This is a genomic window from Microbispora amethystogenes (genome assembly GCF_016863015.1).
Lineage (GTDB): Bacteria > Actinomycetota > Actinomycetes > Streptosporangiales > Streptosporangiaceae > Microbispora > Microbispora amethystogenes.
On the sequence record NZ_BOOB01000005.1, the window covers coordinates 1 to 57,424 of the forward strand.

General features: G+C 70.2%; 44 protein-coding genes. 18 read left to right on the forward strand and 26 right to left on the reverse strand.

The features are described from left to right. Positions 1–39: 39 nt before the first annotated feature. From Mam01_RS04310 to Mam01_RS04330, 5 genes are all read right to left on the reverse strand, one after another. Positions 40–2,538, reverse strand: a complete 2,499-nt coding sequence (locus Mam01_RS04310) for a serine/threonine-protein kinase (RefSeq protein WP_204284188.1) — start codon at positions 2,536–2,538, stop codon at positions 40–42. A gap of 194 nt (positions 2,539–2,732) precedes the next feature. Continuing rightward, positions 2,733–3,479, reverse strand: a complete 747-nt coding sequence (locus tag Mam01_RS04315) for a YwqJ-related putative deaminase (protein WP_204284189.1) — start codon at positions 3,477–3,479, stop codon at positions 2,733–2,735. Positions 3,480–3,676: 197 nt separating this feature from the next. Continuing rightward, positions 3,677–4,894, reverse strand: a complete 1,218-nt coding sequence (locus tag Mam01_RS04320) for an NADP-dependent isocitrate dehydrogenase (RefSeq protein ID WP_150930663.1) — start codon at positions 4,892–4,894, stop codon at positions 3,677–3,679. Between the two features lie 109 nt (positions 4,895–5,003). Further along, positions 5,004–5,333, reverse strand: a complete 330-nt coding sequence (locus tag Mam01_RS04325) for a DUF3017 domain-containing protein (protein ID WP_204284190.1) — start codon at positions 5,331–5,333, stop codon at positions 5,004–5,006. After that, entirely contained in the window at positions 5,323–6,444 is a 1,122-nt protein-coding gene (locus Mam01_RS04330) for a citrate/2-methylcitrate synthase (protein ID WP_204284191.1), read from the reverse strand. Before Mam01_RS04330 ends, Mam01_RS04325 begins: the two co-directional genes overlap by 11 nt. Positions 6,445–6,678: 234 nt before the next feature. On the opposite strand from Mam01_RS04330, the gene Mam01_RS04335 reads away from it, so the two are divergent. Continuing rightward, positions 6,679–7,332 carry an FHA domain-containing protein gene (locus tag Mam01_RS04335; protein ID WP_150930669.1) on the forward strand — a complete coding sequence of 218 codons (654 nt, stop codon included), beginning with the start codon at positions 6,679–6,681 and terminating at the stop codon, positions 7,330–7,332. Between the two features lie 124 nt (positions 7,333–7,456). Here the strand turns inward: Mam01_RS04335 and Mam01_RS04340 are convergent, their stop codons facing one another. Continuing rightward, positions 7,457–8,431: a helix-turn-helix transcriptional regulator gene (locus tag Mam01_RS04340; protein ID WP_204284192.1), complete on the reverse strand. Its 975-nt coding sequence runs from the start codon at positions 8,429–8,431 to the stop codon at positions 7,457–7,459. Between the two features lie 94 nt (positions 8,432–8,525). On the opposite strand from Mam01_RS04340, the gene Mam01_RS04345 reads away from it, so the two are divergent. Next, positions 8,526–9,095, forward strand: coding sequence for a DinB family protein (locus Mam01_RS04345; protein WP_239101036.1), 570 nt, complete (start codon positions 8,526–8,528; stop codon positions 9,093–9,095). Here Mam01_RS04345 and Mam01_RS04350 read toward each other — a convergent pair. Further along, entirely contained in the window at positions 9,055–9,483 is a 429-nt protein-coding gene (locus tag Mam01_RS04350) for a phosphatidylglycerol lysyltransferase domain-containing protein (RefSeq protein ID WP_204284194.1), read from the reverse strand. The two genes, Mam01_RS04345 and Mam01_RS04350, sit on opposite strands and share 41 nt — an antisense overlap. A 302-nt stretch (positions 9,484–9,785) precedes the next feature. On the opposite strand from Mam01_RS04350, the gene Mam01_RS04355 reads away from it, so the two are divergent. Further along, a complete protein-coding gene (locus Mam01_RS04355; RefSeq protein ID WP_204284195.1) occupies positions 9,786–20,576 on the forward strand; it encodes a LamG-like jellyroll fold domain-containing protein in 10,791 nt (3,596 codons plus the stop codon). Between the two features lie 113 nt (positions 20,577–20,689). Further along, the gene (locus Mam01_RS04360) at positions 20,690–21,424 is read left to right on the forward strand and encodes a hypothetical protein (RefSeq protein WP_204284196.1); all 735 of its coding nucleotides are present in this window, start codon (positions 20,690–20,692) and stop codon (positions 21,422–21,424) included. Between the two features lie 115 nt (positions 21,425–21,539). Here the strand turns inward: Mam01_RS04360 and Mam01_RS04365 are convergent, their stop codons facing one another. From Mam01_RS04365 to purN, 5 genes are all read right to left on the reverse strand, one after another. Next, positions 21,540–23,312, reverse strand: a complete 1,773-nt coding sequence (locus Mam01_RS04365) for a phosphatidylglycerol lysyltransferase domain-containing protein (protein ID WP_204284197.1) — start codon at positions 23,310–23,312, stop codon at positions 21,540–21,542. A gap of 86 nt (positions 23,313–23,398) precedes the next feature. Next, positions 23,399–24,244, reverse strand: coding sequence for a bifunctional methylenetetrahydrofolate dehydrogenase/methenyltetrahydrofolate cyclohydrolase (locus Mam01_RS04370; protein WP_204284198.1), 846 nt, complete (start codon positions 24,242–24,244; stop codon positions 23,399–23,401). Between the two features lie 28 nt (positions 24,245–24,272). After that, positions 24,273–24,428 (reverse strand): hypothetical protein, encoded by a 156-nt coding sequence (locus tag Mam01_RS04375; protein ID WP_191909940.1) that lies wholly within the window; start codon positions 24,426–24,428, stop codon positions 24,273–24,275. Between the two features lie 145 nt (positions 24,429–24,573). After that, entirely contained in the window at positions 24,574–26,115 is a 1,542-nt protein-coding gene (gene purH / locus Mam01_RS04380; protein ID WP_150930678.1) for a bifunctional phosphoribosylaminoimidazolecarboxamide formyltransferase/IMP cyclohydrolase, read from the reverse strand. Continuing rightward, positions 26,112–26,735 carry a phosphoribosylglycinamide formyltransferase gene (gene purN, locus Mam01_RS04385; RefSeq protein WP_239101040.1) on the reverse strand — a complete coding sequence of 208 codons (624 nt, stop codon included), beginning with the start codon at positions 26,733–26,735 and terminating at the stop codon, positions 26,112–26,114. Before purN ends, purH begins: the two co-directional genes overlap by 4 nt. 165 nt (positions 26,736–26,900) lie before the next feature. Here purN and Mam01_RS04390 point away from each other — a divergent pair, with 165 nt between their 5' ends. From Mam01_RS04390 to Mam01_RS04400, 3 genes are all read left to right on the forward strand, one after another. Next, the gene (locus tag Mam01_RS04390; RefSeq protein ID WP_150930683.1) at positions 26,901–27,305 is read left to right on the forward strand and encodes a hypothetical protein; all 405 of its coding nucleotides are present in this window, start codon (positions 26,901–26,903) and stop codon (positions 27,303–27,305) included. Between the two features lie 120 nt (positions 27,306–27,425). Further along, positions 27,426–28,442, forward strand: coding sequence for a zinc-binding dehydrogenase (locus tag Mam01_RS04395; RefSeq protein ID WP_204284200.1), 1,017 nt, complete (start codon positions 27,426–27,428; stop codon positions 28,440–28,442). Between the two features lie 77 nt (positions 28,443–28,519). Next, entirely contained in the window at positions 28,520–28,906 is a 387-nt protein-coding gene (locus tag Mam01_RS04400) for a MerR family transcriptional regulator (RefSeq protein ID WP_239101037.1), read from the forward strand. Between the two features lie 3 nt (positions 28,907–28,909). Here the strand turns inward: Mam01_RS04400 and Mam01_RS04405 are convergent, their stop codons facing one another. The 4 genes from Mam01_RS04405 to icmB form a co-directional block, all read right to left on the reverse strand. After that, a complete protein-coding gene (locus Mam01_RS04405; protein ID WP_204284201.1) occupies positions 28,910–30,541 on the reverse strand; it encodes a cell division protein PerM in 1,632 nt (543 codons plus the stop codon). A 218-nt stretch (positions 30,542–30,759) separates the two neighbouring features. After that, complete coding sequence (gene sucD, locus Mam01_RS04410; protein ID WP_111698408.1) at positions 30,760–31,629, reverse strand: succinate--CoA ligase subunit alpha; 870 nt, start codon at positions 31,627–31,629, stop codon at positions 30,760–30,762. Beyond that, on the reverse strand, positions 31,629–32,810 hold the full coding sequence (gene sucC / locus Mam01_RS04415; RefSeq protein ID WP_150930689.1) for an ADP-forming succinate--CoA ligase subunit beta: 1,182 nt from the start codon (positions 32,808–32,810) through the stop codon (positions 31,629–31,631). Before sucC ends, sucD begins: the two co-directional genes overlap by 1 nt. Before the next feature lie 156 nt (positions 32,811–32,966). After that, a complete protein-coding gene (gene icmB, locus Mam01_RS04420) occupies positions 32,967–33,368 on the reverse strand; it encodes a coenzyme B12-dependent isobutyryl CoA mutase small subunit (protein ID WP_111698412.1) in 402 nt (133 codons plus the stop codon). A 370-nt stretch (positions 33,369–33,738) separates the two neighbouring features. On the opposite strand from icmB, the gene Mam01_RS04425 reads away from it, so the two are divergent. After that, entirely contained in the window at positions 33,739–34,632 is an 894-nt protein-coding gene (locus Mam01_RS04425; protein ID WP_204284202.1) for an SCO4651 family lipoprotein, read from the forward strand. 114 nt (positions 34,633–34,746) lie between these two features. Here the strand turns inward: Mam01_RS04425 and pcrA are convergent, their stop codons facing one another. After that, complete coding sequence (gene pcrA, locus Mam01_RS04430; protein WP_444980295.1) at positions 34,747–37,032, reverse strand: DNA helicase PcrA; 2,286 nt, start codon at positions 37,030–37,032, stop codon at positions 34,747–34,749. 77 nt (positions 37,033–37,109) lie between these two features. Between pcrA and Mam01_RS04435 the strand changes: the two genes are divergently transcribed. The 4 genes from Mam01_RS04435 (at position 37,110) to Mam01_RS04450 (ending at position 40,543) form a co-directional block, all read left to right on the forward strand. Next, positions 37,110–37,844 carry a PIG-L deacetylase family protein gene (locus Mam01_RS04435; protein ID WP_204284203.1) on the forward strand — a complete coding sequence of 245 codons (735 nt, stop codon included), beginning with the start codon at positions 37,110–37,112 and terminating at the stop codon, positions 37,842–37,844. Between the two features lie 189 nt (positions 37,845–38,033). Next, positions 38,034–38,528: a hypothetical protein gene (locus Mam01_RS04440; RefSeq protein ID WP_204284204.1), complete on the forward strand. Its 495-nt coding sequence runs from the start codon at positions 38,034–38,036 to the stop codon at positions 38,526–38,528. 9 nt (positions 38,529–38,537) lie between these two features. Continuing rightward, a complete protein-coding gene (locus tag Mam01_RS04445) occupies positions 38,538–39,788 on the forward strand; it encodes a sensor histidine kinase (RefSeq protein WP_204284205.1) in 1,251 nt (416 codons plus the stop codon). Then, the gene (locus Mam01_RS04450) at positions 39,785–40,543 is read left to right on the forward strand and encodes a response regulator transcription factor (RefSeq protein ID WP_204284206.1); all 759 of its coding nucleotides are present in this window, start codon (positions 39,785–39,787) and stop codon (positions 40,541–40,543) included. Before Mam01_RS04445 ends, Mam01_RS04450 begins: the two co-directional genes overlap by 4 nt. On the opposite strand, the gene Mam01_RS04455 is transcribed toward Mam01_RS04450, so the two are convergent. The 5 genes from Mam01_RS04455 to Mam01_RS04475 form a co-directional block, all read right to left on the reverse strand. After that, on the reverse strand, positions 40,507–41,346 hold the full coding sequence (locus tag Mam01_RS04455; RefSeq protein ID WP_239101038.1) for a CPBP family intramembrane glutamic endopeptidase: 840 nt from the start codon (positions 41,344–41,346) through the stop codon (positions 40,507–40,509). The two genes, Mam01_RS04450 and Mam01_RS04455, sit on opposite strands and share 37 nt — an antisense overlap. 160 nt (positions 41,347–41,506) lie before the next feature. Further along, entirely contained in the window at positions 41,507–42,196 is a 690-nt protein-coding gene (locus Mam01_RS04460; RefSeq protein ID WP_204284207.1) for a neutral zinc metallopeptidase, read from the reverse strand. Positions 42,197–42,252: 56 nt separating this feature from the next. Continuing rightward, positions 42,253–43,713 carry a glutamate-cysteine ligase family protein gene (locus Mam01_RS04465; RefSeq protein ID WP_204284208.1) on the reverse strand — a complete coding sequence of 487 codons (1,461 nt, stop codon included), beginning with the start codon at positions 43,711–43,713 and terminating at the stop codon, positions 42,253–42,255. Positions 43,714–43,770: 57 nt separating this feature from the next. Further along, positions 43,771–44,409: a response regulator gene (locus tag Mam01_RS04470; protein WP_150930703.1), complete on the reverse strand. Its 639-nt coding sequence runs from the start codon at positions 44,407–44,409 to the stop codon at positions 43,771–43,773. Then, complete coding sequence (locus Mam01_RS04475) at positions 44,406–45,581, reverse strand: ATP-binding protein (protein WP_373868681.1); 1,176 nt, start codon at positions 45,579–45,581, stop codon at positions 44,406–44,408. Before Mam01_RS04475 ends, Mam01_RS04470 begins: the two co-directional genes overlap by 4 nt. A gap of 143 nt (positions 45,582–45,724) precedes the next feature. Here Mam01_RS04475 and Mam01_RS04480 point away from each other — a divergent pair, with 143 nt between their 5' ends. The 5 genes from Mam01_RS04480 (at position 45,725) to Mam01_RS04500 (ending at position 51,919) form a co-directional block, all read left to right on the forward strand. Then, positions 45,725–47,626 carry a PspC domain-containing protein gene (locus tag Mam01_RS04480; protein WP_204284210.1) on the forward strand — a complete coding sequence of 634 codons (1,902 nt, stop codon included), beginning with the start codon at positions 45,725–45,727 and terminating at the stop codon, positions 47,624–47,626. Continuing rightward, positions 47,616–47,834 carry a hypothetical protein gene (locus Mam01_RS04485; protein ID WP_204284222.1) on the forward strand — a complete coding sequence of 73 codons (219 nt, stop codon included), beginning with the start codon at positions 47,616–47,618 and terminating at the stop codon, positions 47,832–47,834. Before Mam01_RS04480 ends, Mam01_RS04485 begins: the two co-directional genes overlap by 11 nt. A 124-nt stretch (positions 47,835–47,958) precedes the next feature. Beyond that, the gene (locus Mam01_RS04490) at positions 47,959–48,501 is read left to right on the forward strand and encodes a PadR family transcriptional regulator (protein WP_204284211.1); all 543 of its coding nucleotides are present in this window, start codon (positions 47,959–47,961) and stop codon (positions 48,499–48,501) included. 59 nt (positions 48,502–48,560) lie between these two features. After that, positions 48,561–49,298: an ABC transporter ATP-binding protein gene (locus tag Mam01_RS04495; protein WP_204284221.1), complete on the forward strand. Its 738-nt coding sequence runs from the start codon at positions 48,561–48,563 to the stop codon at positions 49,296–49,298. Beyond that, positions 49,295–51,919 (forward strand): FtsX-like permease family protein, encoded by a 2,625-nt coding sequence (locus Mam01_RS04500; RefSeq protein WP_204284212.1) that lies wholly within the window; start codon positions 49,295–49,297, stop codon positions 51,917–51,919. Before Mam01_RS04495 ends, Mam01_RS04500 begins: the two co-directional genes overlap by 4 nt. A gap of 12 nt (positions 51,920–51,931) precedes the next feature. Here the strand turns inward: Mam01_RS04500 and Mam01_RS04505 are convergent, their stop codons facing one another. The 4 genes from Mam01_RS04505 to Mam01_RS04520 are packed head-to-tail and all read right to left on the reverse strand — an operon-like array spanning position 51,932 to position 55,878. Continuing rightward, on the reverse strand, positions 51,932–52,786 hold the full coding sequence (locus tag Mam01_RS04505) for a sugar phosphate isomerase/epimerase family protein (protein WP_204284213.1): 855 nt from the start codon (positions 52,784–52,786) through the stop codon (positions 51,932–51,934). A gap of 32 nt (positions 52,787–52,818) precedes the next feature. Continuing rightward, positions 52,819–53,652 (reverse strand): carbohydrate ABC transporter permease, encoded by an 834-nt coding sequence (locus Mam01_RS04510; protein ID WP_239101039.1) that lies wholly within the window; start codon positions 53,650–53,652, stop codon positions 52,819–52,821. Next, positions 53,649–54,527: a carbohydrate ABC transporter permease gene (locus Mam01_RS04515; RefSeq protein WP_204284215.1), complete on the reverse strand. Its 879-nt coding sequence runs from the start codon at positions 54,525–54,527 to the stop codon at positions 53,649–53,651. The genes Mam01_RS04510 and Mam01_RS04515 overlap by 4 nt, the downstream gene beginning before the upstream one ends. A 25-nt stretch (positions 54,528–54,552) precedes the next feature. Beyond that, positions 54,553–55,878 (reverse strand): ABC transporter substrate-binding protein, encoded by a 1,326-nt coding sequence (locus Mam01_RS04520; protein ID WP_204284216.1) that lies wholly within the window; start codon positions 55,876–55,878, stop codon positions 54,553–54,555. 366 nt (positions 55,879–56,244) lie between these two features. Here Mam01_RS04520 and Mam01_RS04525 point away from each other — a divergent pair, with 366 nt between their 5' ends. Then, a complete protein-coding gene (locus Mam01_RS04525) occupies positions 56,245–57,246 on the forward strand; it encodes an SIS domain-containing protein (RefSeq protein WP_204284217.1) in 1,002 nt (333 codons plus the stop codon). The last annotated feature ends 178 nt before the right edge of the window (positions 57,247–57,424 follow it).

Consider the following 57,424-nt stretch of genomic DNA (forward strand, 5'->3'; position numbering starts at 1 on the left):
TGAAGCGGCCGGTCCTGACGCCGGCGCGCGGGCGGGGACTCAGCGGCAGGAGAGCGGGGCCGGGGCCTTCGCCTCGGAGTCGAAGTCGACGTTGCCGAAGTGCTTGCGCAGCAGGCTCCGCATGGTGCCGTCGGCGTACAGGTCCCGGATCGCGCCCTCGACGGCCGCGCAGGTGCGTACGTCGTTCCTGGGCAGGCCGACGGCGTACCGCTGGTCCCTCAGCCGCACACCGAGCACCGACAGCTTCAGCGCCTCCCTGTTCCCGAAGCCCGCGATGATCAGGTCGTCTCCGGGGACCGCGTCGACCTTTCCGCTGGTCAGCTGGGTCATGCATTGGGCGTAGTTGCCGGCGGGGACCTGCTCGACGTCCACCTTGCCCGCGATCAGCCGGGCCGTCGTGCTCCCGGCAGGTGCGCACATCCGGCGGCCGGCGAGGTCGTCAAGCTTCCTGATACGTGAGCCGGCGAGCACCAGCAGGTCGGCGTGGGCCGTGTAGTAGGGGCCCGCGAAGGTGACGTCGTCGCCGCGGTTGTCGTCGTAGGAGTACGTCGCGACGACCATGTCCACCACGCCGTCGGTCAGGGCCCGCACCCGTTCGCCGACGCCGATCCGGTGGAAGGTGATGCCGCTCGCCGGGACCTTGAGGCGCCGGGCGATGTACGTGGCGAGGTCGATCTCGAACCCGCTGGACCCCGTCCCCTGCAGCAGGGCGACGCCCGGCAGGTCTCCGCGTACGCCGATGGTGAGCCGCCCGGTGCGCGCCACCTTGTCGAGCACGGACGCGAACGTGGGCCGGGGCTGAGGGCTGCCTGACGACGAGGTGCCCACCTCGCCGACCTCCCCGACCTCGCCGGTCTCGCCGCCGGCGATCGGGAGGAGGCCCATCTCTCTCGCGACGAGCGCGCCCCCGCCGGCCAGGACGGCGAGCGCGGTCGCGCACGCGGCGATCAGCAGGCCCCTGCGCCGGGACCGCCGGGACGGCGCAGGCCCCGGGTCGTGCGGCGCCACCGCCCCTGACCCCTGCGGCCCCGATCCGTGCGAGCCCGGCCCCTGCGGTCCCGAACCCTGCGGTCCCGAACCCTGCGGTCCCGATCCGCGTGGTCCCGATCCGTAGGCCCTCGACCCCTGGGGCCCGGATCCGTGTGGTCCCGATCCGTACGCTCCTGACCCCTCCGGCTCCGATCCGTACGATCCGGTCCCCGGGGGCGTGGGCGGCGAGGAGGCGGTGCCCGTGTCCCCGCCCGCACGCACGTCGGTGCTGACCGCGGGCGACAGGAACGCACGGGCCGCCTCGGTGTCCCAGGTCCCCACGCTCAGCGCGGGGCCGGTGGAGCCCTCGTGCCGGCCGCGCCAGGCCGCGTCGTGAGCGGGGTTCTGGGCCGCGTTGTGGGCCGCGTTGTGAGCTCCGTTCGGGGGGCCGTACCGGGCTCCGCCGACGGGTTCGTGCGGACCGCCGCCCGACGCTCCGGCGAACCGGTGCGGGCCGCTCCGGGCGTCACCACCGGAACCGCCGTACGAGCCGCCGGGCCGACCGCCATGCTGAGCGCCGGGGTGATCGCCGGGGTGATCGCCGTACGAGCCGCCGTACCGGCCACTGGGCTGACCGCTGGGCTGATCGCCGTGCCGGCCGCCGGGGTGAGGGGCCGCGCGTCCGGCGAAGGGCTTGGCCGCGGGATCGGCCGCGTGCGCGGCGCCCTCGAAGAGCACCGTCGTGGACGCGTCGCCCGACGCCGTACGGCCGAGCAGGCGCAGCAGGATCTGGTCGGCCGTCGGGCGCTCGTCCGGCGACTTGCGCAGGCACGCCCGCACCACCCCGGCGAGCGGCTCGGGCAGCGTCGAGGTGTCGATCTCGTGGTTGAGGATGCGGTTGAGCACGGCCGCGATCGAGTCGCCGCCGAAGACGACCGTGCCGGTCGCGGCGTACGCGATCGTCGAGGCCCAGGAGAAGACGTCGGCCGGGGGCCCGACCTTGCCGCCGGAGATCTGCTCGGGGGCCATGTAGGCGGGCGTGCCGATCGCCCGGCTGGTGATCGTGGCGGTCGAGTCGAGGATGCGGGCGATGCCGAAGTCGACCACCCGGGGCCCGTCGACGGCCAGCAGCACGTTGTCGGGCTTGAAGTCGCGGTGGACGATCCCCGCCTGGTGGATGGCGGTGAGCGCGGTGGCCGTGCCGACGGCCAGGCGCTCCAGCGCCGAGCCCGTCACCGTTCCCCGCTCCTCGACCGTCTCGCGCAGCGACCGCCCGTCGATGAACTCGCTGGCGATGTACGGCGTGTCGCCCTCCAGGTCGGCCGCCATGACCCGTGCGGTGCAGAAACTCGCCACCCGCTGGGCGGCCCGCAACTCCCTGGCGAAACGGGACCTGGCGACCGCGTCGCCGGTGAACTTCACGTGCAGCAGCTTGACCGCGGCCTGCTCGCCTGCCTGGTCCTCGCCGAGGTAGACCACGCCCTGGCCTCCCTCGCCGAGACGGCCGGACAGCACGAAGGGACCGAGCCGGGTCGGGTCCCCCGGTTGGAGCGGCGCGATCTGCGGCATCCCCGTTCCCCACGATTCGGCAAAGTACCGGCCAGCAGAACTTTACGGCCCCCGCGCGGCGGTTCCGGCGCCCGATACCACGCCGTGACGTCAGGAAGTCGTGACAATGCGGCGAGCGGTCCCTATCCCCATGTGACGGAAAAGGGCCGCCCGGAATGTCTCCTGCGGCCCCCCTGCCCGCGGGCGGCGCCCGGTCAGACGCGGCGCGCTCCGATGGTCTTCAGCCACTTGTCGCAGTTGCCGCACGCCTTGCGGGGCTGCCACACCTTCTTGTCCCAGTTCCACGTCTCGGCGTGGAAGTACAGGTTCTTGCCCTGGACGTCGCTCAGGACCCGAGCTTTGATCTTGTACAGGTACTTGTTCATCGCGTCGACCTCGGCGCAGTTGTCCACGGTCCATTCCTCGCCCTGCCCGACCCTGGAGAGGATCTCCTCCATGACCGGATGCTTCTCGGTTCTGGGGAGGTAGGGGTACGCGCCGCTCGTCCCGGTGAAGGTCTGCTCTGTGCCGAGGTCGGCCAGTCCGGCGACCACCGTGCCCAGCCCGCCCTGCGTTCTGGTCGCCTTCTGGGCCTCCGTGCGGGCCTTGGCGATGAACTTCTGGATGGCCTGCTCGGCCGCGACCCTGTCGGCCTCGGCGGTCACCCTGGCCTTCTCCTCCACGTACCACGTGAACCCGCCGTTGTAGTCGTACTCGTAGACCCACGTGACGAAGGCCGCACGCGCCTCCGCCTCGGACTTCGTCTTGTTCACGAGGGCGCTCTCCAGCGTGCCGAGCTTCTTCCACACCTCCTCGGCGGCTGCTCTGGTCTCGCTGGCGAGCGTCGCCGTCCTGAGCCACTGGCCGAGCTCGACGCGGGCCGCGCTGGCCCACTTCTGGACATCCGCCGTGGGCACCGCTTCTTCGGCGGGGTTGTGTGAGGTGTGCGTCGTCTCTGCCATCGCGCGTCCTTCGTCGAGGGTCTTCGCCTGTGGTGGCCCGGCCCTCGACCAGGGTCGCCGGGAGCCCTCGACATCGGATTGCGGGGTGATACGGATCCGATTACCGGCGTACTCGCGGGTGGTTTACCGACGGCCCGAAGAAGCGAATCGGCCCCTGCCCGGCGGCGGCACCGCGGGCAGAGGCCGATTTCTCACAACTACGCGGACATCTTCTTCTTCAGGTTCTCATCGAGCGCCGCGAGGAAGTCCTGGGTGGTCAGCCACTCGGCGTCGCCACCGACCAGGAGCGCGAGGTCCTTGGTCATCTGGCCGCCCTCGACGGTCTCGACGCAGACCTGCTCCAGCTTCTCGGCGAAGTCGATCACCTCGGGCTGGTTGTCGAGCTTGCCGCGGTGCTGCAGGCCCCGGGTCCAGGCGAAGATCGAGGCGATCGGGTTGGTGGACGTCGGCTTGCCCTGCTGGTGCTGGCGGTAGTGCCGGGTCACCGTGCCGTGCGCGGCCTCGGCCTCGACGGTGCGGCCGTCGGGGGTCATCAGGACGCTGGTCATAAGGCCGAGCGAGCCGAAGCCCTGCGCCACGGTGTCCGACTGCACGTCGCCGTCGTAGTTCTTGCAGGCCCAGACGTACCCGCCCTCCCACTTGAGGGAGGCGGCCACCATGTCGTCGATCAGCCGGTGCTCGTAGGTGATCCCGGCGGCTTCGAAGTCGGCCTTGAACTCGCTCTCGTACACCTCGGCGAAGATGTCCTTGAACCGGCCGTCGTACGCCTTGAGGATGGTGTTCTTGGTCGACAGGTAGACCGGGTAGCCGCGGTTGAGGCCGTACCGCATCGAGGCGCGGGCGAAGTCGCGGATCGACTCGTCCAGGTTGTACATGGCCAGGGCGACGCCCGAGCCGGGGAAGTCGAAGACGTTCAGTTCGATCGGCTCGCCGCCGTCCTTCGGGGTGAAGGTCAGCGTCAGGGTGCCCTCGCCCGGCACCTTGAGGTCGGTGGCGCGGTACTGGTCGCCGAAGGCGTGACGGCCGACGACGATCGGCTTGGTCCAGCCGGGCACCAGCCGGGGGACGTTCGACATGATGATCGGCTCACGGAAGATGACACCGCCGAGGATGTTGCGGATCGTCCCGTTCGGGGACCTCCACATCTTCTTCAGGCCGAACTCCTCGACCCGCGCCTCGTCCGGCGTGATCGTCGCGCACTTGACGCCCACGCCGTACTGCTTGATGGCGTTGGCGGCGTCGATCGTGACCTGGTCGTCGGTGGCGTCGCGGTGCTCAATGCCGAGGTCGTAGTACTTCAGGTCGACGTCGAGGTAGGGAAGGATCAGCTGGTCCTTGATGAACTGCCAGATGATCCGGGTCATCTCGTCGCCGTCGAGCTCGACGACAGGTCCCGCTACCTTGATCTTGGGCATGCGTGGGGTTCCCCTTCTGGTCTGACTGGCCAGCACGTCCTTTTTGAGGCTCACTGGCCGTTGAGGCTATCGGACGGGTGTGGTAAGCCCGCGAACGAGGTCGCGTTGCTCACGAGTCGTGCAGGCGCAGCAGCATGAGCAGCGAGCCGGCCACGAGCGCCGCGCCGAACGCCGCGAGCGTGATCGCGTCGGTCCGCCTGCCGCGGACCGCGAGCACACCCGCCCGCCGGTCCGGCGTCGCCAGCCGGGCGACGGAGCCGGCGAGGAAGGCGCCGCCCATCACCGCTCCGCCGGTGGACACCGCCGCCCCCAGCCCGATCGCGCCCAGGCCGGCGGCCACACCCGCCACCACCAGCAGGTACGGCCCCCAGGCCGTGCTCTCGCCCGCTCTCACGTCTCTCCCATGCCTGCCGCCGCGCTCCTCGATGTCACCGCTCATCGATGGGCACCCATTTCCGGTCGCGCTCGCCGATGTACTCGCTGTCGGGCCGGATCAACCGGTTGTCGGCGTGCTGCTCGATCACGTGGGCGGTCCACCCCGACATCCGGCTGACCGAGAACACGGGAGTGAACAGGTCCGTCGGGATGCCCAGGTAGTGGTAGACGGTCGCCGCGTAGAAGTCCACGTTCGGGTAGAGGCGCTTCTCCGCGAAGACGACCTCCTCCATCTCCCGGGACATCCGGTAGTAGGTGTCGTCGCCGGAGGCCTCGGCCAGCTCCTCCGACATCCGCCGCAGGTGCGTCGCCCGGGGGTCCTCCGTCTTGTAGACGCGGTGCCCGAATCCCATGATCTTCTCGCCCGCCGCCAGTCTGTCCCGTACGGCCTGGGCGACGCCGCGCGGGTCCAGCGCTTCCAGCGTACGCATGACCTGCTCGTTCGCGCCTCCGTGCAGGGGCCCCTTGAGCGTGCCGATGGCGGCGACGACGGCCGAGTGCATGTCGGACAGCGTGGCGGCGCACACCCGGGCGGCGAACGTCGAGGCGTTCATGGTGTGGTCGGCGTGCAGCACGAGACACGTGTCGAAGATCTCGGCGGCGCGCCGCTCGGGGCGCCGGCCGGTGATCTGGAGCAGGAAGTTCCCGGCGATGCTCAGCTCGGGATCGGTCTCGGGCAGCGTCGCCCCGGTCCGCGCCGCGTGGTAGCGGGCGACCAGGATCGGCTGCTGGGCCGTCAGCCGCGCGGCCTTGCGCAGGTTGGCCTCGGGGGCGTTGGAATCCTTGTCCGGATCCTCCGCGCCGGCCAGGGAGACCAGCGTGCGCAGCGCCTCCATGGGCGTCTGCCTCTCAGCGATCTCGGGGATGTCGCGCTCGACGAGCGTGCCCAGGGCGCGGCCCCGCACCAGCTCCGCGCCGTAGTCGGCGAGCTGCGCGCGGGACGGCAGCGACCCACGCTGGAGCAGGTGGGCGGTCTCTTCGAAGGTGGTGCGGCCGGCCAGGTCGTGGATGTCGTAGCCACGGTAGAAGAGCCGGCCCGCCTTGCCGTCGATGTCGCTCAGCGCTGTGGACGCGGCGACGACGTCGGCGAGTCCTTTGGTGGGCTTGTCTGCCACCTCTTGGGGGGTTCCACCCCCCAAGTCCCCCCCGTCCGAGGAAGTCTGCTTCATAGTATTTCCTCCGCTTATCTCCGCCCGAAGTCTACCCGTGAGCAGGGAAGAAGCCCCTCAAAGGCCCAGATCGATTTCACGGAGGATTCTGCTTATGGCAAAGGCGATTCCCCCTCGCCACGGGTGGGTAAGCCGCATCTATAGAGAAAGTAACGGCGGGCTACCTGGGGAGGAACTGCCGTGGAGGGGCCGTTCATACGGATCGAGGACAGCGGCGAGGTGGTACCGCTGCGCCCCGACGTCACCACGATCGGTCGCGGCCGGGGCGCGGACATCCGGCTGGCGGATCCGAGCGTTTCACGGCTGCACGCCGAATTCGTCCGTCGCGGGCCCTACCTGTACGTCGTGGACCTGGGCCTGTCCCGCAACGGCACACGGGTGAACGGCAGGCCGATCGCCAGAAGGGTGCTGGACGACGGCGACGTCGTCTCCTTCGGCGCCGCCCGGGCCCGGGTCGGCGGGATCCCGCGTGAGGACCTCGCTCCCGAGGTCGAACTGCGCCGGGCCGCCGCGCCGGAACTGACCCGCCGCGAGGTCGACGTGCTCACCTCGCTGTGCCGCCCCGCCCTGTCGGACGAGGCGTTCGTGGCGCCGGCGACGGCCCGCGAGATCGCCGACGACCTGGTGGTGACCGAGGCGGCGGTCAAGCAGCACCTGCTGCGGCTGTACCAGAAGTTCCGCATCCCGGAGGGCACCAACCGGCGGACCAGACTGGCCAACGAGGTCGTCGCCCTCGGCCTCGTACGGCCCACGCCGGTCGTGCCGCCGCAGCGAGCGGGCGGCCCCGCCGAGCCGGAGCCGCAGCGCACCCCCGTGGGCCGCCGGGCCTCCTGAGCCCCTCACGCACCGGCCGCCAGGAAGTGGCAACCGTCCACCCCCGGCGGCCGGTGGAGCGTTCCCAACCGGCTCCCGGCACCGCCACACGGCGGTGACAAAAAGCTATTTATGGGCGAATGGGCTAAGACGAGGGAAGAGCTTTCTCGGAGCGGTTGAAACGGGCTGCCCACTCATGGATGTGGTCGAGCAGTTCGGGCGGTTCGACGACGCGGAAATCGGCGCCGGCCACGCCCAGCGTCATCGCCGGCCAGTCCAGGGAGTCGGCCGTCATGCGCACCCGGCAGTGCTCGTCGTCGACCTCCTCGACCACGCTCCACCTGCCGATCCGTTCGCGTACGGTCGCGGCCGGGGCGTCGACCAGGACCTCCACCCGGTACGGCCGGGGCAGGCTGTCCCGGCCGGCCCGCACGAACTCGGCGACGTCCGCGGCGGGCAGTTCCCGGGGCCGGAACCGGGAACCGGTGTCGTGGGGTGCGGTGAGCCGGTCGATCCGGAAGCTGCGCCAGTCGTGCCGGACGAGGTCGTAGGCGAGCAGGTACCAATGGCGGCCGAGACAGACCAGCCGATGGGGTTCGACGTGGCGGTCGGTGCGCCGGCCGCCGGAGGCGGTGTAGGAGAAGCGGAGCTGTTCGCTGTCCCGGCAGGCCAGCGCGACCGTGGTGAGCACGCCCGGGTCGACGCCGGCCCTGGCCGGGCCGTCCCAGCCGCCGCGCACGGTCATCGCGCGCAGCGCGTCGATCCGGCGCCGCAGCCGGGCCGGCATCACCCGCACCACCTTGGCCAGCGCCCGCACCGAGGCCTCGGCGATGCCCTCCACCGCGCCCTGGGCGGCGGCCTGCAGTCCCAGGGCCAGGGCCACCGCCTCGTCGTCGTCGATGACCAGAGGCGGCAGTGCCGCGCCTGCGGCGAGCCGGTAGCCGCCGTCCACGCCGCGCTGCGCCTCGACCGGATAGCCCAGCTCCCGCAGCCGGTCGATGTCCCGGCGCAGGGTGCGGGCCGAGACTCCCAGCCGCTCGGCCAGTTCGGCGCCCGGCCAGTGCCGGTGGTTCTGCAGCAGGGACAGCAGCCGCAGCGTCCGGTCGCTGGTGTTCGCCATGGCGCGATTCTCCTGGAATTCAGGTCAGAAAGTGACCGCTGTGCGGCCTAGCGTGGGTTCTGACCGGCGATGCAGGACAGCGAAGGCGGAGATGATGAGCGAGACCACGACCCTCGGCGAGACGACCACCGGTGACCTCACCGACGCGCCCGTCCCCACCGGTGAGCGAGCCGACCTGCTGGCGATGCTGGCCAAGCAGCGGCACTTCCTGCGCTTCACCACCCGCGATCTCACCGACGAGCAGGCCGGGCTGCGCACCACCGCCGGCGAGCTGTGCCTGGGCGGGCTGATCAAGCACGTCACCGCGGTCGAACGGATGTGGGCGGCCTTCATCCTGGACGGCCCGTCGGTCATGGGTGACTTCACCGCCATGACCGAGGCCGACTGGGCCCGGAGGGCCGACGAGTTCCGGCTGCTGCCCGGCGAGACGCTGGCCGGTGTGCTCGCCGACTACGCCGAGGCCGCGCGCCGGACCGACGAGCTGGTCGCCACCCTGCCCGACCTGGACGCCACCCAGCCGCTGCCGAAGGCCCCGTGGCATGAGCCCGGCGCGCGGTGGTCGGCCCGCCGGGTGCTGATGCACGTCATGACCGAGACCGCCCAGCACGCGGGCCACGCCGACATCATCCGTGAGTCCCTGGACGGCGCCAAGAGCATGGGCTGACCCCCCGGCGGAGGCGTGGCGGGGTCAGGAACGCCTCGGCCATGAGCGCCGCGACGCCGATGCGTGGCAGGTCGCGCGACGCGGGAAAGACCAAGAACCGCGGCTCCCACGCCGGCCGGAACTTGGCGTTGAACCGGTACAGCGAGTCGATCTGGAACCAGCGGGACAGGAAGACGAGGACACCGCGCCAGGCCCGCGACACCGGTCCCGCGCCCAGGCGCTCTCTCCGGTCCAGCGCCGCCCGGAACACCGCGAAGTTGAGGGACACCCTGGTCACCCCGAGTTCCGGCGCGGCCTCCAGGGCCTTCACGATCAGGAACTCGTTCAGGCCGGGATCGGCCCGGAGGTCGCGGTCGATGGACCATCTGCCCCAGGTTGCACACGGCACTCGGACCCCTGCAGCTAAAAATTCCTTGATTGTCGTCCTGCTACAGGTGATGCGGTCTTAAGCCCGCATCACCTGGAGTCTCATTCCTACACTACGAGAGGGCCAAAATCGCTAGCACAGAACCATCACAAGAACACGTTGTGTGATGTGTCGTGGGTCACAACTTATTTTTTCTTTACATCGAAGGCACCTGCTTATACGTTGTGATCGTTTTGCTGAAGATCGTTCCAATGTCGCGCAGCCGTCCATGACGCTCGCTTCGTGTGGACGCCATGCGCACAGTCCGCTGTGCGCTGACGGAGGTGGACGAGGTGCGACGGAGTCGGTTCGGCCTGGGAAAGCAGGGCCCGGCCCGGTGGCTGGTGCGTTTCACGGCGATCGTGACAGTCGCACTTCTTCCTGGAACGTTACAGCTTCCGGCCTACCCGGCGCCGGTGTCTCCACTGCGCGTTTTCCTGAACCTGCCGAACGTCGTTTCCGGCTCCGCAGACGCCCCGCCGACTCAGCAATCCGGCTCGGCACAGGGGCTGCCGCACCTCGTCGATGCGTCCTTGACCGAGCCAAGGGATATGCGGATTCCGGGGCCGCGGCCGGAGAACGACGGAAAGCGTCCGGACGATGCCCTGCCGGTAGAAAAGCAGCGCACCCCGACCGACGAGCCGGCTGAGGGCGGTCTGAAGTCTCCGCCGCCGCTGCCCAAGGAGATCAGCGAAGCTGAGTCTCAGGACGAGTCGGAGAACACGCCTCCGGCCGAGACGGTTCGAACCCAGGGCCTTTCGCTGAGGCGTATAAGCACGCCGGGGGTGGGGCTAGCGGCTTCCACGCGGCGTGTGTCGACTGAGTCGTTGACGACTCGATCGCGCGCCTCGTCGAGCGCGGCTAAGAGGGCGATGGCCGACGGGGCTCCGAGCGTGTCGAACGTGGCGGCATCCGGAACCCAGGGTTCGGGTCTGTGGACGTTTTCCTCGTTGACCCCGTATTTCCAAGCCAGGATCACCGACCCGCTGTGGCGGTCCTCTTTCTTGGCCTATGAGCTTGAGCATGATCCGTCGGTGCCGACTCAGGGGAGCGGCCTGATTTCTTCGGGAACGGGCACGACGTCGGCTGCATCGGGGTCCACTACCGATGTTAGTGTTCCCTCCGGGAAGCTGGCCGATGGCTGGCTGGTGCGGTGGCGTGTTCGTGGTGTGACGACGACGGGTGTGGCAGGGCAATGGTCGGACTGGCAGTCGGCGAAGGTTGATGTCAACAAGCCCTCGGTGTCTGAGCTTTGGGCGACCGGGACGAAGAGTTCCGGGTTTTGGACATTGTCGTCGTTGACGCCGACGTTCCAGGGAAAAATCTCTGATCCCACGTTCTCCAGGCGTTCGTATCTAGGCGCTGAGGTGGAGCACGATCCCTCGGTGCCGACGCAGGGGTCGGGGCTGATCTGGTCGGGGACGGGCACGACCTCGACCACCTTTGATACGCCGACCGCATCCGTGTCGGTGCCCTCGGGAAAGTTGACCGACGGCTGGCAGGTGCGGTGGCGTGTACGTGCCGTGACGACGACGGGTGTGAACGGCCCGTGGTCGGACTGGCAGTCGGCGGTGGTCGATACGAAGAAGCCCGTGATATCGGAGCTGACGGCCACCGGGACGCAGAGCGCCGGTTTGTGGACCCTCTCCTCCTTGACTCCGAGATTTCAAGCGAGGATCAAAGAACAGACGATCTTCCCCTCGTCATACCTGAAGGCTGAGGTGGAGCACGATCCCTCGGTTCCGGATCAGGGTACGGGGTTGATCTGGTCAGGGACGGGCACGAGTTCGACGTCGTGGGATACGCAGTATGCGTCTGTTTCAGTGCCGTCGGGCAAGTTGACTGACGGCTGGCTGGTGCGGTGGCGTGTTCGTGCCGTACCGACAACAGGCGCGGATGGGGCGTGGTCCGACTGGCAGTCGTCGAAGCTCGACATAACCAAGCCTTCGGTGTCGGAGGTGTCGACGACCGGGATGCAGAGCGCCGGCTTGTGGACGATGTCGTCGTTAACGCCGTCCTTCCGAGCGAAGATCTCGGATGAGGTGTTCCTGCGAGGTTCCTATCTCGGCGTTCAGGTGGAACACGATCCGGCCGCACCGGGTCAGGGGTCGGGGTTGATCTGGTCGGGGACGGGCACGACCGCGACGAATCTCGATACGAAATACGCATCCGTGTCCATGCCGTCGGGCAAGTTGACCGACGGCTGGGTGGTGCGGTGGCGTGTTCGCGGTGTGACGACGACCGGGGTGAACGGACCGTGGTCCGACTGGCAGTCGACGAGGGTCGATGTCACCAAGCCCTCGGTCTCGGAGTTGACGACGACCGGGACGGAAGGCGCCGGCCTGTGGACATTGTCGTCCCTGACGCCGAGGTTCAGAGCGAAGATCACGGATATCGGGTTTCTCCGGGACTCCTATCTAGGGGCGGAGGTCGAGCACGATCCGTCGGTGCCTGGTCAGGGTTCGGGGCTTATTTGGTCGGCGACAGGGACGACGCCTACCGACATGTTCAACGACGCCCGGTATGCAACGGTTTCGGTGCCGTCCGGGAAGCTGACCGACGGGTGGCTGGTGCGGTGGCGTGTTCGCGCTGTGACGACGACCGGGGTGAACGGGCCCTGGTCGGATTGGCAAACAGCCAGGATCGCGGTCAACAAGCCGGCAGGGACAGGTCTCGGGGTGGTCCCCGGGACGAAGACGGGCGACACCTCGTGGATTCTCGCCTCATCGACGCCCTGGCTCTACACGCAGGTAACCGATGCCGGTGGTCTCGCCTCATATCTACAGGCGGAGGTCGAGCATGACCCGTCCAAACCGGGCCAGGGTACGGGACTGATTTGGTCGGGAAAGGCGACCACGTCGTATGCGTCCGGATCGAACGCCTGGGTGCAGGTTCCCGCCGGGAAGCTGACCGATGGCTGGCTCGTCCGCTGGCGGGTGCGCGGTGTCAACACCGCTGGTACGAGCGGGCCTTGGTCGGACTGGCAGACAGCGACTGTGAACCTCGACAGACCGGCCGTTGCCGCGCCGGGGATAACTCCGGGAACACCGGGAGGTTCGACCTGGACAGCGGGATCGCTCACACCCTGGTTCTTCGGAAAGGTGACCGATCCGCAGGGGCGCAGCTCTTACCTGGGCATCGAGATCGAGCATGATCCGGAGGCGGCCGACCAGGGGTCGGGGCAGATTTACGCCGGGACCGACACGACGGCGTACCCGTCCGGATCCAACGCCTGGGCGGCAATCCCGTCGGGGAAGCTATCCGAGGGGTGGAGGATCCGGTGGCGGGTTCGCGGCGTCACCACGAGCGGAACGAACGGTCCGTGGTCCCTGTGGCAGTCCGCGACGGTGTCCGCTCTGCCCTTCCAGGTCTTCTCTCCAGGAGACAACACACAGGTCGGCACGCTGACGCCGACGCTGTCCGCACATGCACAGTCCTCCGTCGGCACTAAGGTCGTCTACTGGTTCCAGATCTGCTCGGGCACAAAGGACCACTGGACGTGGTGTGAAAGTTCTTACGAGTGGACCAAGGACGGGACGTTCAACGTGCCGTCGAAGAGGTTGCAGTGGGGCAAGACCTACTGGTGGTACGCGAAGGCCGCGACAAGCGCGGTGACTGTGACCTCCCCCTGGAAGACCTTCACCACCGCGCCGGAACAGGGAACCATCAACTCGCTGCTGGCTGCCGGAACCGAAGGCCGTGAGTTCAATCATGTGAACGGGAACTACTCCCGTTCGGTGACCGACCTGTCCATTCCCACGGCTGGCCTCCCACTGGCCGTTAACCGCACGTACAACAGCCTCGATCCACGCGCCGATGGAGCGTTCGGCTCTGGCTGGACCACCCGTTGGGACATGCGGATCCAGGACGAGGGGCGGGCGATCGCCTATCCCTCGCTGGTGGGTCACTGGCGGCTGGGCGACCTCGGCAGTGTGTTCGCGGCGGACGCTTCCGGCCGTGGGTTCAACGCGATCCTCTCGGCCGGGACATCCACGGTCTCGGGGAAGATCGGCGGCGCCATCGCGAAGTCCGGCGGTGCGGTCGCGACGACGCCCGGTCCCGTGCTGCGCACTGATGACAGCTACACCGTCGCCTCCTGGCTGAAGCTGGACGATCGGACGGGCTCATACCAGGTGGCCCAGCAGAATGGCACCAACCGGGCACCGTACTACCTGGGTGTCGACCAAACCACCGGGCAGTTGATGTTCGCCACGTATGCCTCCGACACCGCCGGCTCTGCCCGCACCGCCGTGCTGTCTGGGGTGAACGCCCCCGTCGGAGAGTGGTTCCACGTCGCCGGCGTGTACGACAAGACTGCGGGCGCCATCTCCCTCTATCTCAACGGTGAACTGATGAGGACGGTCACCGGAGTACCGGCGGGCTGGAACGCGACCGGGACAACGGTGCTCGGCAGCGAGATCAAGGGCGCCATCGACGACCTCCGCATGTTCCAGCAGGCCCTGACCATCGGTCAGATCCGGGAACTGGCCGGCATGAAAACGATCACGCCGCCCGCCACCGTGCTGGTGACCTACCCCGACGGCAGTCAGCAGCGGTTCGCGTCCAGGGGCGACGGCACCTACGCCTCGCCGCCGGGCACCTTCGCCACCCTGGTCACCCTGGACGACGGTGGCTGGCGCCTGATGGACCAGTCCGCCACGTCCTACTGGTTCGACGTGTCCGGGCGGCTGGCCAAGGTCAGCGACAGAAGAAACCACAGCCAGGACCTGGCATACGCCACGGACGGCAAGCTCCTGAAGGTGACCGCAACCGGGGGGCGTACGCTCACCTTCGGCTGGACCGGCGGTCACGTGACCAGCGTTGCCACCGATCTCGTCGACGGGATGCCCATCACCTGGACGTACGAGTACGACGGTGACAAGCTGATCAAGGCATGCCCTCCGACAGCTGTGGGGGCGTGCACCACCTACACGTACACGGATGCCTCTCGATACCGCAGCGTGGTGCTCGACTCCGGGCCAACCGGCTACTGGCGTCTCAACGAGACCACGAACGCGCTGTACGGCAAGGTGGCCAGCGCTGCCGGGGTGGACACCGGCAAGAGCGACGGCAAGTTGATGGGAAGCTCGGCCAACGCCACCGTAGGCGTGGCGGGCGCGCTGGCCGGGTCGTCGGACACGGCGATGACGTTCGCGGGAGCCGCTGGATCGGAGTACGTGGCACTGCCCGAGGCCACCGTCAGCGGGCTGGGCGGCAACCTCTCCGTCGAAGCCTGGTTCAGGACCACCGCTTCGGGCACGATCCTCGGCTACCAGAACTCCTTGGACGACGTGCCCATGATGTTCGCGCTGGGCGTCTATGTCGGTACCGACGGCAGGCTGCGGGGTCAGTTCTGGAACGGAACCATCGCTCCCATCACCTCGCCCGGCAGGGTCAACGACGGGGCTTGGCATCATGTCGTGCTGTCCGGCTCGGAGAACATCCAGACGATGTTCCTCGACGGCCAGCCTGTCGGCGGCCTCGCGGGCAAGATCACCCATACCGGCAGCGACACCATGTGGGACACCCGTATTGGCAATGGATTCGGCGCTCCCGGCTGGCCCTCAACGACTTCGTCGTTCACGACCTTCCCGTTCGCCGGCAGCATCGACGAGGTCGCGGTCTACCCCAAGCCCCTCGGGCTCGCCGAGGTTCGCACGCATTACACCGCGCGCACGGCCGGGTCGCTGCTGACCAAGGAGACCCAGCCGTCGGGGCGTGTCCACGCGGAGAACACCTATGCCGCGGACGGCGGCCGCCTCAAGACGCACACCGACGACGACGGTGGCACCTGGAAGCTGTCCGACATGGTCTACACCAAGGAGTCGACCACCCAGGTCTCGGCCACGGCCACGGTTACCGACCCGCACAACGGCACCCTGACCTACGTCACCAACGCCCTGCGCGGATACCGGACCGTCTCCACCACCGACCAGCTCGGCAAGACCACCCTGTACGCCTATGACACAGGCGGCTTTCCCGCAAAAATCACCGATCCCAACGGCAATGGGAGCGAGCCGTCGTACAACGCGCGCGGCAATCTGATCGCGAATAAGAGCTGCCGCGGCGTTGACACGTGCTTCACGGAGTACTACTCCTACTACCTGAACGTCGATGATCCATTCGATCCCCGCAACGACCAGCCCATCGCCTACCGCGACGGTAGGTCGGCATCGGCGACCGACGACACCTACGCCGTCACCCTGACGTACAGCTCCTTCGGAGAACCGACGAAGCAGACGGTTCCCGCCACCCCTGACTTCTCCCAGGGACGGTCCCAGACCAAGGTCTATACCGATGGAACAGAACCGGCAGTCGGTGGTGGAACCACCCCGGCCGGGCTTGTGAAGTCGGCCAGGGACTACAGGGGGAACGCGACGACCTACGCGTACAGCGCTGCGGGGGACCTCACCGAAGAGACCAGCCTGACGGGCCTGACGAAGCGCTACAGCTATGACGTCATCGGTCGGCTGATCAGTCGTACCGATATTTCCGCCGCCAACCCTGGCGGTGTGACGAGCACATTTGTTTACGACGTGCAGAGTCGTCCTCTAACCGCCACGGACGCGGCTGTCAAGAACGAGATCACCAATGTCGTTCACACACTGAGGCGGTCTTACACCTACGACGCGGACGGAAACCCGCTGACCGTCACGGTCTCTGATGCGACGGGCGGTGACGCGGAGCGTAGGACGACCTATGCCTACGACTCCTATGGTCGGGTGGAGTCGGTCTCGGTTCCCGAGGGGGGCATCGAGCGCTACAGCTATGACCATAAGGGCCAGAAAGTCAGCCACACCGATACTCGCGGTTCGCTCTACAACTACACCTACACCGCCAGAGGCGAGCTCGCGACGATCGTCTTGAAGGGGTGGACCGGCAGCCCGGTGGATCCACGGCCTGCAAGCGACGTGGTCATGAAGTCGTACGCCTATGACCCAGCGGGGAGAATGGCATCCCAGACCGACGCGGAGGGCCGCACGACCTCCTACACCTACTATGCGGATGGCTTGGCAGCGCAGACGATCGCGAGCGGTGTCAGGTTGAACGGGTCGTCCGCCCGACGTGATGTGGTGCTGGAGACCAAGACGTACGACCCTGTCGGCCATATCACTCGCCAAACCGGTGACGGCGGAAGACTGCGGATTGACATGGTTTATGACGCGGCGGGCCGCCTCACCTCTCAGACGACGGACCCGGCGGCCCTGGCCAGGACGACCCTCTACGCCTACGACGCCGACGGCAACGTCCTGAAGACGACCAGGACCGCTGCCGGAACCGCCCGCGCGGAGATCACCGAGTACGCCTATGACGCGGGTAGTCAACCCGTCAGGCAGACCGTGCACAACGACGGCGAGGACCTGGTCACGACGCTCACGGTCGACGATCGTGGACTGGTCACGGCCATCACGGATCCGCGCGGCAACGCCGCCGGCGCGACCGCCGGGAACTACACCACGGACATCCTTTATGACATGGCGGGGAGAAGAACCGAGGTCAAGCTGCCTCCGGTCCGTATCGAACGCGACGGTGGCGCTCCAGCCCTCCAGCGTCCCGTTTCTCAGCTGGGGTACGACACGTTCGGCGAGCGGACACATCTCGTCAACCCCGAAGGACGCAAGGTCACGTCGGTGTTCGACCGGGCTGGACGCATGGTCTCGCAGGCACTGCCCACCTATACGCCGCCCGGAGGGCAGCAGATCACCCCGACAGTGAGCGTCTCCTACGATGCCGCGGGGCAGCAGATCGGTGCCACGGACGCACGGGGCAACACCACCACGGTGGTCTACGACGGGCTGGGGCGTAAGGTCCAGGTGATCGACCCGCGGGTTGGGGGCACCGCGGCAGGTAGGACGACATACACGTATGACCTGCTCGGCGAGGCGCTGTCCCAAACCGATCCCACCGGAGCCCACTGGGAGGCGACCTACGACGATCTCGGGCGACAGGTCAGCACCACGACCTTCGAGCGCAAACCGGCCCCGGCCGCCTACGTAACGAGGCTGGAGTATGACGACGCCGGCAACCTGGTCAAGGTCACCCGTCCTACCGGTGATGCCGTCACCCGTGCCTACAACGCGCTGGGCGAGCTGACGTCCCACACTGACGCGTACGGCGACGCCACGTCCTTCGACTACGACCTTTCCGGGCGGGTGACCAAGACCACCAACCCGCTCGGTGTGTCCAGCACGGCCACCTACGACCTGGCCGGTCGGCAGATCGAGACGGCCGACGTCGATGCCGGCGGCACGGTGCTGCGTACCGAGAAGTTCGGCTACGACGCCGCCGGAAACATGACGAGTCAGACCACAGCCAGAGGTCACACCGCCACCCGTGACTTCGATGCCGCCAACCGGCTGGTCGAGCAGCACGAACCGGTCTCGGCCACCGAAACAATCACCACGTCGTTCGGATACGACGCGGCGGGGCAGCAGACCCGATCGACCGACGGGCGGGGCAACTCCACCTACACCGCCTACAACAGCCTGGGCCTGGTCGAGTCGGTCATCGAACCGAGCACCCAGGCACACCCCAACCTGTCCGATCGCACCTGGACCAGCGTCTACGACGCGGCCGGAAACCCGGTGGTCAGCCTGAACCCCGGCGGCGTTCGCGTCGAGCGGACGTTCGACGAACTGAACCGGTTGGTCAACCAGACCGGTTCCGGTGCTGAGGCCGCGACCAGGGACAAGACTTTCGGCTACGACCTGGCCGGCAGGCTCACCAATGCCGGTGACCTCACTTTCACGCTCAACGACCGCGGTGCGCTCCTTAAGAGCACCGGGCCGGAAGGCGACATCAGCGCCTACGCGTTCGACGCCGACAACCGGCTCGTCCAGCGTGTCGATGGCACGGGCACGGCATCATTCACATGGGACAACAGCGACAGGCTCATCCAAGCGGTCGACCCGGTGAGCTCGACGACGATCGACTACACCTACGACCGGGTCTCCAGGCTCACCGCGATGGCGTTCGGCGCCAATGGCAACCGCCGGTCCTTCACCTACGACCCGCTCAACCGGCTGACGAAGGACGAACTCAAGACCGGCCAGGGCGCGCTGGTCGCCTCGATCGACTACGGCTACGACGCCGACGACAACGTCACAGGCAAGACCACTGCCGGAACCGCCGGCGCGGGTACCAACACCTACACCTACGACTGGGCCAACCGTCTCACCTCATGGACCGCGCCGGATGCGAGGACCACCGAGTACGGCTGGGACGCCGCCGGCAACCGAGTCCGCGAAGGTGACAAGACCTTCACATACGACGAACGCAACCGCCTCACGTCGGGCGACGGCTACACCTACACATACACCGCACGCGGCACCCTGGCCGAATCTTCGAACGGTGCCGTTCGGATCACGAAGTTCGATGCTTTCGACCGTCTCATCCAGGACGACACCGTCACCTACGACTACGACGCCCTCGACCGCATGACCACGCGTAGCGAGAGCGGGCAGACGACGACGTTGACGTACGACGGCCAAACCAACAATCTCGTGGCCGTCACCGACGCCGCCAACGTGAAGAAGGCGGTCTTTGGGCGCGACGCGATGGGACGCACCGTCAGCCTGTCGGATCGAGGCATCGCCCAGCTGGCCCTGAGCGACCAGCATGGGGACCTGGTCGGCACATTCACGGCCGCGGGAACAGCATTGGCCGACTCCACCGCCTACGACCCCTTCGGGCAGATCATCGCCCAGAGCGGTGTCACTCACGACCTGGGCTACCAGGGCGGCTACACCGACCCCACGACCAAGAAGGTCAACATGGCCTCCCGCTGGTACCAGCCCTCTACGGGAAGCTTCGTCTCCCGCGACAGCCTGACGCTCAACGCCGACCCCTCCGTCCAGCTCGGCCGTTACACCTACGCCAACGCCAACCCCCTAAGTCACGTGGACCCGAACGGTCACAAGGCCAAGAAGACCGTCAAGGAAAAGTCGTGTACCGAGGACCCCTATCAGGCGAAGTGCAAGAAGATTTATGAGCAGTGCAAGGAGAATGGCTTCAAGGGGAAGAAGTGCGACCCGTATGAGTCGTTCTACAACGACTGCTACTACGGGCTAGACAACACGAAGGGCTGTTCGTCGGGGAACGAGCTCTATAACGACTGCCGTTTCAGCGGCGGGAAGAAACTGAAGTGCGAGCAAAGTGCTGTCAGGGATGTATGTATCAAGTCCGGTGGCGGCGACCAGTGTGGCGGAACGGTAGCGGTCTACACGAAATGCATGCGCGGTAAGGGGGTGTCTCGGCAGACCTGCATAGAAGACGGACCCCAGTACCGCGAGTGCATGGATCGCTTCTCACACGCCAACAACGTATGCGTCGGGGCGGCACTCGCTTACGGACGTTGCCGTGGCGACGGCACCCAGGGATCGGTTCCCCGATGCAAGGTGGTGCGCGAGGTCTACGCCGTGTGCGCGTACAAGGGCGGCCTCAAGAACCTTGGCGGTCGAAGCGGGTTCGGCCAGAAAGACTCCGTCTGCAATGAGGTGGCCGACGACACGATCGGATGCCTCCGTGAGGTGAAGGGCTCCATGGGAGACTGCTTCGCCGCGGGCGTGGTCCAGTTGGACTGCATCAAGGAGACGAAGGGAAAGCTGGGCACCTGCGGCAAGCTCGCCGACGCCGTCTACTGGTGCATGAAGCACCCGACCTCGACGTGGTGTGACGAGACTCCTGGGAAGAAGTGCGAGATGGTGAGCCAGGAACGTCCGAAGCAGAAAGTATGCAATACGTACTATTCTGCGGTTCAGAAGTGGTTCACCTCGGATATCTATCACAGCAAGGACGCCGAGGGCCCTGGGCTCTGCGGGCTCACCGGATACCTGTCGTTCATTCCCCAGGCAAAAGCCGCAGGAGAGGTGGCAGATACGGTGTGCGGTCTCATAGACGTCGGAGTGAAAATCATCAACGCACTGAAGGCGAGCGACGAAGAGCTCAACGCCGAATGGCGGAAGAAGCGTTTGCAATACCCCGGTAGAGGGCTGACGATCAGAGAGAGATGCACCTGGAGAGAGGGCCTTCCGTATACTGGATGGCATTGCGTAACGGCCTATACTTCCGCATAAGGGTGCCTGCTGTCCGTGCAGGCCGATCGTATCGACGTCGAGAGGAGGCGAACGAACCGTTGAGAGCTAGACGAAGTCGTCGAGGGTCCCGAGTGCTCGCATGTGTCAGCCTCATGCTGGTCACCCTCGTCGGCGCATGCTCGCCTCATGGGATCGACTCCGCCTCGAGACCCCGTGCCGGCGACCATGGCCCGGTTACGCCGGGAAGGACGGAGGACACCGGTTCTCCCCGCGATGTCGGCATCACGACCCTGGGAAGCGAGGCCAGCTTCAACCCAAGGGCGGACGGCGATTCCTTCGAATCCTGCGCGAACGCGCGCGATAATTGGTGCAAAAAGACGGACGACTACGAGGCATGCCGCGGAACCGGATTCAAGAATGGCGATTGCGGCAGCTACAAACCCATCGACGACGATCGGAAATCTTTCATATCGGATTGCCGGCGTGCCGACTCCGTAGTACTCGGTGAAAACACCTGCGCCAAGGCCGCGGGGGATGCCTCCGATAGTTATGTCAACTGCCTGCTCGCCGACCGGCCGAAGACTTACTGTGAGGCGGCGACAGTATATAGAGTGTGCATTTTGCGCGGAAGTGGCGATCTCTGTGGTGACGCCAGTCCCGTCTATGAAGCATGTCGAACTCGCCGGCCGGACAATAATGAGATACCTCGCCACATTTGCATCGAAGGCAACGCCGAGTATGAGATTTGCCGGAACGGCTGGGGGGTCACCGCAAAAGCCGATATCTGCATAGCGGCTACAGCGGCCTACGAGGACTGTCGCGTGCGGTCTACGATTTCCAGGTGCGAGGCCAGGCGTACCGACTACGCCAAGGAGAACTTCGGCTGATCATGAGCGGTGAGACCGCGCGGAAGGGGAGATTCCTCCGGCGGGAGGCCGAGCGGCTGCGACGGAAGGCACGCGGCGACCTGGCGGCCAAGCACTGAGGCCCTAGCCGGCGACGTCAGCGTCGGCTACGCAGCGGGATGCTCCCAAAGCGAACCCGTGGCGGGGTCAGGAACGCCTCGGCCATGAGCGCCGCGACGCCGATGCGCGGCAGGTCGCGCGACGCGGGAAAGACCAGGAACCGCGGCTCCCACGCCGGCCGGAACTTGGCGTTGAACCGGTACAGCGAGTCGATCTGGAACCAGCGGGACAGGAAGACGAGGACACCGCGCCAGGCCCGCGACACCGGTCCCGCGCCCAGGCGCTCTCTCCGGTCCAGCGCCGCCCGGAACACCGCGAAGTTGAGGGACACCCTGGTCACCCCGAGTTCCGGCGCGGCCTCCAGGGCCTTCACGATCAGGAACTCGTTCAGGCCGGGATCGGCCCGGCGGTCGCGGCGCATGAGGTCGAGCGACAGCCCGTCGCGCCCCCATGGGACGAAGTGCAGGACGGCCCGGATCTCCCCCGTCGTCTCCCCGCTCCCGGACCCGGCGGCGGGGGACGACGCCTGCTCCGGGCCGTGGGCCGTGACCACCACGCATCCGGCGTCGGCGGGATCGCCGAACCGGCCCAGCGCCATCGAGAAGCCGCGCTCGGCCGTGGTGCCACGCCAGGAGACCGCCGCGGCATGGATGCGGTCCCGCTCGGCCTCGGTCAGGTCGCCGACCCGCCGCACATGGCAGGTGTAGCCGAGCCGCTCCACCCGGCGGACCATCTGCCGCACGTTGCGCATCGCCCGGCCCTCCAGGGCGAATCCGGCCACCTCGACCACCGCCTCGTCGCCGAGTTCCAGCGCGTCGAGGCCGCCCTCCCTGGTCCACGCCTCGCCCCCGCTCTCGCCGCAGCCGATCACGGCCGGGATCCAGGCGTGCCGCCCGGCCTCCTCCAGGAAGCGGCGGATGGCCCCCGGCCAGGCCTCGGCGTCGCCGAGCGGGTCGCCGCTGGCGAGCATCACCCCGGCCACGACGCGGTACGTCACCGCCGCCTTGCCGCTGGGCGAGAAGATCACGCTCTTGTCCCTGCGGAGCGCGAAGTAGCCGAGCGAGTCCTGCCCGCCCCACTGGTCGAGCATGGCTCTGAGACGCCGCTCGTCGCCGGGGGTGAGCGCCGCTGCCGGGCGCTCCGGCCGCAGCGCGAGGTGGATGGTCGTGACGGCGGTGAGGGCGCCGAGGCCGGCGAGCGAGGACGACACCAGGGCGGCGGCGTGCGCCGAGGCGTAGCCGACGGGACCTTCCACGCCCGCGAGACCAAGGACGACCTGCCGCAACCGCTCCCCCGGACCGAGCCGGCCCGCGACGTCACGGGCGTGCGCGGCGACCAGCACCCATCCGATCACGAGGTCGAACGCGCCGAGCACGACCAGGTTCCCCAGGGCGCGCCAGCGGGAGCGCGGGTCGGGCAGGGCGTAGAACTCCGCCCTGCTCAGCAGCAGCACCCCGAACAGCAGGAGCGAGACCGACGCGGCGAGGGGGTGCCGCCAGCGCAGCGCCTCCAGGACGGCGCCCAGGGGCAGCAGCACCACCACCGCCCGCCAGGCCCGCGTCTTCCGCCGCCTGAGGGCGTGGGCCAGCATGATCAGCAGGATTCCGACCAGGAGAGAGGCCGTCTCGGCCAGCGTGGTGACGCTGCCCGGCAGGATGCCCGCGATCTCGCTGATCCTGCTCGTACGGAACCGCGGGGCGACGCCGTTGACGATGTCCAGCGCCCCGATCAGCAGCGCGGCCCGGCCCGCCGCCGCGGGCACCCAGGGACGCGCGATCCTCGCCCGTACGGAGTGCGTCCGAACACTCACGATATGTGAGGATAAGTGATGTCATCGCGCTCGCAGCGGCGTGATTCCGATCCTTGCCCGGGTGCTTACCCCGCCCGGACCGCGCCTCAGTGCCGCTCGGCGGCCTCGACGACGTTGGCCAGCAGCATGGCCCGGGTCATCGGCCCCACCCCGCCGGGGTTGGGGGCGACGAAACCCGCGACCTCGCGTACGTCGGGGGCCACGTCACCGGCGATCTTCCCGTCGACCCGGGACACGCCCACGTCGAGCACGGCCGCACCTGGCTTGACCATATCCGCGGTGACGAGGTGGGGCACCCCGGCCGCGGCGACGACGATGTCCGCCCGGCGCACGTGGGACGCCAGGTCCTGGGTGCCGGTGTGGCAGAGCGTCACGGTGGCGTTCTCCGCGCGCCGGGTGAGCAGCAGGCCGAGCGGCCGGCCCACGGTGATGCCCCGGCCGACGACGACGACCTCGGCGCCCTTGATCGGCACGCCGTACCGCTGGAGCAGCACCACGATGCCGCGCGGGGTGCACGGCAGCGGGGCGTCGACCATGTGGACGAGCCTGCCCAGGTTGACCGGGTGGAGGCCGTCCGCGTCCTTGGCCGGGTCCATCCGCTCGATGAGCGCCTGGGTGTCCAGGTGCCGCGGCAGCGGAAGCTGGACGATATAGCCCGTGCAGGCCGGGTCGGCGTTCAGCTCGTCGACCGCGGCCTCCACGTCGGCCTGGGTGGCGGTGTCCGGAAGATCCTTCCGGATGGAGGTGATGCCGACCTCCGCGCAGTCGCGGTGCTTGCCCGCGACGTAGATCTGGCTGCCCGGGTCGTCACCGACCAGGATGGTGCCCAGACCGGGGGTGATGCCCCGGTTCGCCAGGGCCTTCACCCGCTCCGCCAGCTCGCCCTTGATCGTGGCGGCGGTCGCCTTGCCGTCCAGAAGCCGCGCGGTCATCGCACTCCCCAGTCCTTCTCAGGTGGTCTTACTGAGCCCCCTCGCGGCGCTCGATGATCCGGCGGGTGAGAGGGATGAACTCCACGCCCTTCCACCCGAGGTACGCGGCCAGGGCCGCGATGGGAAGCAGCGCGAGGGGGCTGTTCCACACGCCGTTCATCAGGGTGAAAGAGGTCGTGAGCATATCAACGGGCATGAAGGGACTCCGGGGGAGGACGAGTGGGGCGTTTCAGGCTAACCGCACCACAAGGGTGATCGTGCCGTTTCCGCCCTATCTGTCCGTCGAGTGCCCTTCGGTCGCGTCACTCCCCCGGCTGCCCATGCTTCTGTCAGTGGAAGAAGTGGCGGGTCCCGGTGAAGTAGAGCGTGATGCCCGCCTCCTTGGCGGCCTCGACGACCTGGTCGTCGCGGATCGATCCGCCCGGCTCCACGATCGCCTTCACTCCCGCCTCGGTCAGCACCTGCAGGCCGTCGGGGAAGGGGAAGTACGCGTCGGACGCCCCGACCGATCCGGCCGCGCGCTCACCGGCACGCGAGACCGCCAGCCGGGCCGAGTCGACCCGGTTGACCTGGCCCATCCCGACGCCGACGGTCGCCCCGCCGGACGCGAGGAGGATCGCGTTGGACTTCACCGAACGGCAGGCCCGCCAGGCGAAGGCGAGGTCGGCCAGCACCTCGGGCGAGGCCGGCTCGCCGGCCCTGAGCTCCCAGCCGGACGGGTCGTCACCGGGGGCGTCCACCCGGTCGACCGTCTGCACGAGGAGGCCGCCGTCGACGCGGCGGAACTCCGCGGCGTTCGCCGGTCCCGACGGGCAGGCGAGCAGCCGGATGTTCTTCTTCTCCCGCAGGACCTCCAGCGCGTCCGCCGCGAACGACGGCGCCACCACGACCTCCGTGAAGATCGGCGCGATCTGCTCGGCCAGCGCGCGGGTCACCTCGCGGTTCACCGCGATCACCCCGCCGTACGCCGAGACCGGGTCGCACTCGTGCGCCTTGCGGTGCGCCTCGGCCACGTCGGCGCCCACGGCGATGCCGCAGGGGTTGGCGTGCTTGATGATGGCGACGCACGGCTCGGCGAAGTCCCAGGCGGCCCGCCAGGCGGCGTCGGCGTCCACGTAGTTGTTGTAGGACATCTCCTTGCCGTGGAGCTGCTCGGCGTTGGCCAGGCCGTCCGTGCCGCCGGTGTAGAGCGCCGCTCCCTGGTGCGGGTTCTCGCCGTACCGCAGGGCCGCCTTGCGCTTCCACGCCGCGCCCATGAACGACGGCCACTCGCCCTCGGGGGCGTACACGTTGCCGAACCACGACGCCACCGCGACGTCGTACGCGGCGGTGTGCGCGTAGGCCGTGGCGGCGAGCCTCCTGCGCTCGGTCAGCGTGAAGCCGCCCTCGGCGGCCGCGGCGAGCACGTCGCCGTACGCCCTGGGGTCGACGACCACGGCCACCGTGCCGTGGTTCTTGGCGGCGGCCCGGATCATCGCGGGACCGCCGATGTCGATCTGCTCGACGCACTCGGCGTCCGAGGCGCCGGAGGCGACCGTGGCGGCGAACGGATAGAGGTTCACCACCGCGAGCTGGAACTGCTCGATCTCCAGCTCCTCCAGCTGCTTCACGTGCGAGGGGTTGCCGCCGTCGGCGAGCAGCCCGGCGTGCACCCGGGGGTGGAGGGTCTTGACCCGGCCGTCCAGGCACTCGGGGAAGCCGGTGAGCGACTCCACCCTCGTGACGGGCACGCCGTAGGAGGCGATCGCGGCGGCGGTGCCGCCGGTCGACACGATCTCCACGCCCGCGGCCTCGAGCCCCCGCGCCAGGTCTTCCAGACCCGTCTTGTCGTAAACGGTGATGAGCGCACGGCGGATGGCGATGCGGGTCACTTCGTGGTCCTTCCTGATGTCGTGCCCAGGCGTACGGTGCGCCCGGTCGTGGTCCAGCCCTCGCGGGCCATCCGGCCGACCATCTCGACCAGAAGCCCGCGCTCGACGGTCTTGATCCGCTCGTGCAGCGACTTCTCGTCGTCGCCCTCCAGCACCGGCACCGCCTCCTGGGCGATCACCGGGCCGGTGTCCACGCCCGCGTCGACGAGATGCACGGTGCAGCCGGTCACGCGGACGCCGTACGCGAGCGCGTCGCGCACCGCGTGCGCGCCGGGGAAGGCCGGCAGCAGCGCCGGATGGGTGTTGACGACCGGGAACGCGGCCAGCACGCGAGGGCCGAGAATCTTCATGAACCCGGCGGAGACCACGAGGTCGGGCCGGTGCCCGGCGATGCGCTCCGCCAGTCTCTCGTCCCATTTGTCCCGGTCGAGGTGGTCGCCTACCCTCTCGACGAACGTGGGGACGCCCGCGCGCTCGGCCCGCGCCAGGCCCTCGATGTCGTCGCGGTCGGCTCCGACGGCGACCACCGTCGCGCCGTACGCGTCGTCGGAGGCGGCGTCGAGCAGCGCTTGCAGGTTGGTCCCCGATCCCGAGACGAGGACCAAAAGCCGGAAGGACAGGGCGGAACTCCTTCGTGAGCTGGCTTCGTTTTGCAGGTGATTACCGGGAGATGGTTCCTTAGAGATGGTCGCGCGTGGAGGGCAGGCCCTCGACGCAGCTAAAGCGTATCGGGCGCCGGCCATCCGGATTCACGACGGGCTATGCGAACGCGAGGCGAGGAGACCGTGACAACATCCCTTGAGACTTCGGCCCCCACGACAGGAGGGCGCAGGGCGCTGGCCCTGGCCGTCACGGCGCTGGTCTTCACCCTGCTGCTGCCGCCCGCGGGGCTGGCGCTGTCGGTTTTCGCGTTCGTCGTGGCCGTCCGCGATCTTCGCCTGCTGAACCGCGCACGGCAGGGCATCGGCATGGCGACGGGAGCCGTGGTGCTGTCGACGCTCGCGTTCGTCCTGGGCGCCGTCACGACGGCCTTCCAGCTCTACTTCTCGGCGGAGCTCAACGCCTACACCGAGTGCCGCAAGGGCGCGGGCACGGTGGCCGCCCAGCAGCAGTGCTCCGACCAGCTCATGCGGGCCTTCGAGGACAAGCTCGGCATGGCCTGGCCCGCCTCGGTGCCCGCTCCCGCCTGACGCCCCCGCGTGACCGGCACTCCTCCGGTTTGCCCTTGACGTACGGGTCAGGGTTTACCGTCGCGGCGGCGTGCGGGCGGGTCCGCACGGCCGCTCACGTCGTCGCGCGAGGAGAGACGCATGCCCGAGACACCGCCCGGCACCGTACGGGAGATCCGGCTCGCCGAGGTTCCGGCCGGTCTGCCCGGCCCCGAGCACCTGGCCGTCGTGGAGGTGCCGCCGCCCGTGCCGGGGGCCGGTGAGGTCCTGGTGCGCAACCGCTGGTTCCAGGTCTTTCCGGCGTTGCGCACGCTGATGGCCGGGGGCGTGCCGGGCGCGCCCTTCCCGCCCCTGCGGCCCGGCGACACGTTGTTCGGCCCGGCCGTCGGCGAGGTCGTCACGGCCGGGGAGGGTGTGCGCCTGCGGCCGGGCGACCTGGTCTCGCACTTCCAGGGCTGGCGCGAGTATGCCGTGGTCCCCGCGTCCGAGCCGCTGGACGGCTCCCTGCCCGACCCCGCCGCGTACCTCGCCCCGGGGGCCACGGCGTACGCGGCCCTGACGCGGATCGCGGGCCTGCGCCCGGGAGAGACGGTTTTCGTCAGCGGGGGCGCCGGAGGCGTCGGGTCGCTCGCGGGCCAGATCGCCCGCCTGCTGGGCGCGGCGCGCGTGATCGGCAGCACCGGTTCGGCCGCGAAGGCCGAGCGCATGACCGCCGAGCTCGGCTACGACGCGGTCGTGCTCCGCGACGGCGGCCCGATCGGCGCGCGACTGGCCGAGGCCGCGCCCGAGGGCGTCGACGTGGTCGTCGACAACGTCGGCGGCGAACAGCTCCGCGCGGCGGCCGACGCGGCACGGCCCGGCGCCCGCATCGTCCTGGTCGGCACGCTGGCCACCCAGCTGTCGGCGGCGTCCACCGGCGCGACCGCACCGGTGGAGCTGGACACCTTCCAGCTCATCCTGCGGAACATCACCCTCCGGGGCCTGACCGGCGTCGATGCGGCGACCACCGCGGAGTGGACGGAGCGCTTCGGCGCCTGGCTCCGCTCGGGATCCATCTCCTTCCCGCACACACGGATCTCGGGCATCGACCGCGCGCCGCTGGCCCTGCGCGAGCTCTTCGACGGCCGGCACGTCGGCACGGTCGTCGTGGAGCCATGACAACACGCCGGTGATCATGCGACCGTAGAGGTGCGATCGCGACTAACCGGGCGACACGGCGTGACGGCGGAGGCGGGATGGGCATGCGGATCGGCGACGCCGCGGCGGCGACGGGGACCACTCCGCGCGCCCTGCGCTTCTACGAGCAGCGCGGGCTGCTCCTCCCGCCGCGCACCGCGTCGGGTCAGCGGGAGTACGGCCCGCGTGAGATCGCCCGCGTCCGTCTGGTGCGCCAGTTGCTCGCCCTCGGCCTGACCGTCGAGGACGTCGCCGGCTGCGCCGACCGCCTCGACCTGCTGGAGGGCGACACCCTCCCGCCCTACGGCTCCCCCGGCTGCACGGGCGGCACGGGGGTCGTCCAGCGCCGCATCGCCGCCCTGAACGACGAGATCGGCCGCCTCACCCGCCTGCGGGACCGCCTCGCCGCGACCGTCCCCGAACCCGGGCGATCGGTGGGCCGGTGAGCCTCAGTCGCGGTCCCAGGCGTAGGGGTCGACGTAGATGACGTGACCCCCGCGGTCGTCGGTCTCGTCGACGATGTCCGTACGCGGCTTCGGGGCGGCGGCCGCGGGGGGTTTGCGCGGCGGCTGCGACCGGCTCCGCCGGGCGGTCATGTCGTCGAACGTCTCCGCCGTCGCCGCGGCGTGCTCGTCGGTCCAGTCGTCCCTGATCACCGGGATCGGCTGGGTCTCCGCCTCGGTGGCGTCCAGCCAGTGCCCCGGCAGATGGGCGCCCCGGGCGGGCCGCACCTTCCCGGCCGCCTTGGCGATGACGGCTCCGGCCTTCCTGACCGGCTCCGGCGGGGTCGCCGGCCGCCGGGAGATCAGCCACCAGTTGGCGATGCCGGCCGAGATCCCGGCGGCCACGCCGACCTCCAGCGCGACCGACAGCGCCACCTCCCAGGGGGAGGGCCCCACGGCGGCCAGCCCGGCCCCGCCGAGCGGGCCGCCCGACAGCGCCGCGAGCGTCCCCGCCGCGAGCCCGCTGGTGATCCCGCAGACGAAGCCCCACAGCGGCGCGGCCTCGATCGAGGGGGTCGGCGCCACGCGAGCCGTCACCACGCCCGCGACCGCCCCCGCGGCGAACGGCACCGCGATCACCGACATGACCCACGGGGGCGCGGTGCCGGACGGCGGCAGCGCGCCGAGCAGCGGCAGCATGGGGACCGCGCTCAGCTTGACCCCGGTGGGCGCGACCAGCGTTCCCGCGCCCACCGCGAAGCCGGGTCCCGCGATGTACGCCATTCCCCAGATCACGGCGTTGAAGAAGTAGAGCACCTCCAGGAGCAGGAGCAGCAGGCCGCCGACCAGGCCGGGGCTGAGGATCTCCGACATCTGCTGGATCCGGGTGAAGTTGACCGCCACGGTCACGAGGACGAGCACCGCCCCGGCCGTGAGGAGCAGCGCGGTCGCGACGGCCGTACCGGCGACGAGTGAGCGCGGCCGCTCGGGCAACAGGCGCAGCATCGACCGCCACGGCCCGATCGTGCGGGCGGTGGCCACCGACCCCGTGACGAAGGCCAGCAGCAGGTGGCTGACGAGCGCCTCGCCCGGGAACGGCTGCATGATCTCGTTGCGTGACACCAGGGCGATCACCCCGGCGAGCAGCGCGTACGGCGCGGCCAGCGAGATGCCGGCCTGGGCGATGAGCGCGAGCTGGGCGCGGCGGCGGGCGTTCTCGACGTCGCGGGGGGTGCCCTTCGGCAGCCGGGCCGGCATCCTCACCCGCAGGTCGGCGTCGCGGGCCATCCACAGGCCCGCCCGGTAGAGCAGCGCGCCGGGCAGGATCATGAGCCCGATGGGCAGCAGACCCACCCGGCCGCCGGGGATCGCGAACCCGGCGTGGTGGGCGGCCAGCCAGAGCTGGCAGGCGGTGCGGAAAACGCCGGGCAGACCCTCGCCGAAGGGCCCCCGGGGGGCGGCCATCCAGCCGATGAGCGTGAGCGTGGTGAGCACGGCGAGGCCGACGCCGAGCGTCCAGAACGCGGCCAGCATGCCGGAGACGGGAAGCGGACGGCGGCTCTCCTCGTCGTCGCCGGGGCCCACGCGGCCGAGGACGGCGCGGGGACCGGTCCTGAATTGATCGAGAAGTCCCGTCACGCTACCTCATAATCCCAGCGCGGCCCCCGCATGCCACGTCGCCACGCCGTTCATCCCTGCCCGAAATGGGATGATCTTGCAGTCGCCGCCCGCGGCCCTGATACGCATCGTGACCTCACGCCGCCCAGGGAGCGTGAGGTCACGAACGGCGAAACCGCCGGGAGAGCGGCCGGACCGCCGGAGACCCGCGGGACCACCGGCGGCCTGCTACTCCAGGGTCACGACATGAGCTCGCGCATGAGGCGGGCGGTCTCGCTGGGAGTGCGGCCGACGCGGACGCCGACCTTCTCCAGGGCTTCCTTCTTCGCCTGGGCGGTGCCGGCGGAGCCGGACACGATCGCGCCGGCGTGGCCCATGGTCTTGCCCTCGGGCGCGGTGAACCCGGCGACGTAGGCGACGACCGGCTTGGTGACGTGCTCGTCGATGTAGGCCGCGGCCCGCTCCTCGGCGTCGCCGCCGATCTCGCCGATCATCACGATCGCGTCGGTCTCCGGGTCGTCCTGGAACGCCTGGAGCGCGTCGATGTGCGTCGTGCCGATCACCGGGTCGCCGCCGATGCCGACGCAGGTGGAGAAGCCGATGTCGCGCAGCTCGTACATGAGCTGGTAGGTCAGCGTGCCCGACTTCGACACCAGGCCGACGCGGCCCTTGGTGGTGATGTCGGCCGGGATGATCCCGGCGTTGGACGCGCCGGGCGAGGCGATGCCGGGGCAGTTCGGCCCGATGATGCGGGTCTTGTTGCCCTTGGAGACGGCGTACGCCCAGAACTCGGTGGTGTCGTGGACCGGCACGCCCTCGGTGATGACCACGCAGAGCGGGATCTCGGCGTCGATGGCCTCGCGGACGGCCGCCTTGGTGTGCGCCGGGGGCACGAAGACGACGGAGACGTCGGCGCCCGTCTGCTCCATGGCCTCCTTGACGGTGCCAAAGACCGGCAGTCCCTCGTGCGTGACGCCGGCCTTGCGGGCGTTGACGCCGCCCACGACGTTCACGCCGGCGGCGAGCATGCGGCGGGTGTGCTTGGTGCCCTCACCGCCGGTCATGCCCTGAACGATGATCTTGCTGTTCTCGGTGAGCCAGATAGCCATTACGCACCTACCGCGGCGAGCTCGGCGGCGCGCTTGGCCGCTTCGTCCATCGTGTCGACCAGCTCGACGCGCGGGAGCGCGGCGTCGGCCAGGATCTGCCGCCCGAGAGCGGCGTTGTTGCCGTCCAGACGGACGACCAGCGGGTGGGTCACTTCCTCGCCACGGCTCTCCAGCAGCTTGAAGGCCGAGACGATGCCGTTGGCGACCGCGTCGCAGGCGGTGATGCCGCCGAAGACGTTCACGAAGACCGACTTCACCGACGGGTCGGACAGGATGATCTCCAGTCCGTTCGCCATGACCTCGGCCGAGGCCCCGCCGCCGATGTCGAGGAAGTTGGCCGGCTTGGGCCGCCCGGGGAACTCCTCGCCCGCGTACGCCACGACGTCCAGCGTGGACATGACCAGGCCGGCGCCGTTGCCGATGATGCCGACGTCGCCGTCCAGCTTCACGTAGTTGAGGTGCTTCTCCTTGGCCCGGGCCTCCAGCGGGTCCTCCGCGGCCTTGTCGACGTACGTCACGTGCTCCGCCTGGCGGAAGTCCGCGTTGTCGTCGAGAGTGACCTTGCCGTCGAGCGCCTTCACCTGGCCGTCGGCCGACAGGATCATGGGGTTGACCTCGACGAGGGAGGCGTCCTCGTCCACGAAGACGGCCCAGAGCTTCTCGATCAGCTCGGCGGCGCCGTCCAGCGCCTGCTGCGGGAGGCCGCCGGCCACCGCGATCTCGCGGGCCCTGGCGCGGTCGATGCCCGTCAGCGGGCTGACCGGCACCTTCGCCACCTTCTCCGGCGCGGTGTGCGCGACCTCCTCGATGTCCATGCCGCCGGAGGCGGAGCAGATCGCGAGGAACGTACGGTTGGCACGGTCGAGGAGGAAGGAGAAGTAGTACTCCTCCGCGATCTGGCTGGCCTCCTCGATCAGGACCTTGTGGACCGTGTGGCCCTTGATGTCCATGCCGAGGATCCGCGTCGCCTTGTCGTACGCGTCGGCGGCGTCGTCGGCCACCTTCACGCCGCCGGCCTTGCCGCGCCCGCCGGTCTTGACCTGGGCCTTGACGACAACGCGTCCGGTGAGCTGCTCGGCAGCCGCGCGCGCCTCATCCGCGGTGTGCGCCACGATTCCGCGCGGCACCGCGATGCCGTACTCCGCGAAGAGCTCCTTCGCCTGATGTTCGAACAGGTCCACGAGGGTCCGTCCCTTTTGATGTCCGAGGCCGGGCGCCGTCGTCCCGCCCGGCTATTCCGCGCAAGAAGCCTAGTCCCCGCGCGAGCATGGCCTTGTCATCGGGTCACCCGGAGCCTTGCCTTCAACCCTCGATTACGGCAAGGTTGGGCAAAATGCCTAAACGGTGGCGGGAACCGCAGAACGGACCCAGTCCACGATCTCCTGCGTCGTGGAGCCCGGCGTGAATATCCGTGCCACCCCCATCCGCTCCAGTTCGGGGATGTCGGCCTCGGGGATGATGCCGCCGCCGAACACGACGATGTCCTCCGCGTCCTCCTCGCGCAACACCTCGAAGAGCCGGGCGAACAGCGTCATGTGGGCGCCCGACAGGATGGACAGCCCGATGGCCGCCGCGTCCTCCTGGATCGCCGTGCGGACGATCTGCTCCGGTGTCTGGTGCAGCCCGGTGTAGACGACCTCCATGCCCGCGTCCCGCAGCGCCCGCGCCACGACCTTGACGCCGCGGTCGTGCCCGTCGAGCCCCGGCTTGGCGACGACGACCCGAATCCTGCCTGCCATGAAGACCTCCCAGATGGTGCCGCTGCCCGAAGCGTAACCGCCGGGACGGCGAACCCTCCCCGTGCCCACTCGCCGCGCCCGCTGGGGAGTGACTCAACCGTCCACCCCCGCGGCGCGCAGTAGCGCGCGGGCCGTCGACGAGCCGCCGTTCTCCCGGGGTCATGGTCCGTACGGCCCCTCCGCCGGCCTCTCCTCCATGCGTTCCTTTCACATGCGAACTATTCGCGCGAATTGATAATCAACCCGCATAACGCCCTTCATCTGCTATTTCACAGGAAATCTAGATTTCCGTGACTTTTCCGTGATCATGAACGGCAAGGATTCCCGGGGCGCTCTTGATGATCAAGGGCACTTACGGGAGGAACCCCACGTGAAGCGAGCAGTAATGGCGCTGGCGTGCGCCGCGACGGCCGCGCTCGTCGCGCCCGCCGTCGCCGCCCCCGCCCAGGCACAGACCACCGCGGGAAGCCAGGCGCGGCCCGCGAACCCGCTGGCGGCGCTCAAGAAGCAGTTCGTTCCCGGCCGCGGCGTACGCGTCGTCTCGTCCGCCAAGATGAGCTTCGGCGGCTTCGTCAACATCAAGTCCGGCTCGAAGGGCGTCTTCGGATTCGGCCGGTCCGGAGTCTCGTCCTCCGACCTCACCACCAAAATCAACTACGGTGGCGGACTGGGCGACGACGACGAGCTCAAGGGCATCAACGACCCGATGCGGACCATCACCGTCGGCCGGACGTCGTACGTCTCCGGAGGCGTCTACGCCGACCTGCTCCCCGACGGCAAGTCGTGGCTGCGCCTGCCCGGGCAGGACCCGGACGCGGCGCTGACCGGCATCGGCGGCTACGTCAACCCGCTCGACCCGCGCGCCCTTCAGGCCGTCCTCGCGACCACCAAGGCCAAGGGCGCGGGCGGTGTCGTCAACGGCGCGCGGACCACGCTCTACCGCGGCACGATCACGGTGAAGCAGCTCGCCGCGGCGGTGCCGTCGCTGCGCAAGCAGCTGCCCTCCAGTGCGTCGAAGGGCGTGATCAGCTGGAGGCTGTGGATCGGCGGCGACCAGCTCGTCCGCAAGGTGGTCAGCTCGATGACGACGACCGTGAAGAGCAAGAAGATAAGCATCACCATCGAGTCGAGCAGCACGACCACCTACAGCGGCTGGGGCGGGAAGGTCACGGTGAAGGCGCCGCCGAAGAGCCAGGTCGCCACGACCTCGGACATCGACGGCAGCGTGCCGGACCTGCCGCAGGTCATCGACCTGGGCGACTGATCCGCACACGGATGTCGGCGGCGGCCGGGCTCCCCACCCGGCCGCCGCTCAGCGCCTCAGGCGCCGCCGCACAGAGCCACCCGGCCCGCCGCTGAGGGCCTCCCGCGCCGCCGCTCAGAGCTTCTCGATGGGCGCGTAGGCGAGCAGCAGGGTCTTCTCGCCGTCCCCACCGAAGTCGATCTTCACTCGGGTCTTCTCGGCGACGCCGTCCACGCTGACGACCGTGCCCAGCCCGAAGCTGTCGTGGGTGACGCGGTCGCCGGGCGACAGGCTCGGCACCTGGCGGCCGCCCGCCTTCGGCGCCGGCGCCGTACGCGCGGAGGGGCGGGAGGTCGCGGCCGACCAGGCGGTCTTGCCGGGGTCGCCGCGCCACTCGACCAGGTCGCCCGGCACCTCCGACAGGAAGCGCGAGGCCGGGTTGAACGACGGCGCCCCCCACGACGACCGCACCGCCGAGCGGGACAGGTAGAGCCGCTGCATGGCGCGGGTGATGCCGACGTACGCCAGCCTGCGCTCCTCCTCCAGTTCCTTCGGGTCGCTCAGCGAGCGCATGTGGGGGAAGACGCCGTCCTCCATGCCCGTGAGGAACACCACCGGGAACTCCAGGCCCTTGGCGGTGTGCAGGGTCATCAGCGTGACCACCCCGCCGTGCTCGCCGGTCTCGGGAGCGCGGTCGCCCGGGGGGACGACCCCCGCGTTCCCGCCCGGGATCTGGTCGGCGTCGGCGACCAGCGAGACCTGCTCCAGGAAGTCGACGAGCGTGCCCTCCGGGTTGGCCTCCTCGAACTCGGCGGCCACCGAGATCAGCTCGTTGAGGTTCTCCAGGCGGCTCTCGTCCTGCGGGTCGCCCGAGGTCTCCAGCTCCGTGCGGTAGCCGGTGACGCGGAGCACCTCCTCCGCGAGGTCGGACAGCGGAAGCTCCTTGGCCCGGAGTTCCTCCAGCATCGCGACGAAGTCCCTGATCGCGTTGAGCGACCGGGTGGCCAGTCCCGGAGCCTCACCGGCCCGGCGCAGCCCGTCCCAGAAGCCGATGCGCTCCCGGTTCGCGAAGGCCTCGACCATCGCCTCGGCCCGGTCGCCGATGCCGCGCTTGGGCACGTTGAGGACCCGCCGCAGCGACACCGTGTCGTTCGGGTTGGCCAGGACCCGCAGGTAGGCGAGCAGGTCCTTGACCTCCTTGCGCTCGTAGAAGCGCACCCCGCCCACGACCTTGTACGGCAGGCCGGTGCGGATGAAGATCTCCTCGAAGACGCGGGACGCGGCGTTCGTACGGTAGAAGATCGCCACGTCGCCCGGGGTGACGTCGTGGTCGTCGCAGAGGCGGTCGATCTCCTGCGCGACGAACATGGCCTCGTCGTGCTCGTTGTCGGCCGCGTAGCCGATGATCTTCGATCCCGCGCCCTGGTCGGACCACAGGTTCTTCGGCTTGCGGCCCTCGTTGCGTGAGATGACCGAGTTGGCGGCGTTCAGGATCGTCTGCGTGGAGCGGTAGTTCTGCTCCAGCAGGATCGTCCGGGCGTCCGGGTAGTCGCGCTCGAACTCCAGGATGTTGCGGATCGTCGCGCCGCGGAAAGCGTAGATCGACTGGTCGGCGTCGCCGACCACGACCAGCTCGGCGGGCTCGACGCCCTCGCGCACCACGTCGCCGTCGGCGGTGCGCACCTCGGGCCGCCCGACCAGCTCGCGGATCAGCGTGTACTGCGCGTGGTTGGTGTCCTGGTACTCGTCGACCATCACGTGCCGGAACCTGCGCCGGTAGTGCTCGGCCACCTCGGGGAAGAGCTGGAACAACGTGACCGTCAGCATGATCAGGTCGTCGAAGTCCATCGCGCCGGCCTCGGTGAGCCGCCGCTGGTAGGTGCGGTAGGCCTCGGCGAGCGTGCGCTCCAGGTGGGTCGACGCCCGGTCGGCCGCCGTCTCGTAGTCGATCAGCTCGTTCTTGAAGTTGCTGACCTGGGCCGAGAACGACCGCGGCGGGTAGCGCTTGGGATCGAGGTCGAGCTCGCGGCAGACCATCGCCATCAGCCGCTGGGAGTCGGCCTGGTCGTAGATCGAGAAGCTGGAGGTGAAGCCCAGCCGCTTGGCCTCGCGCCGCAGGATCCGCACGCAGGCGCTGTGGAACGTCATCACCCACATCGCCCTGGACCTCGGGCCGATCAGCTTGTCGACCCGCTCCTTCATCTCGCGGGCGGCCTTGTTGGTGAAGGTGATCGCGAGGATCTCCCCCGGCTGGACGCCGCGTTCCGCCAGCAGGTAGGCGATGCGGTGGGTCAGCACCCGGGTCTTCCCGGAGCCCGCCCCCGCGACGATCAGCAGGGGGCTGCCCTGGTGGGTCACGGCGTCCCGCTGCTGCGGGTTGAGGCCGTCGAGCAAGGGATGGGTGGCGGCTCCGATGGACACGTCCCTAGGGTATGACCGCCCACCGACATCCGGAGCCCACTCACCCGGCAAGTCCCGTTTAAGGTAATTGCCGGACCATGAGGAGGTTGCCCGTGCTGGACGAGGCGGATATCCGCAAAGTGCTGGTCGTCGTCGCGCACCCCGACGACATCGACTTCGGCGGGGCGGGAACGGTCGCCAGGCTGACCGAGGCGGGGGCCGAAGTGGTGTACTGCCTGGTCACCGATGGCGACGCGGGCGGGTTCGACCGTCTCGTGGACAACGGCGGAATGGCTGCGCTGCGCCGGGCCGAGCAGACGGCGGCGGCCAAGTGCGTGGGCGTCGGCGACCTGCGCTTCCTGGGATACCAAGATGGCATGGTCGAGCAGACGCTCGGCCTGCGCCGCGACATCACGCGGGTGATCCGCCAGGTGCGGCCGGACCTGGTCATCACCTCGTCCCCCGACCGCAACTACGAGCGGCTCGGGCCGAGCCACCCCGACCACCGGGCCGTCGGCGGCGCCACCCTCGACGCCGTCTATCCCGACGCCCGCAACCCGTACGCCTTCCCCGAACTGCTCACCGACGAGGGCCTGGAGGCCTGGACTGTGCGCGAGGTCTGGCTGAGCGGCGGGACGGCCACGAACCACTACGTCGACGTGACCTCCACCGTGGACCGGAAGATCGCCGCCCTCCGCGCCCACGAGAGCCAGACCTCGCACATCCCCGACCTCGACAGCATGATCAAGGGCTGGCTCTCCGCCAACGCGGCCGCCGCGGGCCTCCCCGAGGGCTCGTACGCCGAAGCGTTCCAGCGGGTCGCCACCGCCTGAGCAAAGCGTCACAAGCGGGTCGTCACACGCGGGTCGTCGCAGGCGGGTCGGCACAAGCGGAGGGCGGCGGATCTCCACCCGGGGGTGGAGATCCGGCCGGTCTCCACCTCGGCCTCTCCCTTCTTCTCCCCCCGCTTCTCCACCCCGGCGCCGATCCGGTCCGGGCCCGCTCTCCGTACGGTCTGACGCATGGAAAAAGCGCAGATCATCGTCGTCGCCCTCGCCGCCATCGCCTTCGTGATCTACCGGCAGACGACGCCGCGACCGGCCGCCAGGCGGGCCGGCCTGATCATCTCCGTGGCGTTGATCCTGGGTGGTCTCGCCTCCGACGGCGCGGCGCTGGTGGACCCGCTCCACCCGGTGCTCGCCGTCACCCTGCTCGTCTCGGGCCTGCTCGTGGCGGCGGGACTCGGCGCGCTGCGCGCGACGACCACCCGGGTGTGGCGCGACCCGCACGGCGTCGCCTGGTCCCAGGGCACGGGCCTGACACTGCTCGCCTGGGCGGGCTCCATCGCCGCCCGGATCGCGATGACGGCCCTGACCGCCCTGCTCGGCGTCGCCACGTCGCAGGGCTCCATCCTCGTGTTCGTCGGGGTGACCCTCGGCGTCCAGTTCCTGATCGTCGCCAGGCGCGCGAACGCCCTCCCCGGCGCCGCCGTCCCGGACGCGTACGCCGCCCGCTAACGTCGGGACGTGCCCATTCGTGACCGTCCGCGCCGCTCCGGCCGTGACCGGCGAAGCCCGGAGGGCTCCCTGCCTCCCACCCCCGCACGAGCCCCCGCCCCCGCACAGGGCCCGGACCGCTCCGCCTCCGCCCGCAGGAACGCCGTCGCAGGCGTGTGCCTCCGGGCGGCGGTGATCGCGATGCTGGTCGCCGGGGAGGCGACCTCCCCGCCGGGCTTCGGCCTGACGGGCGAGCGCCTCGGCGTCACCCTGCTGACGATCGCGGCCTCCGTCGCCCTGGCCCTGACGATCGTCTCCCGGCTGCCGGTCGCCCTCCCCCGGCGGTGGGACAAGGCGGTCGTCGAGGCCGTTTTCATCGGCCTCGTCATCGTGCTGAGCATCGTCCTCGACGCCGTGTCCCACGCGGGCCCCGCGGTCGGCGTGCTCATGTTCGGCGTCGGGGCGGCGGCCGCGCGGCACCCGCTCAGGCGCTCGCTGCCGCTCCTGCTGCTGGCTCTGGCGAGCCTGGCGGCGGTCTTCTCGGGCATGCTGCCGGTCACGGAGCTGACAGGGGCCGCCGCCGGCGGGACCGACCGCGGCCTCAGCCTGTGCGTCTCGGTCTGCGTGGTCTTCACCGTCGCGTACGCGATCAGGGAGCGCAGGGCCGCCACGGCCGCTCAGGCGGGTGAGGCCGTGCTGGCCGAACGCGCCCGGATCGCCCGGGAGATCCACGACATCCTCGCCCACTCCCTGTCGGCGCAGATCGTGCACCTGGAGGGCGCCCGGCTGCTGCTGCGGGCCGACCGGTCGCAGGAGGCGCTCGACCGGGTCGAACGCGCCCGCGAACTCGCCAAGAACGGCCTCGAGGAGGCCCGCAGGGCCGTGGCGGCGCTGCGGGACGACATGCCGCCGCTGCCCGCCGCGCTGGCGGCGCTGGCCGAGGACTTCCGCTCCTCCACGGGCAGGGAGTGCGGGCTCGACGTCCGCGGCCCCGAACGGCGCCTGCCGCCCGAGATCGAGCTCGCGATGATCCGTACCGCCCAGGAGGCGGTCACGAACGTGCGGCGGCACGCGCCCGGCTCCCCCGCCGCCGTACGGCTGAGCTTCCGCGACGGCGAGTGCGAGCTGGAGGTCGTCAACCCCCCGAGTGCCGAGCCCGGGACGCCTGGAGGAGGATACGGACTCGTGGGCATGCGCGAACGGGCCGAGCTTCTCGGCGGCACGCTGGAGGCCGGCTCCACCGGGGACGGCTTCCTGGTGCGGTTGCGGGTGCCGGCGTGACCGCCCGCGTTCTCGTGGTCGACGACCAGGCCGTGGTACGCGACGGGCTCGTCCTGCTGCTGGGCCTGCTGCCGGAGATCGAGGTGGTGGGATCGGCCTCCGACGGCGAGACCGCGCTCCGCATGGTCGCCGGTCACCGGCCGGACGTCGTGCTCATGGACCTGCGCATGCCCCGGATGAACGGGGTGGAGGCCACCCGCAGGATCCGCGCCGAGTTCCCCGGCACCCAGGTGGTGGTGCTCACGACGTACACCGACGACGAGTCGGTCTTCGCCGCGCTGCGGGCCGGGGCACGCGGCTTCCTCACCAAGAGCGCGGACGCCGAGGAGATCGCCCGCGCCGTGGCCGCGGTCATGAACGGCGACGCCCGGCTCGACCCCGGCGTGCAGAGCCGCCTGCTGAGCACCGTCACCGGTGACGTCGCGGGTGACATCGCGGGTGGTGCCACAGGTCACGCCACCACCCCGCCGCCCGCGCCGTCGCGAAGGCGGTCCCGCGAAGTGTCCGAACCGGCGCCGCCCGGGGACCCGGCTCCCGGCCCGCCGCCGGACGGGCTGACCCGGCGCGAGGCCGAGGTCCTGCGGCTCGTCGCACGCGGCCTGTCGAACGCCGAGATCGCCGCCACGCTCTTCGTCAGCGAGGCCACGGTCAAGACGCACATCAACAACCTCTTCGCCAAGGCAGGTCTCCGCGACCGCGCCCAGGCGGTCGCGTACGCCTACCGGACCGGCCTCGCCCGTCCCGGCGACGCCTGATCCCGGCCGGCCGGGCCGACTCGGCGGTCGTCCAGACGGCGTGCCACCCGGGCGGCGGCGTAGCCGAGGGAGTTCGTCGCCACGTGCAGCAGCGCGGGGGCGAGCAGGCCGGCGCGGTGGCGCAGCCCGTGGAACACCAGCCCCGCCAGCGCGGTGGACGCCACCGTCCCCGCCACCAGCCGTCCCGCCTCCACACCGCCCCGGCGACCGGCGCCCAGGGCGGGGTCCTCCCCCGCCGCCAGGCGTCCCGCCTCGGAACCGCCCGGGCGCGCGTCACCCAGGGCGGGGTCCTCTCCTGCCGCCAGGCGTCCGAGGGCGGGGTTGGCCCGGGCCATGTCGAGCGCGGGCAGCACGTGCCACAGCCCGAACAGCGCGGCCGACGCGGCGACCGCCGTACGCGTGGGCAGGACCCGGCCGAGCAGGGCCGGAAGCACGCCGCGGAAACCGACCTCCTCCAGCAGCACGGTCCCGAGAGGCACCTGGACCAGGGCCTCCTCCAGCACCCGGCGGCGCGACAGCGCCAGCGCCCGCTGGTCGAGGAACAGCGGCCGGGTGCGGGGCAACGCCACCCCGGCGGCGTACCCGGCGGCGACGGCGGCGGCGAGCGCACCGCCGGTCGCGGCACCCGCGCGGGCGCCCCGGAAGCCCAGCTCATGCCAGCTCAGCCCCTCCCGCCGGGCGATCAGCAGGAGCGCGCCGGTCGCGGCGGCCGACGTCAGCGGGGCCCAGCGCCGGACGACGCGGTTGTTGAGCAGGTTCGCCACGGCGAGCACGCCGAGACCCGTCGCGATCGTCCGCCTCACGCCGTCCCTCTCACGTCGCCCATCTCACGCCGTTCGCTCCGCCTTCGCACGTGCCCCGCCGCCTCGTCGCGCCACATCGAGAACTACCACGTCATCGCCCGCCGCATCGCGCCGTCCGGACGGCATGCCGGAACGCCCGGGCGACGGTACGGGGCCGGGGTCAGCAGGCCCCCACGCCCTCGTTGTAGCCCTGGGCGAAGTATCCCTGGCGCTTTTCCGGGGTGCCGTGGGCGTCCGGCGCCCACCAGGCGTCGGTGGGGTCGCCCGCCGCTTCGAGGTTGACGAGCAGTTCCTCCTCGTCGCCCTGTTCGGCCTGCAGTGCCCGCGCCTGGATGAGGCCGCTCAGCGCGGCCCCCGCGTAGCAGTCGGCCTGAAGCTCCCGCTCCACGTTGTAGCGGAAGTCGTCCACAAGCTGGGCCTGGACGGCGTGCCCCAGTTCGTGCGGGATCACCACGTAGACCGCGCCGTCGCCCATCTGGTCGTACATCGCCTTCAGCCAGGCGGCGTCGTAGGCGACGAAGTGCCCGTACGGGCAGTAGAAGGCGTTCTCCGGCACGGCCGGCTGCCCGCCGCAGTCGGGGCCGCCGTTCCCCTCGTACGCGACGAAGCGGGTGATCGGGCGGTAGGTCTCCCCGCTCTGGCGGAAGCGGTCCGCCCAGAACCACTCGGTGAGGCACCGGGCGAGCTTCACGTCGCCGGGGAAGTCGTCGCCGTTGCCCCTGCACGGCGTCGCCCGGGACGCCGCGTCGCCCTGCTGCGCGCGGTCCGGCGGAGGAGACCCGGCGAGCGTGCCGCAGGACGCGACCAGGGTCACCAGGAGGAAGAACGCGGCGAACGCTCGACGGGTCATTCCACTGCTAATACCCCAAATTCCGGGAAAAGTTCGCCAAAACTCACCGGTAGTGGTCACAAACTCCAGAGGTGCACGGGCTCGTTGGTGTGCATGTGCTCCAGGTAGCGCAGGGTCATCCGGCGCAGCGCCTCGTGGTCCCCGCCGAGCGCCCGGGCCGTCCTGACCTGCCAGTCCGCGCCCGTACGGCCGGTCACGCAGCGCCGCTCGATGATGCCGAGCAGCCGGTCGCGCTGGACCGGGTCGACCTCCCACAGGTCCAGCCCGTGATAGGCGAGGGGCAGCAGCCTCCGCAGGATCAGCTCGGCGGCGGGCACCTCCCCCAGGCCCGGCCAGTACAGGCGGGCGTCGAGGCCGTACCGCGCCGCGTTGCGGAGGTTGTCCTCGGCCGCGGCGAAGGACATGCGCGACCACACGGGGCGTTCGGCCGACGGGAGCACCCGCATGAGCCCGTAGTAGAACGCCGCGTTGGCGGCGATGTCCGCGACCGTCGGCCCGGCCGGTAACACCCGGTTCTCCACCCGTAGGTGCGGGACGCCGCCGGCCACGTCGTAGACGGGGCGGTTCCAGCGGTAGACGGTGCCGTTGTGCAGCCGGAGCTCGTGCAGCCCGGGCACTCCGCCGTCGGCCAGGACCTGCCTCGGGTCCTCCTCCTCGCACAACGGCAGCAACGCGGGAAAGTAGCGGACGTTCTCCTCGAACAGGTCGAAGACCGAGGTGATCCACCGCTCCCCGAACCACACGCGGGGCCGCACGCCCTGCGCCTTCAGCTCCTCGGGGCGGGTGTCGGTGGCCTGCTCGAACAGGCTGATCCTGGTCTCCCGCCACAGCTCCCTGCCGAACAGGAAGGGCGAGTTGGCCGCCACCGCCACCTGCGGGCCCGCGATGGCCTGGGCCGCGTTCCAGTGGTCGGCGAACTGCTCCGGGCTCACCTGCAGATGGAGCTGGACGCTCGTGCACGCCGCCTCGGGGGTGATGCTGTCGGCGTAGGTGTCGAGCACGTCGACGCCCTCGATGTGGAGGTGCAGGTCCTCGCCGCGGGCGGCGAAGATCTGCTCGTTCAGCAGCTTGTAGCGCGGGTTGGCCGACAGCGTCCCCTCGCTGACGTCCGACTCGCGCAGCGTCGGCAGGATGCCGACCAGCATGAGCTGCCCGCCGACGCGCGCGGCCCGCTCCTGCCCGCGGTTGAGGCGGCGCCGTACGGACTCCTCCAGCTGCCGGCTGCCGTCGCCGGACAGCACCTGCGGCGGCACGTTGATCTCGACGTTGAACTGGCCCAGCTCGGTGGCCCAGTCGGGCTCGGCGATCGCGGCCAGGACCTCGGCGTTCTTCATCGCCGGCTCGCCCCGCGCGTCGACCAGGTTCAGCTCGATCTCCAGGCCCATCAGCGGCCGTTCGAACTCGAACCGCGACCCCCGCAGCATCTCCGCGAGGACCTCCAGCGACAGCTTGACCTTCTCCCGGTAGCGACGGCGGTCCTCCCGGGTGAAGGACACGGAGGGTACGTCACGGCCCATGCCCGAAGCGTCGCACGCCGAGGGGTGATCACACCAGACGGGCCGACACAGAAGGGGTCAGACCAGGCGCCTGGCGGTGGCCCACCGCGAGAGCTCGTGCCGGTTGGAAAGCTGCAGCTTGCGCAGCACGCTCGACACGTGGGTCTCGACGGTCTTCACCGAGATGAACAGCTCCTTGGCGATCTCCTTGTACGCGTAGCCGCGCGCGATCAGCCGCAGCACCTCCCGCTCCCGCTGGGTGAGCGAGTCGAGCTCGGGGTCGATGGGCGGCGCCTCCGTCGAGGCGAACGCGTCGAGCACGAACCCGGCGAGCCGCGGGGAGAACACCGCGTCGCCGTCCGACACCCGGACGATCGCGTCGGTCAGCTCGGCGCCGCTGATCGTCTTGGTCACGTAGCCCCGGGCGCCGCCCCGGATGACCCCGATCACGTCCTCGGCGGCGTCCGACACCGACAGCGCGAGGAAGCGCACCTGCGATCCCGAGCCGAGCACCCGCCGCAGCACCTCCTGGCCGCCGCCGCCCGGCATGTGCACGTCGAGCAGCACCACGTCGGGCTCCAGCTCGGCGATCGCCGAGACCGCCGACTCCACGTCCTCGGCCTCCCCGATCACCTGGATCGACGGGCCCAGCTCGGCCCGTACGCCGGACCGGAACAGCCGGTGGTCGTCGACGATCAGCACGCGTACGGTCTTCATGTGTCCCTCTTCATGGTCAGCATGACCTCGGTTCCGTCGCCGGGCTCGGTCCTGACCCGGGCGCTTCCGCCGTTGCGCTCCATCCTGCCGATGATCGACTGGCGGATGCCCATCCGGTCATCGGGGACGTCGTCGAGCACGAAGCCCTTGCCCCGGTCCCGGACGAACACCGTAACCTCGTCGGGCTCGACCTCGGCGTAGACGGAGACGACCGAAGCCCCACTGTATTTGCACGCGTTGACCATCGCCTGCCGGGCGGCGTGGAGCAGGGCCGCCAGGTTCTCGGACAGCTCGCAGTCGCCCACGCAGACGACCTCGATCTGCACGCCGTGGGCGTCCTCCTCCTCGGCCGCGACCCGGCGTACGGCGGCGGCGAGGGTCGCGTCGGCGTCCTGCTTGGGCTGGTAGAGCCAGTTGCGCAGCTCCCGCTCCTGCGACCGGGCGAGCCTGGCCACCTCGCGCGCGTCGTGGGCGTTGCGCTGGATGAGGGTCAGCGTGTGCAGCACCGAGTCGTGGACGTGGGCGGCCACCTCGGCCCGCTCCTCCTGCCTGATGCGCTCGGTGCGCTCCCGCTGGAGCTCCTTGACCAGCGAGGCGAGCCAGGGCGCGGCGATCATGAGCATGCCGCCGACGACCACCGCCGTGAACACCAGCCCGGTCCGCGCCTTGGCCAGCTCGCCGCTCGCGGCGAGGAAGCCGATCGCGCCCACGACGACGAGCAGCGCGCCGATGCCCGTGCGGACCCAGGTCGTGCTGACCTGCTTGACCGCTCCGGACATCCAGCGCTGCCGCCGGCCCGGGTCGGCCTGCTGCCACAGGATCAGCGCGCCGATGCCGCCCACGGCGATCGGCCAGGTGCCGAACCCGCCGCTGGACGCGCCCGTCAGCCAGGCGAAGGCCCCGAGCGTCAGCCACAGCACGCCGTACGCCGCGAGCTGACCCCACTCGCGGGCGGGCTCGTGGCCCTTCACCTCCTCCTTGGGGGTGAACATCCACAGCGCGGCGTACGCCACGAGGCCCAGCCCGTCGACGACGGTGAGCAGCACGAAGGCGAGGCGCAGCACGACGGGGTCGAGGCGCAACTGGGCGGCGGCGCCCTGGGCGACGCCCGCGACCACCCGGCCCGACACGGGCCGGACCATCCGGGGGTACGCCGCGACGGCGTTAGGCATCTCAGACATCTCGGAAAGCATCGTCACACGTCACGGAGCATGCGCGCATCAGGGCATGCCCTGATGTGGCCCCTGGGGACTCGGGGACGGCTCAGGGGTTCCCCCGATGGCAGGGCCACGGCCGGCACGGCCAGGATGGGACCATGACCGAGGCGCCATCCGCTCCCACTTCCGACCCCGCCGGCCAGCCAGAACCCGAGAGGGTGCTGAGCCGCCACCGGGACGGACGCATGATCACGGGCGTGTGCGCGGGCCTCGGCAGGTACACGGGCATAGACCCGGTGCTCTTCCGGGTCGGCTTCGCGGTGCTGGTCCTCGCCTCCGGCATCGGCGTCATGCTGTACGTCGCGGCGTTCCTGCTGATGCGCCGCCCGGACGGCGGCCCCGGCCACCTGGAGCAGTGGACCCGGCGGATGTTCGACGCCGAGACCGTGCTCGCGTTGCTGGCGGCGGTCTTCGCGTTCGGGCTGATCATCAACGTGGCCTCGGGCGGCATCAACCGCGGCACGATCGTCGTCGGCACGCTGCTGGCCATCGTGCTGATGGCCGCCCACGCCCGGGGCGTCGACCTGCTCACCATGGCCAGGTCGATGCCGGAACGGGCGACCGGCCGGCGCGGCATGACCAGGTCCACTCCCGGGTTCGCGCCGTTCGCCCCCTTCGCGCAGCAGCCGTACGGGCCGGCGCCGCAGCCCGCCGAGACCACGGCGATGCCGGGAACGTACGGCCCTCGGGCCCCTGGACGGGGGCCCGAGCCGTCCGTCCGCGGGAACGCGGACGACGTGACCCCCGAGGACACCACGCAGGACACCGAGAACGCCGCCGCCCGGCGGTTCGCGTCGGAGCCCACCCGGGAGAGGGTGTCCGAGCCCTTGACGGACATCGCCTCAGAGCCGGTGGCGGAACCCATGCGGGACACCGTGGCGCAGCCCACGCGGGACATCGGGTCAGAGCCCGTGAGCGACGTGGACGCCGAGCACGGCGCGGGTTCTGTGGGGCGGGCCGACGGCGACCCGCCGACTCGGGCCTTCGAGCCTCCGGCCGGGACGACCCCGCTGTCCATGCCTGACGCTCCGGGCTCCGGCGGCTCCGACGCGAGTGACGCCGGGCCACGCGACTCCGGGCCACTCGGCTCCGGCACGCGCGGGCCCGTACCGCCGCCTCGGGGCGCGGACGGGTACCGGCGGCTGTCGGACCTGGCCCGCGAGGCGCGGGCGAGCGCGCGGGGCGACCTCGGCTCACCCGGGCAGGCGCCGGGCCGCGCCGCCGGCCGGGGCTTCGGAAGCGGCCAGGGGTACGGCGCGGGCGAGCCCTTCGCCCCCCACGGTCCGTACACGAGGCGGGAGCCGTACCGGCCGCTCGGCACGCCCTACGCGGCGGACCCGTACGGGCCGCCCGTGGCCCCGCCGCCGCGGCCCAGGAAGCCCAAGCGTCCGAGGTCGTTCGTCAGCGGCCTCACCATATGCCTCGCCCTGATCGTTGGAGGGATCATGGTCACCATGCAGCGGACCGGCACCGGCACGGTCGGCCTCCCGGTCGTCGGCGGGGCGGTGCTCGTCACAATCGGCGCGGGCCTGCTCGTCGCCGCCTGGTTCGGGCGGGGCGGCGGCCTGGTCGCCGCCGGCACGATCGTGGCGCTCGTGCTGGTGGGAAGCACGACGGTCAACGGCATCCCCCGCAAGGTCGGCAGTTTCGTCTGGCATCCCGTCACCGCCGTCCAGTCGCCCGGCACCTACGAACTGGGCGTCGGCGATGGCAAGCTCGACCTGAGCGACATTCCGCTGAAGTCCGGCGCCCGGCTGAGGTTCGACGCCTCGGTGTCGCTGGGCCAGCTCGCGGTGATCGTCCCGCCCACCGCGCGGGTCGAGGTGTACGGCTTCACGAAGCTGGGCGAGGTGCGGATCGACCACCAGGTCGAGGACGGCACGAACGTGCGGTTCAACCGCGTCCTGGAGCCCGAGACACCCGGCAAGGGCGACGTGCCCACGATCGAACTGCACGTCAAGGCGGGCGTCGGTGACGTGGAGGTGCGCCGTGCTGCCTGACCCCCACACCGATTCTCGCGCCGAGCGTCCGCGCCGGGTCCACCGTACGAGCTGGATGTGCCTGCTCTCGGGCCTGCTGTTCATCGGCATGGGCATCCGCTACCTGACCGGGCCCGACCCCGACGCGGTCGTGATGGCTCCCCTGCTCGTCGGAGGGCTGGGGTTCGCGGCCTTCATCGCGATCCTCGCGAAGGCCATCCGCCGCTGACCCCCTCCTGCTGACCTCACCTCGTCGACCCCGGGCCGGACCTCCCGCCCGGGGTCGAGGTGTTTCACGGCCGATTCGGGGATCCGCTCGCCAGAAGCATACTCAGTATGCATACTGAGTATTCATGTCCGTACGACACGGCCTGCTCGCCCTGCTGAGTCAGGGCCCGCGCTACGGCTACCAGCTCAAGACCGAGTTCGAGGCGTCCACCGCCGACACCTGCCCGCTCAACATCGGGCAGGTCTACACGACGCTGTCCCGCCTGGAGCGGGACGGCCTGGTGTCCCGCGCCGGTGAGGACGAGCAGGGCCGCGTCCGATACGCCATCACCCCCGACGGCAACGGCGAACTCGACCGGTGGTTCGCCAAACCCGTCGCCCGGGCCGACCGGCCCCGCGACGAACTCGTCGTCAAGCTCGCCATGGCCGCCACCACCCCCGGCGTGGACGTGGCGGCGGTCATCCAGGCGCAGCGGTCCTCGACGATGCGGACCCTGCAGGAGCTCACGCGGGCCAAGCGGGGCTTCGACGCGTCCGCCGAGGCCGCGCAGCGCCTGGTCCTCGATTCGATGATCTTCCAGGCCGAGGCCGAGCAGCGCTGGCTCGACCACTGCGAAGCCGTCCTCGGCAGCCCCTCCGACTCCAGCCCAGCCAAGGAGACCACGTGACCGAGCGTGAGCCGTCCGCGTCCCCAGCGGACCAGTTACCCCGCCCGGACGGCGAGCCGATCGTCCGCCTCGCGGGCGTCGTCCGCGTCCACGGCGAGGGGCCGAACGCCGTACCCGCCCTGCGGGGCGTCAGCCTCGACGTGCGGGCGGGCGAACTGGTCGCCGTCATGGGCCCGTCCGGGTCCGGCAAGTCCACCCTGCTCAACCTGGCGGGCGGGCTCGACCGGCCGACCGAGGGGTCCGTCCTCCTCGAAGGCCGCGAACTGCGCGATCTGCCGCCCAAGCGGCTCGCGGAACTGCGCCGCAGGAGTGCGGGCTATGTGTTCCAGGATCTCAACCTCATCCCGTCGCTGACGGTGGCCGAGAATGTCGCGCTGCCGCGCGAGCTGGACGGCGCGTCCACGGCGAAGGCCCGGCGTGCGGCCCTGCGGGTGCTGGAGGAGGTGGGCCTCGCGGACCTGGGCGACCGGTTCCCCGACGACCTGTCGGGCGGGCAGCGCCAGCGGGCCGCCATCGCCCGGGCGCTGGTCGGCGAGCGCCGCCTGATCCTCGCGGACGAGCCGACCGGGGCCCTCGACACGCGAGCGGGTGACGAGATCATTCAGGTGCTCCGGCAGCGCGCCGACGCGGGGGCCGCCGTGCTGCTGGTCACCCACGAGCCGAGGTACGCCGCCTGGGCCGACCGTGTCGTCTTCCTCCGGGACGGCCGGATCACCGACTCCTCCGACTCCCCCGCCACTGAGGGCGCCGGCGGGACGGACGGCGCCGACGGCATGGGTGTGGTGAGCGCCCGATGAGAGGCCTGCGCGCCGCACTGCGGATCTCACGCCGCACCGCCTGGCGTTCGAAGGGGCGCAGCGCGCTGATCCTCGCGATGCTCGCGCTGCCCGTCGCCGTCATCACCTTCACGCTGACCGCGTTCGCCACCCTGTACGACATGCCACCCAGTCAGTACCCCCTCGGCCGGGCCGACGCCGTGGTGCAGGGCGCCCGCGAGTGGAGCGGCCTCAGCCAGAACGCGTGGGGAGAGACCGATTCCCTGGAAGCCGGCACGAAGACGACGCCGTACGCCCAGGCGGAGATCGCCGGCCTCATCCCCGGCAGCCGCCTGATCCCGACATCGCAGCAGTTCCTCCGTTATCTTGCCCCGGGCGGGTACGAGATGGGATACGTCCGGCAGGTGGATCTGCGCGACCCGATGTCCCAGGACACCTTCCGGCTCGTGCGGGGCAGGCTTCCCGCCGCTCCCGGCGAGGCCGTCGTCTCCACCCGGCTGGACGAGCAGATCAGGCCAGGCGTGACACTCCTGGCCACGGAGGAACGACGTCCGCTCCGGGTCGTCGGTGTCGCCTTGTTCGCCCCGGCGAGGCCCGAAATAGTCGTCTTCCCCGGCAGTCTGCCCGATTCCACGTTCGGGCCCGCCGATCCCCAGCAGGTGACCCACGGCTGGCTCGTGGACGCGCCGCGTCCGCTGTCGTGGCCGGACGTCCGCCGGCTCAACGCGCGCGGTCTCGTGGTCAGGAGCCGGGCCGTCGTCGACAGCGCCTCGCGGGAGACGCGGTTCAACCTCAAGATCGACTCCTCCACGCTGCCGGCGCTCCCGTGGACGGGGATCGCGCTGCTGCAGGTCGTCCTCGCGGCCGGGCCCGCCTTCGCCGTCGGCCGGCGGCGCCGGGCCCGCGAGTTCGCGCTCGTCGCCGCCCAGGGCGGCTCCCCGGCGCAGCTGCGGCTGATCGCGCTGGCCGACGGCCTGCTCTTCGGCGTCGCCGGCGCCACGGCCGGAGCGGTGATCGGCGTCGCGGCGGTGCCGCTCGCGATGCCCGGCCTCGAACTGTGGGCGGAGACGCTGGTGGACTCGTTCACCGTCCCCTGGATTTCGGTCGCGCTGGTCGCGGCGCTCGGGGTCGCCGCCGGGGTGCTGGCCGCGCTCGCCCCCGCCGTCGGCGCGGGCCGTACGGACGCGGCGGCGGTGCTGTCCGGCAGGCGCGAGCGGCGCCGCGACCGCGCGGGCCGGCCACTGCTCGGAGCGGTGCTCGTCGTGGCGGGCCTCACAGCGACCGCGGTGAGCGCCCGGCACGGCATCCACTTGATCGCCGCCTCGGCGCTGCTCACCCAGCTCGGGCTGGTGGCCCTGGTGCCGGCCCTCGTCCGCGCCGTGGGCCGGGCCGCCGCCCGGCTCCCCCTGCCGCTCCGCTTCGCCGTCAGGGACGCCGTACGCAACAGGGGCCGTACGGTGCCCGCCGTCGCCGCGGTGATGACCACGGTCGTGGTGCTCACCGCGACAGGCGTGGCCTTGCGGGCCTCGGCCATCAGCCCCCTGCCGTTCCTGCGTGACCTGCCGCAGGGGCCGGTGGGATCACTCCAGATCTCGGCGGCCGACCTCACTCCGCAGCTGTGGGACCGCGTCCGCGCCGCCGTGGTGCGTGAACTGCCGGCGGGCGTGCCGCTGGTGGAAGGACGGGCTCTCGCGACGAAGACCGGCGTGCCGCTCGGCGTGGCCCTGCCGAAGCCGGCCAAGTCGGAGAACCAGGGGGTCTTCTTCATGGAGGGCAGGAGCGGCGGGCTGCTGGCCGGAGACGAGAGCCTGCTGCGCTACGTGCTCGGCCGCGAGGACCCGGAGGCGGTCGCGGCGCTCCGTGCGGGCAAGGCCGTGGTGCTCAATCCCTCCGCCGTCCGGAAGGGCAGGATCAGAGCGGATGTGATGAGGCAGGACGCGCGGCCCCTGAACACGCCCGAGACGATCTCCCTGCCGGCCGTCGGGGTGCGGCCCACGGGGCAGGGCTGGGCGCGCGTGGTCGTCGCGCCCGAGGCGGCCGAGAAGACGGGTTACGTCACCGTCACCACCCTCCTCGCGGTGAACCCCGCGGACTACCGGATGTCGCAGGCGTCGGCGGACCGGATCGCCGCGGCCGTGGAGGCGATCACGCCGCACGCGATGGTCAGGCTGGAGACGCCGCCCGGTCCCGTGGACGACTCGGTGGTCCTGCTCGTGCTCGCCGCGGCGGCGGCCGTGCTCGTGCTGGGGATGGCCTTCGTCGCGACCGCGCTGGCCGCCGCCGAGGCACGGCCCGACCTGGAGACGATGGCCGCGGTGGGGGCGGCTCCACGGACGAAGCGGGCCGTCGTCGCCGGCCAGGCCCTGGTGATCGCGCTGCTCGGGACCACCGCCGGAGTGCTCGCCGGTCTGCCGCCCGGCGCCGCCGCGACCCGGGTGCCGTCCGGGCTGTACCGGCCGATGATGATGGTGCGGCCCGATGGGGTGCCCGTGATCGTACACCCGCGGCCACCGGCGCTCCTGCTCACGATCCCGTGGCCGCTCATCGCCCTGCTCGTGGTCGGGCTGCCCCTGCTGGCCGCGCTCGGCGGCGCCGTGTTCACCCGCTCACGCCTGCCGCTCCCCCGGCGCAGGGTGACGTGATCCGGCGCGCCGCTACGTGCGCGGTGCGTCGGGCGTGCCGGGGGTGAGGGCGTCGCGTACGGCGGTGAGGCAGCGTTCGACGACGGGGCGCGGGGCGAAGGCGTAGGTGCCGTCGCCGAACAGCTCGAACGTCATGTGGCCGTCGTACCCCCGGCGCGCGAAGGCGGTGAGGTAGTCGGCGAGCGGCAGCTCGCCGTCGCCCCAGGCGAGGTGCCCCGCCGGGCGGCCGTCGATGAGGTGGACGTGGCGGACGCGGTCGCCGAGCGCGTCGAAGTAGTCGTCGACGCCCTCCCCCGCGACCGCCATGCCGACCGTGTCGAGCACGGCGCCGAGGTTCGGCGCGCCGACCTCGTCCAGCATGCGGGCGAGCGCGCGGGAGTCGTTGAGAAGGTTCGACTCCACCCGCTGCAGCGGTTCGAGCACGCACGTCACCCCGAACCCGGCGGCGTACGCCGCGATCTCGGCGAGCGCGTCGGCGGACCGGCGCAGGCCGGTCTCCACCGGCTCGCCCTCGAAGCCGCGGCCGGGCGTCAGCAGCAGCAGTTCGGCGCCGAGTTCCGCGCACAGTTCGGCGGCGCGGCGGAACATCGCGATGCTCGCCGCGCGCAGCCGGGTGTCCGGCGAGGCGATGTTGACGGGATACATCACCTGCTCGGGCGTGAGGCAGCGCACCCGCAGGCCGCGCGAGGCGGCCCGGCGGCGTACGGCCCGGGCCTCGGCGTCGCTCACCCACGGCACGTGGAAGTGCGGGGCGACGCCCCACAGCTCCACCTCCTCGCGGCCGAGGCCGGCGGCGTCGTCGAGGAACCGGTCGAACGGCAGGTGCTGGTAGGAGAAGTTCGATCCGGTGATCCGCGGGAAGGACATCGGCGCTCCTGTCGCAGGGGAGGGGTGCGAGGTCATTTTCCGATTCCGTCGGCGAGGCCCTTGACGATGTACCGCTGGCCGGCGAAGAACAGCAGCACCACCGGGACGGCGGCGATCGTCATGCCGGCGAAGACGACGGGGAAGTCGGTGCCGTGCTTGCTCATCAGGCTCATCAGGCCGACGGGAAGAGTCTGCACGCCGGCGCCGCTGGTGAACACCATCGCGAAGAGATACTCGTTCCAGGCGAACAGGATGTGCAGCAGGACCGTCGAGACGATGATCGGCTTGCACATCGGGAGGGTGATCCGCCAGAACGCGGTCCACCGCCCGCAGCCGTCCATCTCCGCCGCCTCGTCCACCTCGCGCGGCAGGTCCAGCATGTACGCCCGGATGAGGAACGTGGTGAACGGCACCCGGAAGGCCGTGTAGAGGATGAGCAGCGCCCAGAAGCTGTTGTACAACCCCATGGACTGGAACATCTTGACCAGCGGGACCAGCGCCACGCTCGGGGCGAGCATCAGCCCGCCCAGGATGACGCCGGTGACCGCCTTGCCGAACGGGATGGCCACCCGGGTCAGCCCGTACGCCGCCCACGCGCTGAAGAAGACCGTCGTGACGGTCGACGTCACGGTGACCAGGATGCTGGTCGTGAGGTAGTTGCTGACCCCGCGGTTCCACGCCTTCTGGTAGCTGTCGAAGCTCCACTGGGAGGGCAGCGCGAAGGGGTTGCCGAAGATCTCGCTGTTGGTCTTGAACCCGTTGACCAGCATCCACAGCAGCGGATAGACCACCACCACGGCGAGGCAGAGCAGGAACGACCACAGCAACAGGCGGGCGATCACCCCGAGGAAGCCGACGCGACTCACCACTCCACCCTTCTCCTGCGGGCGACCCACAGCTGTGCGACGGCGATGGCGAGCGTGACCACGAAGATGACCGTCGCGATCGCGGCCGCGTAGCCGAAGTCGTTGCGGACGAAGCCGCTGCGGTACAGCCAGGTGCCCAGCACCTGGGTCGAGTTGTTCGGCCCGCCTCCGGTCATGACCATGACCTCGTTGAACACCTGGAACGCCCCCGAGATCGTGACCATGATCATCACGCCGGTCATCTCGCGTACCAGGGGAAGGGTCACGTGGAAGAAGCGGCGGACGGGCCCGGTGCCGTCGATCGCCGCGGCCTGGTAGATCTCGCGCGGGATGCGCTGGATCGCGACCGCGAACAGCAGGGTCGAGTAGCCGAAGCCCTGCCACTGGCTCATCGCGATGATCGCCGGCATGGCCGTGCCCTCCTCGCCGAGCCACGAGTGCCGGAGCCCGCAGAGGCCCACCCCCTGCAGCAGGTGGTTGAGCACCCCGAGGTTGGGTTCGTAGATGAAGTAGAAGAGCAGGCCGGCCACGGTCAGCGAGATCGCGCTGGGGATGAAGTAGACGGCCCGCAGGGCGCGCGGCCACCGCTCGCTGCGCACGCCCTCGATGAGCGCCGCGAGCACGAGCGCGCCGAACACCTGGAACGCGATCGACACCACCGTGTAGAGCACGTTGTTGCCGAGCGACTTCCAGAAGACCGGGTCGTCCACGAGCTTGCCGTAGTTGGCGAGCCCGACGTACTTCTGGCTCCCGCTGAAGATGTCCCACTTGAGCGTGCTGAACCCGAAGTTCTCCACCAGCGGGAAGTACACGAACACCCCGACCATCGCGAGGGCGGGGACCACCCACGCGAGCCCGGCGGCCCGTCTGCTCATGGCGCGCACCGGCCTGCCCTCCCGGCTACTTCGCCGCGGCCGAGGCCTGGCGCACGCTGTCGAGCACCTGCTCGGGGGTCCTGCTCCCGGTGATCAGCGCCTCGCCGCCGGACAGCCACGTGTCGGCGACCTCGGGGACGGTGACCGTGTCGAGCCACGCGGCCAGCTTCGGCGCCTTGTTGACGAGCTCGATGCCCTCGTAGACCGCCTTGCTGGAGGTCTCGGGCGTGACGGCGCCGATGACCGTGCTGGGCTGGCCGTACGGCGGCGACGAGAGCACCTGGGCGTTCTTCGTGCTCGTGACGAACTTCATGAAGTCGATGGCGAGCGGGACGCGCGGCGAGGCGGCGTTGACGAGATAGCCCTCGGGAGAGCCCTCGACGATCGACGGGTCGCCGGCCGCGCCCTGCGGCGCCGGGAGCTGGAAGATCCCGAAGTCGTCGGGGTCGAGCTTGCCCTTGGCCGTCTCGTTGTCGAACTCCAGGATCTCCTGGTAGTACATCGCGGACTTGCCGTCGGCGAACGCCTCCTGCGCGGAGGTGTACAGCACGCCGTTGGTGCCGCTCCTGGTGTCGGTGCAGGTGTCGACCAGGGTCTTGAACTGGCCGAGGGCCTTCGTGTAGCCGGGGTCGTCGAGCTTGGCCGTCTCCGGCTTGAGGTCCGCCTCGAAGGCCGCCGTCGGCACGTTGTACGCGAAGAGCTGCTGCAGGTAGTGCAGGGCCGGCCAGCCGTCCTTGTTGCCGAAGGAGATGGGCTCGTACCCGGCCTTGCGCAGCGCCGCGCAGCTTCCGATGAGCTCCTCGAACGTCTTCGGCACCTGGACCCCGGCCTTGGCGAAGGCGGCCTTGTTGTAGCCCATGAACTTGCCGTTGCCGTAGAGCGGGATGCCGTAGTTCTTGCCGTCGTAGGCGAAGGCCGACAGCGCGCCGGGGCTGAAGGTCTTGCCCCAGTCCGTGTCGGGGCCGATCACGCCGGTGAGGTCGGCCGCCCGGCCGCCGCGGACGAAGTTCTCGGCCCAGTTGCCGGTCCACGTGAAGTAGATGTCGGGAAGGGCGTTCGAGGCCGTGAGCGTCTTGGTCTTGTCCTTGATGCTCTGGTCGGTCTCCTGGATGAGCTGGATCTTCACGCCGGGATGGAGCTTCTCGTACTCCGCCGCCAGGTTCTCGAAGTAGGGCCCGGTGGGGTCTCCGGCGAACTTCGTCAGGATGCTCAGCGTGCCCGAGTATTCGGGGCTGGCGGCGGCGTCCGCCGCGGGAGCCTGGTCCGCCTGCCCGCCGCCGGTGCAGCCGGTCAGGACGAGCACCGACGTCCCGGCGAGTGCCGCGAACGCCGTCAGTGCACGAGGGCGCATGGGCTTCCTTTCTCTCGGGGGGTCTTCTCGAGGTCCTGTCTGGATCTCTTGGGGAGAGGAGGGACCGCCGGTGCCTGGGCACCCGAGATCCGCCGGGACGCGCTGCCGACACGACCCGTTCATTGACGGGTGACTGTACAGAGCATGTGATACCGGTACCAGACCCAAGCAAGAAGATTTTTTCTCCGCAGGCCCCTCAGCCTCTCCCACCCCGATAAAACAGCAGATCACAGGCCTATCATCCGCGAAATTCCCTCCCGGTGTTGACTCCCACCCGGCAGGTGTGCCAGCGTCACCTCTGCGTGAGACCGGTATCAGGCAGGACGGCGCCCCGGTCCGCGGGCAATCCCGAAAGGACGCGAAAGCATGCTCGGATTCAACGAGCCGGAATTCCTCTCCCAGATGGCGAGCGCGGTGGCGTTGCGGCCCCAGATCGAGGAACTCGTCGATCGGCTCGTGGACGAGGGATTCGACAACCTCTACCTGGTCGGCGCCGGCGGCACCTACGCGCAGATGTGGCCGTACGAGCGGCTGGCGCGGCAGCGCTCCACCTTCGACGTGCGCGCGGTCATCGCGGCGGAGCTCATCGCCGCGGGCGAGGCGTCGCTCGGCGAGCGCTCGGTGGCCGTCTTCACCTCGGCCTCCGGCACGACCGACGACACCGTGCGAGCCATCGACTACTGCAGGGCCAAGGGCGTCCACACGATCGGCATCACGGGTTACCCCGACTCGCCCGTCGCGAAGAACGTGGACACCGTGCTGCTCACCGAGCCCAAGGCGTGGCCGTTCGACCCGCAGATGCTGATCCTCATGACCCGCCTGCTGTCCCGGCGAGGCGAGTTCGAGGGCTACGAGAAGCTCGCCGCCGAGCTCGACAAGCTCCCGCAGATCCTGCTGGAGGTGGCGAAGCAGACCGAGCCGGTCGCCGAGAGGTTCGCCGACGACCACAAGGACACCGGCTACTACTTCCTCATCGGCGGCGGCAACCTGTGGGCGTACGCCTACCTGTACTCCATGTGCATCCTGGAGGAGATGCAGTGGCTGCGCACCACGCGGGTGCACAGCGCCGAGTTCTTCCACGGCTCGCTCGAACTGCTCGAAGAGGACACCAGCGTCATCGTCTTCCAGGGCGAGGACGAGGCGCGGGGGCTCACCGAGCGCGCGGCGAACTTCGCCAAGCGCATCTCCAAGGACGTCACGGTCTTCGACACCAAGGACTACCCGCTCGACGGGATCAGCCCCGAGTTCCGCGGGCTGCTCGGCCCGCTGGTCCACGACGTGGCGACGGGCCGCGTGAGCAAGCACCTGGAGAGGGTGCGCGACCACTCCCTCGAACTGCGCCGGTACTACCGCGTCATGGACTACTGACCGTCATTCCCCAACCCGGGCCTCCGCCGTGCGCCGTGCACGCGCGGGGGCCCGCCCCACAGGAGCACGTCCCTTGACATCCTCCCCTCCCTGAAGGGACGGGATTCCGGCCGTCGCCGGTCGGGTTTCCTGCTTCACCACCGGTCGCCTCGTCCGAGAGGACTCTCGTTGAGGTCTT

Bases quoted from the DNA above. Each gene is read 5' to 3' on its own strand.
- Mam01_RS04310 (WP_204284188.1), bottom strand. From the start codon at position 2,538: ATGCCGCAGATCGCGCCGCTCCAACCGGGGGACCCGACCCGGCTCGGT.
- Mam01_RS04315 (WP_204284189.1), bottom strand. From the start codon at position 3,479: ATGGCAGAGACGACGCACACCTCACACAACCCCGCCGAAGAAGCGGTG.
- Mam01_RS04320 (WP_150930663.1), bottom strand. From the start codon at position 4,894: ATGCCCAAGATCAAGGTAGCGGGACCTGTCGTCGAGCTCGACGGCGAC.
- Mam01_RS04325 (WP_204284190.1), bottom strand. From the start codon at position 5,333: ATGAGCGGTGACATCGAGGAGCGCGGCGGCAGGCATGGGAGAGACGTG.
- Mam01_RS04340 (WP_204284192.1), bottom strand. From the start codon at position 8,431: ATGGCGAACACCAGCGACCGGACGCTGCGGCTGCTGTCCCTGCTGCAG.
- Mam01_RS04345 (WP_239101036.1), top strand. From the start codon at position 8,526: ATGAGCGAGACCACGACCCTCGGCGAGACGACCACCGGTGACCTCACC.
- Mam01_RS04360 (WP_204284196.1), top strand. From the start codon at position 20,690: ATGCTGGTCACCCTCGTCGGCGCATGCTCGCCTCATGGGATCGACTCC.
- Mam01_RS04370 (WP_204284198.1), bottom strand. From the start codon at position 24,244: ATGACCGCGCGGCTTCTGGACGGCAAGGCGACCGCCGCCACGATCAAG.
- Mam01_RS04375 (WP_191909940.1), bottom strand. From the start codon at position 24,428: ATGCTCACGACCTCTTTCACCCTGATGAACGGCGTGTGGAACAGCCCC.
- Mam01_RS04395 (WP_204284200.1), top strand. From the start codon at position 27,426: ATGCCCGAGACACCGCCCGGCACCGTACGGGAGATCCGGCTCGCCGAG.
- Mam01_RS04400 (WP_239101037.1), top strand. From the start codon at position 28,520: ATGGGCATGCGGATCGGCGACGCCGCGGCGGCGACGGGGACCACTCCG.
- sucD (WP_111698408.1), bottom strand. From the start codon at position 31,629: ATGGCTATCTGGCTCACCGAGAACAGCAAGATCATCGTTCAGGGCATG.
- icmB (WP_111698412.1), bottom strand. From the start codon at position 33,368: ATGGCAGGCAGGATTCGGGTCGTCGTCGCCAAGCCGGGGCTCGACGGG.
- Mam01_RS04435 (WP_204284203.1), top strand. From the start codon at position 37,110: ATGAGGAGGTTGCCCGTGCTGGACGAGGCGGATATCCGCAAAGTGCTG.
- Mam01_RS04440 (WP_204284204.1), top strand. From the start codon at position 38,034: ATGGAAAAAGCGCAGATCATCGTCGTCGCCCTCGCCGCCATCGCCTTC.
- Mam01_RS04460 (WP_204284207.1), bottom strand. From the start codon at position 42,196: ATGACCCGTCGAGCGTTCGCCGCGTTCTTCCTCCTGGTGACCCTGGTC.
- Mam01_RS04465 (WP_204284208.1), bottom strand. From the start codon at position 43,713: ATGGGCCGTGACGTACCCTCCGTGTCCTTCACCCGGGAGGACCGCCGT.
- Mam01_RS04470 (WP_150930703.1), bottom strand. From the start codon at position 44,409: ATGAAGACCGTACGCGTGCTGATCGTCGACGACCACCGGCTGTTCCGG.
- Mam01_RS04475 (WP_373868681.1), bottom strand. From the start codon at position 45,581: ATGCCTAACGCCGTCGCGGCGTACCCCCGGATGGTCCGGCCCGTGTCG.
- Mam01_RS04480 (WP_204284210.1), top strand. From the start codon at position 45,725: ATGACCGAGGCGCCATCCGCTCCCACTTCCGACCCCGCCGGCCAGCCA.
- Mam01_RS04490 (WP_204284211.1), top strand. From the start codon at position 47,959: ATGTCCGTACGACACGGCCTGCTCGCCCTGCTGAGTCAGGGCCCGCGC.
- Mam01_RS04500 (WP_204284212.1), top strand. From the start codon at position 49,295: ATGAGAGGCCTGCGCGCCGCACTGCGGATCTCACGCCGCACCGCCTGG.
- Mam01_RS04505 (WP_204284213.1), bottom strand. From the start codon at position 52,786: ATGTCCTTCCCGCGGATCACCGGATCGAACTTCTCCTACCAGCACCTG.
- Mam01_RS04515 (WP_204284215.1), bottom strand. From the start codon at position 54,527: ATGAGCAGACGGGCCGCCGGGCTCGCGTGGGTGGTCCCCGCCCTCGCG.
- Mam01_RS04520 (WP_204284216.1), bottom strand. From the start codon at position 55,878: ATGCGCCCTCGTGCACTGACGGCGTTCGCGGCACTCGCCGGGACGTCG.
- Mam01_RS04525 (WP_204284217.1), top strand. From the start codon at position 56,245: ATGCTCGGATTCAACGAGCCGGAATTCCTCTCCCAGATGGCGAGCGCG.